Origin of the sequence: Vibrio sp. 1S139 (assembly GCF_041439475.1) — a bacterium.
Lineage (GTDB): Bacteria > Pseudomonadota > Gammaproteobacteria > Enterobacterales > Vibrionaceae > Vibrio > Vibrio crassostreae_C.
In genome coordinates this window covers 1-57,671 of the sequence record NZ_JBGOOD010000023.1, presented here as the reverse complement: position 1 = coordinate 57,671, position 57,671 = coordinate 1, and the positions used below count along the sequence as shown (strand labels likewise).

49 protein-coding genes and 1 other RNA gene (1 of these 50 running past the window's edge) are annotated in these 57,671 nt (G+C 45.6%); 13 read left to right on the top strand and 37 right to left on the bottom strand.

The genetic code is table 11. From position 1 onward, the window contains the following. From secA to rsmI, 17 genes are all read right to left on the bottom strand, one after another. Window positions 1-1,119, bottom strand: partial view of a preprotein translocase subunit SecA gene (secA, locus tag ACED46_RS10030; protein WP_017066234.1) — the start only. 1,608 nt of this gene lie to the left of the window's left edge; the window shows 1,119 of its 2,727 coding nt (coding positions 1-1,119); it begins with the start codon at window positions 1,117-1,119; its stop codon lies off the left edge, out of view. A 390-nt stretch (window positions 1,120-1,509) separates the two neighbouring features. Next, complete coding sequence (lpxC, locus tag ACED46_RS10025; protein ID WP_010434751.1) at window positions 1,510-2,427, bottom strand: UDP-3-O-acyl-N-acetylglucosamine deacetylase; 918 nt, start codon at window positions 2,425-2,427, stop codon at window positions 1,510-1,512. A gap of 96 nt (window positions 2,428-2,523) precedes the next feature. Continuing rightward, window positions 2,524-3,753: a cell division protein FtsZ gene (gene ftsZ / locus ACED46_RS10020; protein WP_017059291.1), complete on the bottom strand. Its 1,230-nt coding sequence runs from the start codon at window positions 3,751-3,753 to the stop codon at window positions 2,524-2,526. A gap of 31 nt (window positions 3,754-3,784) precedes the next feature. After that, on the bottom strand, window positions 3,785-5,053 hold the full coding sequence (ftsA, locus tag ACED46_RS10015) for a cell division protein FtsA (RefSeq protein WP_010434747.1): 1,269 nt from the start codon (window positions 5,051-5,053) through the stop codon (window positions 3,785-3,787). Next, window positions 5,046-5,738 (bottom strand): cell division protein FtsQ/DivIB, encoded by a 693-nt coding sequence (locus ACED46_RS10010; protein ID WP_017059290.1) that lies wholly within the window; start codon window positions 5,736-5,738, stop codon window positions 5,046-5,048. The genes ftsA and ACED46_RS10010 overlap by 8 nt, the downstream gene beginning before the upstream one ends. Window positions 5,739-6,016: 278 nt before the next feature. Next, window positions 6,017-7,477, bottom strand: a complete 1,461-nt coding sequence (gene murC / locus ACED46_RS10005) for a UDP-N-acetylmuramate--L-alanine ligase (RefSeq protein WP_017059288.1) — start codon at window positions 7,475-7,477, stop codon at window positions 6,017-6,019. A gap of 13 nt (window positions 7,478-7,490) precedes the next feature. Next, window positions 7,491-8,552: an undecaprenyldiphospho-muramoylpentapeptide beta-N-acetylglucosaminyltransferase gene (gene murG / locus ACED46_RS10000; protein WP_371721371.1), complete on the bottom strand. Its 1,062-nt coding sequence runs from the start codon at window positions 8,550-8,552 to the stop codon at window positions 7,491-7,493. A 12-nt stretch (window positions 8,553-8,564) separates the two neighbouring features. Next, on the bottom strand, window positions 8,565-9,761 hold the full coding sequence (ftsW, locus tag ACED46_RS09995; RefSeq protein WP_371721370.1) for a cell division protein FtsW: 1,197 nt from the start codon (window positions 9,759-9,761) through the stop codon (window positions 8,565-8,567). Window positions 9,762-9,783: 22 nt separating this feature from the next. Beyond that, window positions 9,784-11,100 carry a UDP-N-acetylmuramoyl-L-alanine--D-glutamate ligase gene (gene murD / locus ACED46_RS09990; RefSeq protein WP_065584710.1) on the bottom strand — a complete coding sequence of 439 codons (1,317 nt, stop codon included), beginning with the start codon at window positions 11,098-11,100 and terminating at the stop codon, window positions 9,784-9,786. A gap of 57 nt (window positions 11,101-11,157) precedes the next feature. Beyond that, a complete protein-coding gene (mraY, locus tag ACED46_RS09985; protein WP_371721369.1) occupies window positions 11,158-12,240 on the bottom strand; it encodes a phospho-N-acetylmuramoyl-pentapeptide-transferase in 1,083 nt (360 codons plus the stop codon). Further along, a complete protein-coding gene (murF, locus tag ACED46_RS09980) occupies window positions 12,237-13,610 on the bottom strand; it encodes a UDP-N-acetylmuramoyl-tripeptide--D-alanyl-D-alanine ligase (protein ID WP_017070828.1) in 1,374 nt (457 codons plus the stop codon). The genes mraY and murF overlap by 4 nt, the downstream gene beginning before the upstream one ends. Beyond that, entirely contained in the window at window positions 13,610-15,094 is a 1,485-nt protein-coding gene (murE, locus tag ACED46_RS09975) for a UDP-N-acetylmuramoyl-L-alanyl-D-glutamate--2,6-diaminopimelate ligase (RefSeq protein ID WP_371721368.1), read from the bottom strand. The genes murF and murE overlap by 1 nt, the downstream gene beginning before the upstream one ends. 18 nt (window positions 15,095-15,112) lie before the next feature. After that, complete coding sequence (locus tag ACED46_RS09970; protein ID WP_371721367.1) at window positions 15,113-16,870, bottom strand: penicillin-binding transpeptidase domain-containing protein; 1,758 nt, start codon at window positions 16,868-16,870, stop codon at window positions 15,113-15,115. Further along, window positions 16,867-17,184, bottom strand: a complete 318-nt coding sequence (gene ftsL / locus ACED46_RS09965; RefSeq protein WP_019824585.1) for a cell division protein FtsL — start codon at window positions 17,182-17,184, stop codon at window positions 16,867-16,869. Before ftsL ends, ACED46_RS09970 begins: the two co-directional genes overlap by 4 nt. A 3-nt stretch (window positions 17,185-17,187) precedes the next feature. Next, complete coding sequence (gene rsmH / locus ACED46_RS09960; protein ID WP_017066240.1) at window positions 17,188-18,138, bottom strand: 16S rRNA (cytosine(1402)-N(4))-methyltransferase RsmH; 951 nt, start codon at window positions 18,136-18,138, stop codon at window positions 17,188-17,190. Window positions 18,139-18,366: 228 nt separating this feature from the next. Continuing rightward, window positions 18,367-18,806: RNase P RNA component class A (gene rnpB, locus ACED46_RS09955), an RNA gene on the bottom strand. 195 nt (window positions 18,807-19,001) lie between these two features. Further along, window positions 19,002-19,868, bottom strand: a complete 867-nt coding sequence (rsmI, locus tag ACED46_RS09950) for a 16S rRNA (cytidine(1402)-2'-O)-methyltransferase (protein WP_371721366.1) — start codon at window positions 19,866-19,868, stop codon at window positions 19,002-19,004. 61 nt (window positions 19,869-19,929) lie between these two features. Here rsmI and ACED46_RS09945 point away from each other — a divergent pair, with 61 nt between their 5' ends. The 4 genes from ACED46_RS09945 to ACED46_RS09930 are packed head-to-tail and all read left to right on the top strand — an operon-like array spanning window position 19,930 to window position 23,347. Beyond that, window positions 19,930-21,747: a penicillin-binding protein activator gene (locus tag ACED46_RS09945; RefSeq protein WP_371721365.1), complete on the top strand. Its 1,818-nt coding sequence runs from the start codon at window positions 19,930-19,932 to the stop codon at window positions 21,745-21,747. Next, entirely contained in the window at window positions 21,734-22,132 is a 399-nt protein-coding gene (locus ACED46_RS09940) for a YraN family protein (protein ID WP_017059277.1), read from the top strand. The genes ACED46_RS09945 and ACED46_RS09940 overlap by 14 nt, the downstream gene beginning before the upstream one ends. A gap of 2 nt (window positions 22,133-22,134) precedes the next feature. After that, window positions 22,135-22,725: a phosphoheptose isomerase gene (locus ACED46_RS09935; RefSeq protein WP_371721364.1), complete on the top strand. Its 591-nt coding sequence runs from the start codon at window positions 22,135-22,137 to the stop codon at window positions 22,723-22,725. A gap of 16 nt (window positions 22,726-22,741) precedes the next feature. Next, entirely contained in the window at window positions 22,742-23,347 is a 606-nt protein-coding gene (locus ACED46_RS09930; RefSeq protein WP_017062905.1) for a BON domain-containing protein, read from the top strand. A 254-nt stretch (window positions 23,348-23,601) separates the two neighbouring features. Here the strand turns inward: ACED46_RS09930 and sspB are convergent, their stop codons facing one another. The 8 genes from sspB to zapE form a co-directional block, all read right to left on the bottom strand. Next, window positions 23,602-24,096, bottom strand: coding sequence for a ClpXP protease specificity-enhancing factor (gene sspB, locus ACED46_RS09925; RefSeq protein WP_017072808.1), 495 nt, complete (start codon window positions 24,094-24,096; stop codon window positions 23,602-23,604). A gap of 6 nt (window positions 24,097-24,102) precedes the next feature. Then, on the bottom strand, window positions 24,103-24,738 hold the full coding sequence (gene sspA / locus ACED46_RS09920; protein ID WP_009848943.1) for a stringent starvation protein SspA: 636 nt from the start codon (window positions 24,736-24,738) through the stop codon (window positions 24,103-24,105). A gap of 97 nt (window positions 24,739-24,835) precedes the next feature. Beyond that, window positions 24,836-25,573 (bottom strand): cytochrome c1, encoded by a 738-nt coding sequence (locus ACED46_RS09915; RefSeq protein ID WP_017061436.1) that lies wholly within the window; start codon window positions 25,571-25,573, stop codon window positions 24,836-24,838. Beyond that, window positions 25,570-26,835 carry a cytochrome bc complex cytochrome b subunit gene (locus ACED46_RS09910; RefSeq protein WP_017061435.1) on the bottom strand — a complete coding sequence of 422 codons (1,266 nt, stop codon included), beginning with the start codon at window positions 26,833-26,835 and terminating at the stop codon, window positions 25,570-25,572. Before ACED46_RS09910 ends, ACED46_RS09915 begins: the two co-directional genes overlap by 4 nt. Continuing rightward, window positions 26,835-27,425, bottom strand: a complete 591-nt coding sequence (petA, locus tag ACED46_RS09905; protein ID WP_017061434.1) for a ubiquinol-cytochrome c reductase iron-sulfur subunit — start codon at window positions 27,423-27,425, stop codon at window positions 26,835-26,837. The genes ACED46_RS09910 and petA overlap by 1 nt, the downstream gene beginning before the upstream one ends. A gap of 330 nt (window positions 27,426-27,755) precedes the next feature. Beyond that, on the bottom strand, window positions 27,756-28,148 hold the full coding sequence (gene rpsI, locus ACED46_RS09900; protein WP_004740758.1) for a 30S ribosomal protein S9: 393 nt from the start codon (window positions 28,146-28,148) through the stop codon (window positions 27,756-27,758). 13 nt (window positions 28,149-28,161) lie between these two features. Then, window positions 28,162-28,590 carry a 50S ribosomal protein L13 gene (gene rplM / locus ACED46_RS09895; protein WP_010434689.1) on the bottom strand — a complete coding sequence of 143 codons (429 nt, stop codon included), beginning with the start codon at window positions 28,588-28,590 and terminating at the stop codon, window positions 28,162-28,164. 247 nt (window positions 28,591-28,837) lie between these two features. Further along, entirely contained in the window at window positions 28,838-29,941 is a 1,104-nt protein-coding gene (gene zapE, locus ACED46_RS09890; RefSeq protein WP_017061433.1) for a cell division protein ZapE, read from the bottom strand. Between the two features lie 219 nt (window positions 29,942-30,160). On the opposite strand from zapE, the gene zapG reads away from it, so the two are divergent. From zapG to degS, 3 genes are all read left to right on the top strand, one after another. Beyond that, window positions 30,161-30,616 carry a Z-ring associated protein ZapG gene (zapG, locus tag ACED46_RS09885; RefSeq protein ID WP_017061432.1) on the top strand — a complete coding sequence of 152 codons (456 nt, stop codon included), beginning with the start codon at window positions 30,161-30,163 and terminating at the stop codon, window positions 30,614-30,616. A 126-nt stretch (window positions 30,617-30,742) separates the two neighbouring features. After that, on the top strand, window positions 30,743-32,098 hold the full coding sequence (locus ACED46_RS09880) for a Do family serine endopeptidase (protein ID WP_371721373.1): 1,356 nt from the start codon (window positions 30,743-30,745) through the stop codon (window positions 32,096-32,098). A 158-nt stretch (window positions 32,099-32,256) separates the two neighbouring features. Beyond that, a complete protein-coding gene (degS, locus tag ACED46_RS09875; RefSeq protein WP_017061430.1) occupies window positions 32,257-33,321 on the top strand; it encodes an outer membrane-stress sensor serine endopeptidase DegS in 1,065 nt (354 codons plus the stop codon). 102 nt (window positions 33,322-33,423) lie between these two features. Here the strand turns inward: degS and parC are convergent, their stop codons facing one another. The 6 genes from parC to nudF form a co-directional block, all read right to left on the bottom strand. Beyond that, window positions 33,424-35,682, bottom strand: coding sequence for a DNA topoisomerase IV subunit A (parC, locus tag ACED46_RS09870; RefSeq protein WP_017067236.1), 2,259 nt, complete (start codon window positions 35,680-35,682; stop codon window positions 33,424-33,426). 3 nt (window positions 35,683-35,685) lie between these two features. After that, window positions 35,686-37,566 (bottom strand): DNA topoisomerase IV subunit B, encoded by a 1,881-nt coding sequence (gene parE / locus ACED46_RS09865; RefSeq protein ID WP_017061428.1) that lies wholly within the window; start codon window positions 37,564-37,566, stop codon window positions 35,686-35,688. Between the two features lie 239 nt (window positions 37,567-37,805). Further along, a complete protein-coding gene (gene yqiA, locus ACED46_RS09860; RefSeq protein WP_017061427.1) occupies window positions 37,806-38,411 on the bottom strand; it encodes an esterase YqiA in 606 nt (201 codons plus the stop codon). A gap of 15 nt (window positions 38,412-38,426) precedes the next feature. Continuing rightward, the gene (gene cpdA / locus ACED46_RS09855) at window positions 38,427-39,251 is read right to left on the bottom strand and encodes a 3',5'-cyclic-AMP phosphodiesterase (RefSeq protein WP_017061426.1); all 825 of its coding nucleotides are present in this window, start codon (window positions 39,249-39,251) and stop codon (window positions 38,427-38,429) included. A 59-nt stretch (window positions 39,252-39,310) separates the two neighbouring features. Then, window positions 39,311-39,751: a DUF1249 family protein gene (locus ACED46_RS09850; RefSeq protein ID WP_008222561.1), complete on the bottom strand. Its 441-nt coding sequence runs from the start codon at window positions 39,749-39,751 to the stop codon at window positions 39,311-39,313. A gap of 4 nt (window positions 39,752-39,755) precedes the next feature. Next, window positions 39,756-40,385, bottom strand: coding sequence for an ADP-ribose diphosphatase (nudF, locus tag ACED46_RS09845; protein WP_017061425.1), 630 nt, complete (start codon window positions 40,383-40,385; stop codon window positions 39,756-39,758). A 228-nt stretch (window positions 40,386-40,613) separates the two neighbouring features. Between nudF and tolC the strand changes: the two genes are divergently transcribed. Next, the gene (gene tolC / locus ACED46_RS09840; RefSeq protein WP_371721363.1) at window positions 40,614-41,933 is read left to right on the top strand and encodes an outer membrane channel protein TolC; all 1,320 of its coding nucleotides are present in this window, start codon (window positions 40,614-40,616) and stop codon (window positions 41,931-41,933) included. Window positions 41,934-42,054: 121 nt separating this feature from the next. Here the strand turns inward: tolC and hldE are convergent, their stop codons facing one another. The 3 genes from hldE to ACED46_RS09825 form a co-directional block, all read right to left on the bottom strand. After that, complete coding sequence (hldE, locus tag ACED46_RS09835; protein WP_017061423.1) at window positions 42,055-43,485, bottom strand: bifunctional D-glycero-beta-D-manno-heptose-7-phosphate kinase/D-glycero-beta-D-manno-heptose 1-phosphate adenylyltransferase HldE; 1,431 nt, start codon at window positions 43,483-43,485, stop codon at window positions 42,055-42,057. A gap of 121 nt (window positions 43,486-43,606) precedes the next feature. Then, window positions 43,607-46,456, bottom strand: a complete 2,850-nt coding sequence (gene glnE, locus ACED46_RS09830) for a bifunctional [glutamate--ammonia ligase]-adenylyl-L-tyrosine phosphorylase/[glutamate--ammonia-ligase] adenylyltransferase (protein WP_371721362.1) — start codon at window positions 46,454-46,456, stop codon at window positions 43,607-43,609. Between the two features lie 225 nt (window positions 46,457-46,681). Continuing rightward, on the bottom strand, window positions 46,682-47,938 hold the full coding sequence (locus ACED46_RS09825; RefSeq protein ID WP_371721361.1) for a methyl-accepting chemotaxis protein: 1,257 nt from the start codon (window positions 47,936-47,938) through the stop codon (window positions 46,682-46,684). A gap of 97 nt (window positions 47,939-48,035) precedes the next feature. Here ACED46_RS09825 and ACED46_RS09820 point away from each other — a divergent pair, with 97 nt between their 5' ends. Then, on the top strand, window positions 48,036-48,785 hold the full coding sequence (locus ACED46_RS09820) for a potassium channel family protein (RefSeq protein ID WP_102321461.1): 750 nt from the start codon (window positions 48,036-48,038) through the stop codon (window positions 48,783-48,785). 51 nt (window positions 48,786-48,836) lie between these two features. Here ACED46_RS09820 and ACED46_RS09815 read toward each other — a convergent pair whose 3' ends face one another. After that, window positions 48,837-50,354, bottom strand: a complete 1,518-nt coding sequence (locus ACED46_RS09815; protein WP_102321462.1) for an inorganic triphosphatase — start codon at window positions 50,352-50,354, stop codon at window positions 48,837-48,839. Window positions 50,355-50,561: 207 nt separating this feature from the next. Between ACED46_RS09815 and ACED46_RS09810 the strand changes: the two genes are divergently transcribed. From ACED46_RS09810 to ACED46_RS09800, 3 genes are all read left to right on the top strand, one after another. Beyond that, window positions 50,562-51,242: a TIGR00153 family protein gene (locus ACED46_RS09810; RefSeq protein ID WP_010434644.1), complete on the top strand. Its 681-nt coding sequence runs from the start codon at window positions 50,562-50,564 to the stop codon at window positions 51,240-51,242. Between the two features lie 128 nt (window positions 51,243-51,370). Then, window positions 51,371-52,633: an inorganic phosphate transporter gene (locus tag ACED46_RS09805; RefSeq protein ID WP_017061418.1), complete on the top strand. Its 1,263-nt coding sequence runs from the start codon at window positions 51,371-51,373 to the stop codon at window positions 52,631-52,633. A gap of 205 nt (window positions 52,634-52,838) precedes the next feature. Beyond that, on the top strand, window positions 52,839-53,450 hold the full coding sequence (locus tag ACED46_RS09800; RefSeq protein ID WP_017062917.1) for a TIGR04211 family SH3 domain-containing protein: 612 nt from the start codon (window positions 52,839-52,841) through the stop codon (window positions 53,448-53,450). 105 nt (window positions 53,451-53,555) lie between these two features. Here the strand turns inward: ACED46_RS09800 and ACED46_RS09795 are convergent, their stop codons facing one another. Further along, complete coding sequence (locus ACED46_RS09795; RefSeq protein WP_017062918.1) at window positions 53,556-54,548, bottom strand: general secretion pathway protein GspB; 993 nt, start codon at window positions 54,546-54,548, stop codon at window positions 53,556-53,558. Continuing rightward, window positions 54,548-56,218 (bottom strand): AAA family ATPase, encoded by a 1,671-nt coding sequence (locus ACED46_RS09790; RefSeq protein ID WP_371721360.1) that lies wholly within the window; start codon window positions 56,216-56,218, stop codon window positions 54,548-54,550. The genes ACED46_RS09795 and ACED46_RS09790 overlap by 1 nt, the downstream gene beginning before the upstream one ends. 36 nt (window positions 56,219-56,254) lie before the next feature. Here ACED46_RS09790 and ACED46_RS09785 point away from each other — a divergent pair, with 36 nt between their 5' ends. Next, entirely contained in the window at window positions 56,255-57,571 is a 1,317-nt protein-coding gene (locus ACED46_RS09785; protein WP_371721359.1) for a multifunctional CCA addition/repair protein, read from the top strand. Window positions 57,572-57,671: the final 100 nt, after the last annotated feature.

The window sequence follows — 57,671 nt, the reverse complement described above, 5'->3', positions numbered from 1 at the left end:
TAGCGTCTGGTTTTCATTCTGAATCTTCACACCTTCTTTAGCTTCAACAGCTTGGTGTAAACCTTCAGACCAACGACGACCTGGCATAGTACGACCAGTATGTTCATCAACGATAACCACTTCGCCTTCTTCAGTAACGATGTAGTCGACGTCTTTCTCAAACAGTACGTGTGCACGCAGCGCTGCATTAACATGGTGCAATAGGCTGATATTAGTTGGAGAGTAAAGCGTGTCACCCTCTTCCATCAGGCCGTTTTTGACCATTAGCTCTTCTACAAATTCTTGACCGTTTTCAGTCAGGTGAACCTGTTTCGATTTCTCGTCCATGGTGTAGTGACCTTCACCACGGTACTCTTCAGAATCTTCTTTATCTTGGCGCTCAAGGTTAGGGATCAACGTGTTAATACGCGTGTAAAGATCTGAACTATCTTCAGCTGGGCCAGAGATAATAAGTGGAGTACGAGCTTCATCGATTAAGATTGAGTCAACCTCATCGACAACAGCAAAGAAGCGCTCACGTTGAACACGATCTTCAGCACGGAAAGCCATGTTGTCACGTAGGTAATCGAAGCCAAACTCGTTGTTTGTTCCGTATAGGATATCCGCTTGGTACGCTTCTTTCTTCTCTGGTGGAGCCATGTTTGGCACGTTTACGCCAACAGTCATACCAAGGAATTCAAATAATGGGCGGTTTGTTTCCGCATCACGCTTCGCTAGGTAGTCGTTCACCGTTACTACGTGAACACCTTTGCTAGGTAGGGCGTTAAGATAAGCTGGTAGGGTTGCTGTAAGAGTCTTACCTTCACCAGTACGCATTTCTGCAATTTGGCCAGCATTTAGAACCATGCCACCAATCATTTGCACGTCAAAGTGACGCATGCCGTAAACACGCTTAGACGCTTCACGTACCGTAGCAAATGCTTCAGGTAGAAGTTGGTCTAGCGATTCACCTTTATCTAAGCGCTCACGAAACTCAACCGTTTTTGCTTTTAGCTCTTCGTCTGAAAGAGCTTCAAACGTTGGTTCGTAGTTATTAATTTCTTTTACAATTTTTCTAAGGCGGCGCAGTGTTCTGTCATTGCGACTGCCAATTACCTTTGTCAGCAGCTTAGTAATCATGTGCTTGGAATCTCTTCGTTCTCAGATCGTCCGCGATCTATTTTAAATGCCGTCAGTGTCTCTACTAGCTATGAACTAGTCTTCAGTTACTAACCAAGGATACTGAGATAAATCTAGTATCTTTGATATTGTACTTGAGAGTAGAGTTTTCAAGGCTTGAGTTAAAATTAATGCCCTTTAGTGTAAGTAATTTTCACACCAACAACCATTTATAACCCCATTTGTTTGATGTGCTTGGAACTTTTCTTTCTAATTGCTGATGGATTAGCCAGACTGCAGCTCATTGGGAGACAACTTTCGGATATTGACGACACTGTATCTGGAAAATAGATACAAAAAAACCAGGTCAATGACCTGGTTTTCGAAATCTTATATTGCTGTAAACAACAATTACGCTAGAACCATTCCTGGCTCAGCAAATGCAACAGGAGAGCCTACTTCTTCTTCGAATGTTGCCCATTCCCAAGCTTCTGCGTCAGCAAGTACTGCACGTAGTAGTTGGTTGTTTAGGCCGTGACCTGATTTGTATGCACGGAACTCACCAATAATAGCGTGTCCACACATGTACAAGTCACCAATCGCGTCTAGTACTTTATGAGTTACGAACTCATTGTCAAAACGTAGACCTTCTTCATTAAGAATTCGGTATTCGTCCAGTACGATAGCATTATCAAAGCTACCGCCAAGTACTAGGTTTTGAGATTGTAGATACTCAATGTCGCGCATGAAGCCGAAAGTACGAGCGCGAGAAATTTCTTTCACAAAACCTTGTGAAGAGAAATCAAACAACAAACGTTGCTCATCAGATTCAATAGCTGGGTGGTTAAAGTCGATCTCAAAGTCCATACGGAAGCCGTTAAATGGAACAAATTCTGCCCACTTATCGCCATCTTCAAAACGGATAGGCTTTTTTATACGAATAAAACGCTTCGCTGCATTCAGTGTTTCTACACCCGCTTGCTGTAGCAAGTATACGAATGGGCTTGCGCTACCATCCATAATTGGGATCTCAGGTGCATCTACTTCAACAATAATGTTGTCGATGCCCATACCCGCTAAAGCTGCGTTAAGGTGTTCCACTGTAGAGATACGTACGCCTTCGTCATTAACAAGAGCTGTACATAGCATAGTGTCACGAACTGACGCTGGATCAGCTGGGAAATCTACAGGTGGATTTACATCTGTACGACGATAAACAATACCTGTATTTGCAGCTGCCGGGCGAAGAGTAAGTGTGACTTTACGACCAGAGTGGAGACCCACACCAGTTGTTTTCACAATTTCTTTCAGAGTACGTTGTCTGATCATCTGCTTGCCTCGTTATCAGTGCTACAAATCACGGTCAGTATTTACCGACCGCGAATTTTACCATTAATTCGACGATAGTCAAATTTTGGGTATTTGTTAATCAGCCTGACGTCGTAAGAATGCTGGAATATCTAAGTATCCACTCTCTTTCTCAGCCTTAGGTGCTGCACTTTGGCTAGCGCCTGTACCTGAAGAAACAGGTGACGTTGTTGGCTGCGGCTTAACTTGAGGTTTAACCTCAGTTTTTTCTTGCAATGGTTGTGCCACTTTCTCTTCCACTTTTGGTGCAGTTTGAGCCGCTACCTGTGGTTGAGGAGTTGGTGCAACCTTAGCTTTACCACCAGCAACTAATGTAATGTCTGGTTTTTTCTCTGTGCCGATACCTGTTGCTACAACAGTTACACGGATTTCATCCGTCATATCAGGGTCTAGAGAAGTACCAATCACAACTGTTGCGTTATCAGATGCGAATGCCTTAACTGTATTACCTACTGTTTCGAATTCATCTAGACGCATATCTAGGCCTGCTGTGATGTTCACAAGAACGCCACGTGCGCCAGCTAGGTCGATGTCTTCTAGTAGTGGGCTAGAAATTGCCGTTTCAGCAGCTTCTTCAGCACGGTCTTCACCTTTTGCGATACCGCTACCCATCATTGCATGACCCATCTCAGACATTACGGTGCGAACATCCGCGAAATCGACGTTAATCATACCAGGGCGAGTAATTAGCTCAGCGATACCTTGTACAGCGTTTTTAAGTACATCATTGGCACTTGCGAAAGCTTCTAGCAGAGTTACGCCGCGGCCAAGTACTTTAAGTAGCTTCTCATTTGGAATCGTAATTAAAGAATCCACATGTTTAGAAAGCTCTTCAATACCTTGCTCAGCAAACGCTAAACGTTTTTTGCCTTCAAAGCTAAATGGCTTAGTTACAACAGCAACCGTTAGCACACCCAACTCTTTCGCAACTTCAGCAATAACTGGAGCAGCACCTGTACCAGTACCACCGCCCATACCAGCTGCGATAAATACCATATCGGCGCCAGTTAGAACTTCTTTAATTCTTTCTCGATCTTCGAGAGCTGCATCACGGCCTACTTGTGGGTTTGCACCAGCGCCCAAACCTTTAGTGATATCACCACCAATTTGGATCACGCTGCTCACGCTTGTTTTACGAAGTGCTTGTGCATCAGTGTTAACACTGATGAATTCTACGCCTTCGATTGATTCACGTACCATGTGCTCAACAGCGTTACCGCCACCGCCACCAACTCCAACGACTTTAATTACTGCATCGTCAGACATTTCCATCATCGGTTCAAACATGTGTTATCTCCGTTTTTTCCTGCAACTCAGGTTAAAACTCTTTTTGTATCCAATTACGCAATTTGCCAAATAAACCAGACATAGAAGGTGCTGAACGCTTAGGTTCGCTGTAATCACCTTCATCACTGATCTGACAATCTCTTGCGTAATGAAGTAAACCAACCGCCGTAGAATGATACGGCTCTTTAACATAGTCAGTTAAGCCACTAACTTCTAACGGCTTACCAACTCGAACTTGATTGCGGAAAACACGTTCCGCACACTCTACCAATCCGTCAATTTGTGCCGCTCCACCAGTGAGAACGACGCCAGCTGCAAGGTGGTGTTTAATACCTTCATCTCGTAGCTGTAATTGAACCGTATCAATAGTTTGGTTAACGAGACCCATAAGTTCAGTGTAGCGTGGTTCAATCACTTCCGACAAAGTTTGTCGTTGCAAACTTCTCGATGGGCGACCACCAACACTTGGGACGTTAACAGAATCATCCTTGCTTACGAGTTCACTCAGAGCGCAACCATGGTTTACTTTTATCTCTTCAGCATCGCTCACTGGCGTGCCGAAAGCGAAGGCAATATCACTGGTTACTGCATTTCCTGCGTAGGAAAAGACTTCTGTGTGTCGAAGTGCGCCGCCAGTCCAAATGGAAATATCCATTGTACCCGCACCGATATCGACAACACATACTCCAAGCTCTCTCTCGTCTTCAGTAATTACCGCATTGCTTGAGGCAAGTCCTGAAAACACGATTTGTTCTACTGTGAGACCACATCGTTCAACAGCTTTAATAATGTTTCTCGCCATGTCGCTATGGCAAGAAATTAGGTGAACACTGACTTCCATTCGAACACCAGATAAGCCAAGTGGGTTCTTAATCCCTTCTTGATAATCAATGGTAAATTCTTGTGGGATCACGTGCAGAATTCTCTGCTCATCACCTATTTTAATTGATTTCGCGGTATGGATCGCTCGATCCATATCGTCTTGAGACACCTCTTCATCAGAGATAGTGCCCATGCCTTTTTCAATTCGGCTTGCGATATGTTTACCCGATAGCGAGATAAATACATTGCTGATTTGGCATTCCGCCATCAACTCTGCTTGATCAATAGCTCGCTGAACCGACTTAACTACCGACTCTAGGTCGTTTACACCACCTTTATCCATACCTCTGGATGGGCTTTGCCCAGAACCAATGATATTGATTTGACCATCAGGCAATATTTCACCAACCAGAGCTGATATGGTCGCAGTGCCTATATCAAGACCAACGATTATGTTGTCATCTGCGGTCTTAGTCATCTGTGCTCTCTTCTAACTCTTGCTCTGGAAACCAGCCTACAGCGGCTCCCGTATCATACCTGAGGTCGATGTAGCTCACTTGATTCGCTTTACTACCAAGTTCGTTGTAAAGCGAAATGAAGCGTTCAACACGCTCATCTAAAGAATCTTTACCTAGTTCTAAACGGATACCGTTATCTAGGATTATTTGCCAAGCGCGACGCTCATTGAGAACGAGAGAGGTAACGGTTAACCCTAGACTGTTAATCAAAGGGGTTATCTGTCGCCACTTTTCTATCACTTCTTGGCTGGTGCCGTCTGGGCCGTAAAGCTTAACTCTATCGCCCTTCAACAGGCCGATATCACCATTAAACACCTGACCATCGTCATTCAGCAGCATGTTACCGTTCCAGATTGCTGCCGCATGGTACTCAGTCAAAAATACTTTTATTGTGTCTGGCCACTGCTTACGAATGGAGACCACTGAAACCCAAGGTAACGCTTCTAAACTGTCTTGCAACACACCGATGTCTTGCGACATGAAGGTTCCAATGTGCTCTAGCTCGCTAAAGGCATGTTGAACATCACCAGCGGTTACGTAAGTTAAGTCGCCTTGAAGTACTATTTTGGAGAGAGGCAATCGCTGATCGTCCCACATCCAAGTTAGTGTGGTATAGAAAAGAAACCCAATGAATAGCAATACCATGACAAAAAAAGACCCGCCTAAGGCGTGTTTCTTGAGCGACGGTAAACTGAATAGGTGGCGGTTTTCGCTAAAAGTACTTTCTACCAAAGCCCGCATTCCCTGTCGTTGGTTCGCAATTCTATTCCCTATCTTCGTAATAGAGGTAAAAGCACTTACTTTAACCTATGAATTATACTGAGCAAAATCAAACTATCAAACGTTGATAATAAGATTTTTGGTCAATTTTAGGTCAATCGCAAGAAGTGAGCGATTGACCACAGTCTGTAGACAGTATTCTGTTACGCGTTCTGCATTTTATTAATGTCTAACTGTAACGATTCCAACTGCTTCGCTACTCGGCCAACATCGCCTGCACCCTGCGTTAAAACAAGGTCACCGCCTTGAATTACGTTGGCTAAAGCCGATGGCAGTGCGTTGATATCGGCAACAAAGATTGGGTCTATCTTACCACGCCCACGAATAGTTCGACTTAATGAACGTCCGTCAGCCCCTGCAATCGGTTTCTCACCTGCAGAATAAACATCTAACAGAATTAGGACATCAACCTGCTCAAGAACGTTCGCGAAATCATCATACAGATCGCGAGTACGGCTATAACGGTGCGGTTGGAAGATCATAACAAGACGTTTATCAGTCCAGCCACTACGAGCAGCTTGAATCGTCACATCAACTTCGGTTGGGTGATGACCGTAATCATCGACCAGCATTGCAACGCCTTTACCTGTTTCATACTCACCTAGGTGATCGAAACGGCGACCCGTGCCTTCCGTTCCCGCCATCGCTTTGAGAATCGCTTCATCGCTGATGTCATCTTCTGTTGCAACAGCAATCGCAGCCGATGCATTCAATGCGTTGTGGCGACCTGGAATGTTTAACGTGATATCAAGGTTAGCTTTACCTTCACGTACCACTGTGAATTTGCCTTGCTGGCCTTCTTGTACGTAGTTCTCAATACGAATATCCGCATCTTCAGAGAAACCGTAAGTAATCACCTGGCGACTTACCTGAGGAATAAGCTCACGCACTACTGGATCATCAACACACATCACAGCCTGACCGTAGAATGGTAGGTTGTGTAAAAAATCAATAAACGTCTGCTTTAGCGTTTCAAAATCGCCGCCGTAGGTATCCATATGATCCGCTTCAATGTTAGTTACGATACTAACCATAGGTTGCAGATGTAAAAATGAAGCATCACTCTCATCGGCTTCAGCGATAAGAATACGGCTTGAACCTAAACGTGCGTTAGTGCCAGCACTTTTAACCAAACCACCGTTTACGAAGGTTGGATCTAGGCCGGCTTCCGAGTAAATCTGTGTCACTAGCGCAGTCGTGGTTGTTTTACCGTGCGTACCTGCCACAGCAATACCGTGACGAAAACGCATCAGCTCAGCCAGCATTTCTGCACGACGAACGATCGGTGTGCGCGCTTCACGAGCTGCAATAATTTCTGGGTTTTCTTCGTTGATAGCGGTTGAAACAACCACCACACTTGCGTCGGCAACGTTACTCGCTTGGTGACCGATATAAACGGTCGCACCCTTGCTAACTAAACGATCAGTCACTGGGTTTTGAGCAATATCAGAACCCGTGATCTGGTAGCCTTCATTTAGCAAGACTTCAGCAATCCCGCTCATTCCGGCACCACCAATACCAATGAAGTGGATAGATTTAACACGGCGCATCTCTGGCACCATTGCACGGATTTGCGCTAAGTCTTGGGTATGTTCAATCGTCATCAATTCAATCTCATTATTTTGCTAAAGCTTTAATCGCTTCAGCGACGGTCACATCAGCATCAAGCTTGGCGGCTTGACGAGCTTTTGTTGCCATCATTTTTAATTCATTTCTATCAAGCTGCGCGATAGTGTTCGCTAGCTTATCAGCCGTTAGTTGAGGCTGTTCAATCATTAACGCTGCGCCACATTCAACTAAATGGTCGGCATTCAACGCTTGTTGTCTGTCTTTGTGCATAAATGGAACGAAGATAGAACCGACACCTGCCGCAGACACTTCTGATACGGTTAATGCACCTGAGCGACACACTAATAGATCTGCCCACTCATAAGCTTGCGCCACATCATCAATAAATTCAGTCACTTGAACATTACCAACAGAATGTGATTTGTATTGCTCAATAACTTGTTGTTGATTGTTCTTACCCGCTTGGTGCATCACAGTGAAGCCTTCACCAAGCTGCGCCATCGTTACTGGCAAGGTATCGTTTAGGATTTTTGCGCCCTGACTGCCGCCCATAACCAAGATGCGGATGTCACCATCACGCTCAGCCATGCGTTGCTCGGGTTCAGCTAAGGCAACCACATCTTCGCGTACTGGGTTACCCACCACTTCTGCGGTAGGGAAAGCACCAGGGAAAGCTTGGAAAACCTTTTTAGCAATCTTAGACAGCCATTGGTTGGTTAAACCTGCCACTGCATTTTGTTCATGGAGAACCACTGGAATGCCAGACAACCATGCCGCGATACCACCCGGGCCACTCACGTAACCACCCATGCCAAGTACCACATCAGGCTGCCATGCTTTAATGTGTTGTCTTGCTTGAAGTATGGCACTAATAATCTGGAACGGCGCTTTAATTAACTTGCTAATGCCTTGACCACGCAGGCCTTTCACTTTGATGAAGTCGATTTCAATGCCATGCTTTGGCACTAAATCCGCTTCCATTCTGTCTGCTGTGCCTAACCAGCGAATTTCCCAACCTTGTTGCTGAAGCTTTTTCGCTACTGCTAACCCTGGAAAAACGTGACCGCCAGTACCACCAGCCATCACTAAAAGTTTTTTGTTTTGTTTCATCACGTTAGATTCTTATTCTACTAATTCGTTTTGACTATCAGCTTGTTCTTTTTGTTGCATTCGGCATTCGTGGTCAATGCGCAGCAGCATTGATACCGCCACAGACATAACAATTAAACTCGAACCACCATAACTGATTAGCGGTAGGGTTAGACCTTTGGTCGGAACGATGCCAGATGCAGCACCTACGTTAACAAGCGTCTGAAACGCAAACCAAATACCAATACCAAAAGCCAGATAGCCGCTGAACACTTGATCGTGTTCAAAGGCTTTTTTGCCAATAACAATGGCTTTAAAAACCAAGCTAAAGATGAGTATCAAGACCAAGGTCACGCCAACAAAACCCAATTCTTCTGCCAACACAGCAAATACAAAATCGGTGTGCGCTTCGGGTAAGTATTCGAGTTTCTGAATTGAGTTACCGAGCCCTTGCCCCATCCAATCACCACGGCCAAACGCCATCAATGACTGAGTTAACTGGTAACCACTGCCGAACGGGTCGTTCCAAGGTTCCCAGAATGAGGTAACACGTCGAACACGATAAGGTTCTATAACAATCAAACCGACGACCGCGGCAATACCTGCCACCATCAAGGCGATAAACTGTGAAAGCTTGGCACCAGCAATGAATAGCATGCCGAACAGGGTCACTAGCATTACGACCACAGTACCTAAATCGGGCTGGCCTAGCAGCAGCACGGCAAAAGCGCCGAATACCATGATCGGTTTACCAAAACCACCGAAGAAGGTTTTTCTCACTTCATCTTGCTTCCGAACCAAGTAGCCCGCCATAAAGATAAACAGCGATAACTTGGCGACTTCAGCGGGTTGTAAGTTAAATAGCCCTAATGGGATCCAACGCGATGCGCCGTTAACCGACTTACCGACGGCTAATACCACAATCAGCAAGAAGAAGGACAAGCCCAGTAGATACATACTGTATTGAAACCAGCGTTGCATCGGGATTTGCAATATGACGCTAGAGACACCTAACGCCAATACAAGGAAGATGGCATGACGGAACATAAAGTGAAACGGCTGATCGGTTAAACGAGCACTGATGGGGAACGAAGCAGACGTCACCATCACCAAACCTGTCAGCATTAGCCCAAGAGCAATCCACACCAATTGACGATCGTAAAGCGCCTCGGGAGTAGCACGGTTTAGCCACTGCCAGATGGATTGATTAATCTCTTTGACTCTTTGCACTGAATGTTAGTCCTTCAACACGTTAAGCATACTCATGAGCAAGCTCAGTGAACGCATCACCTCTTGCCATGAAATTATTAAATTGATCGAAGCTTGCGCACGCCGGAGACAGCATCACCATATCTCCAGCCACCAGCTGTGGCGAGATAGATTCGATTATCTGCTGCATGGTATCGAACTTTTGTGCCGATGGGTGCAGAGGCATGAATTGATCTGCATCTTCACCGAAACAACACAGCTGAACACGCTCAAGTTGCGCCAATACTGGTTCAAGCTCACTAAAGTCAGCACCTTTACCAACGCCGCCAACCAAAAGATATAACGTACCTTGATACTCCAACCCAGACAGGGCTGCCAATGTGCTGGCTACATTCGTTGCTTTGGAGTCATTAACCCATTTGATTTCGCGCTTGTCAGCCACGACTTGGCAACGATGCGTCAAACCGTTATAGGCCTTCAAAGCATCAAGACTTTTGCTGTAGTCGATACCAACTTGCTTCAATAGTGCAAGTGAGACTAACGCATTCGCCACATTGTGACGTCCAACCAATGTTAAATCTTGGGTAGCAAGGACAGGTTTACCGTGATCGACCAACCACTCAGTACTATCAATCGTTGATACACCAAACTCTTGGTTATCTAGGCCAAAAGTCAACAATGGCATTGTCTGGTCAGGGTAAGTCTCTTTGTCTTCACGATTAACAGTCGCACACTGCGCGTTATTAAAGATTCTTAACTTGGCCTCACGGTAATCAGCCATGCCTTGATAGCGATCCATATGATCTTCAGACAGATTTAAGAATGCCGCAGCGGCAAGTTTTAAATTCGATGTAGTTTCTAACTGAAAACTTGAAAGTTCAAGGACATATAAATCCGCATCAAGTTCTAGAAGGTCTAGGGCAGGAATGCCAATATTGCCGCCAACGCCAACATTAAGCCCAGCAGCCTTAGCAAGCACACCAGTCAGATCAGTCACGGTACTCTTACCGTTTGAACCAGTAATCGCCACAACAGGCTTATCTACAGCCCAACCAAACAGCTCGATGTCGCCAACGACAGGCGTACCCGCTTGAAGCACATCTTGAATTTCAGGTGTCGCTAAAGCAATGCCTGGGTTAGCAACCACCAGATCAGCCTCAGCTAGCCATTGGCTATTCCAGCTTCCAGAATGCAGCTCAACCGACTCAGGCAAAGATTCCTTTCCTGGTGGTAGCTCTCGCGTATCAATTACCTTTACGCAAGTATGGGGCTGATATTTTACGAGATGTTTAACGACAGAGAGCCCGGTAATACCGAGCCCCACAACCACTACATTTTGAATATTTTGCCAACGTTCCATTTAAACAAGATGCTCTTAATAGTTTTAAAGAGCCCCTATTCAGAGGCTCATACAGGATTAACGAACTTTCAGTGTCGCTAGGCCAACCAGTACTAATACCATTGAGATTATCCAAAAACGCACGATAACACGCGGCTCTGGCCAACCTTTAAGTTCATAGTGGTGGTGAATCGGTGCCATGCGGAAAATACGCTGACCACACAATTTGTAAGAGCCCACCTGCAGAATCACTGACAGAGTCTCCATTACAAACACACCACCCATGATCACTAGTACCAACTCTTGACGAACGAGTACCGCAATCACACCTAACGCACCACCCAGTGCTAGAGAGCCAACATCGCCCATGAATACTTGTGCTGGGTAAGTGTTAAACCATAGGAAGCCAAGGCCTGCACCAACGATAGCAGTACATACCACCACCAGTTCAGAGGTGTATGGGATGTATGGAATGTGTAGGTATGCTGCAAAGTTAACGTTACCTGTCGCCCAAGCGATAACAGCAAAACCCGCAGCAACCATAACCGTTGGCATAATCGCCAAGCCATCTAGGCCATCAGTTAGGTTTACCGCGTTACTGGTACCCACAATAACAAAGTAAGTTAGAACAATGTACAGTAAACCAAGTTGTGGCATCACATCTTTAAAGAAAGGCACCACTAATTGTGTCGCAGCAGTGTCTTGCCCATGAGCATACAGAGCAAACGCCACAACCAATGCAATAGCCGATTGCCAGAAGTACTTCCAACGCGCAATCAAGCCATCAGTGTTCTTACGAACGACTTTACGATAATCATCAACAAAACCAACTGCACCGTAACCGCCTAGCACGACAAGTACGGCCCAAACGTAAGGGTTTGATAAGTCAGCCCAAAGTAAGACCGTAATGATGATCGCAGCAAGGATCATCACACCACCCATGGTTGGTGTACCACGCTTACTGAAGTGAGATTCTGGGCCGTCATTACGAACAACTTGGCCAATTTGCAGCATTTGCAGACGCTCAATTAAACGAGGTCCCATCCACAGCGACAGACATAAAGCCGTCAAAATGCTCGCGATTGCACGAAACGATAAGTATTCGAACAAACGGAAAAAAGAAAAGTGTGGCTGTAGTAGATCTGCAAGCCAAATTATCATGAAAAGTTCTCCTTTAAAGCAGCGGCTATTTTACTCATTCCTGCACTATTGGCGCCTTTTACCAACAAGGTATGTGGCGCGTTTTCTGGCAAGCTCAAGTGCTGCTCTATGTGCGCGATCATCGCTTCATGCGTTGCAAAGTGAGTGCCGTTACACACTTCACTAATCACCTTGGTATCATCACCGTAAGTGAGTACATGCTCAAAAGCGAATGGGGCAGCATATTCACCGACTTGACGGTGAAGTGCAAGGCTTTCATCGCCTAACTCAGCCATATTGCCTAAAATCAACCAACGCTGACCTTTGAAGCTCGACAACAATTTAGCTGCAGCCTTCATTGCCGGTACACTGGCGTTGTAACTGTCATCTATCAGCTTGATATTCTGACTTAATTGTTGAACCTCAACTCGGCCTTTAACTGAGATAAGATTCGCTAAACCGCTTTTAATTTCTGCAAGCGTGGCACCGAATTGAATGCTCAGTGCTGCTGCGGCTAATGCGTTGGCTACATTGTGCTGACCAATAATGCCAAGTTCGACATCGATAGCGCCTTGCGGGGTCTGCATATCAAAGCAAGCTTCACCCTGCTCGTTGATGCGAATATTCGTCGAAAAGTAATCCGCCGTGTCATCACTTTCAGAAAAGGTCAGTACGTTTTTGTCTGCAAGCACATCTTTCCAGAAGTCACCACCATTGCTCTCTAGGTTAACAATAGCAGTATCACCAGCAGCAAGCCCCTGAAAAATTTCGCCTTTCGCTTGTTTAACACCATCAATTGAGCCAAAGCCCTCTAGATGCGCGGCAGCAACGTTATTCACTAAGGCCACCTGTGGTTTCACAAGCTGCGTGGTATAGGCAATTTCACCAATGTGGTTCGCGCCCAGTTCTATCACGGCATAGTCGTCATTGGGTTCACTGCGCAGCAAGGTTAGTGGTACTCCAATATCATTATTGAAGTTACCCGCTGTAAACAGCACTTTGCCACGTTGTTGTAGAATACTCGCGACCATCTCTTTGACGGTCGTTTTGCCACAGCTTCCTGTTATCGCCATGGTTGGCACGTTACATTGTTTGTGGATCCAAGCACTTAGCTGACCTAAAGCAAGTTTAGTGTCTTCAACAACAACTTGAGTAATATTTAGGTCAAGTTTTCGTTGAACTAATAACGCACTCGCATTGGCCTCAACAGCCTGACCACAAAAATCATGCGCATCAAAACGTTCACCTACAAGAGCAACAAACAGTGCACCTTCTTCAACGGTGCGAGTATCGGTAGAAACCGCATTGATCAAACTATTGCTCGATTTGCCAGCCTCTATCAGCTGACCGTACACCGCTGAGCAGATCTGCTCGAGTGATACATCAATCATTATGAAATACCTAAAAGTTGTAGTGCTGACTCTCGATCCGAATAGTGGATCGTTTTGTCTTTCAATACTTGGTAATCCTCATGGCCTTTACCTGCCAGAAGAATAATGTCGTTATTACCCGCCTGCTCTAGAGCAAACTTAACCGCCTGAAAGCGATCGTGTTCAACAAAGGCGACTTCAGGCTCACTTAAACCTGCCAGCATGTCTTTAACAATCAATGCCGGGTCTTCACTGCGAGGGTTGTCATCTGAAATAATAATGTTATCGGCGAACTGCTCTGCGGTAACCGCCATCATAGGGCGCTTGCCTGTATCTCGATCACCACCGCAGCCAAAGATTGCCCATAGCTTTCCAGAGCAATGTACACGTAGTGCTGCCAATGCTTTCTCTAATGCGTCAGGTGTATGCGCGTAGTCGACAACCACTTTCGCTTTGTTTGGTACTTGGAACAATTCCATACGGCCAATCACAGGTTGCAATTGAGGTGCTGTGTCGATCAAGGTTTGCTTGTCGATGCCTAGTACAAGTAGGGTCGCGAAAGCAACCAATACATTTGATGCGTTGAACTGGCCAATTAAAGGAACAGACAGTTGTCCCTGCCCCCAGCTACCATCAAAAGCGAGTTTGATACCCGTCTCTGCATAAGCAACATCCGATGCCCATACTGACTGCTGGTAGCCCGATAACGGAAGCAATGACACAGCTACTGCATTGGACAGATCAGCCATCCAAGCTTTACCGACTTCATCATCAACATTAATCACAGCGTGCTTACACTTATGCTGAGTAAACAAGCTCTTCTTAGCCAGAGCGTACTCTTGCATCGTGCCGTGGTAATCCAAGTGGTCACGGCTCAAGTTAGTAAATACACCAGCCTCAAAATCCAATGCCTTAACTCGGCCTTGAACCAAACCATGAGACGAGATTTCCATCGCGGTATAAACAGCGTTTTCTTCAGCCAACTCACTCAGCGTACGTTGTATTTCAATCGCACTACCGGTCGTATTCGCCGCCGTTTTAAGGTTGTCTAGAAAACCGTTACCCGTGGTGCCCATTACCGCAGAGCGTTGGCCGACTAAATCTAGCCACTGAGCAATCAATTGGGTGATAGTGGTTTTGCCATTGGTGCCGGTAACACCAATCAGCTTAGTCGCCTGAGACGAGTAAACACGACCGGCCAACTCAGATAACACCAAGTTAAGGTCTTTAATGTAAACAACCGGAACAGCATCCAACCACTCAATCAGACCATGGGCCTTTTCAGCATCAGCTTGTGCGATAACGGCATTGGCTCCCTGTGAGACCGCTTTGTCAATGAAACGACGGCCATCAACAGCATGCCCAACTACAGCAACAAAAATATCGCCGTCTTTGATGGCACGACTATCCAACTCCAACTGTTCAACGGCAATCGCATCCAGCTCAGGTGAACTAAAGTCACCCCAAGGAGAAAATAAAGATGACAGCGTGAGGCTATTACTCATATTGAATCCTGATTGGCTCTATTCTTGAAACTTGTTTTCATCAGCAGGGACATTCAGAATTTGCAGTGCGCCCTTCATGATTTCAGAAAAAACAGGGGCTGCGACCGAACCACCATAGTAGAGGTCACCTTGAGGTTCATTGATCATCACAACCAAAGAGACTCTTGGGTCACTCACTGGAGCAACACCTGCGGTATAGGCGAAGTACTCGTCTCCATAACCACCGGAAATCGCTTTTCTAGATGTACCTGTTTTTGCTGCTACTCGGTAACCCGGCACGGCGGCTCTTGTCGCTGTACCGCCCTTTTGGGTTACGCCTTCTAGCATGTTCAAAACCAACTCAGCATTTTCGCGCTTGATGATCTGTTTTGAGAAATCTTGGTCGTTGCTTTTAACGATATGGATAGGTTCGTAAACACCGTGATTCGCTAACGTCGCATAGGCATGAGCCAATTGCAGCGGAGTAATCGCTAGACCATAACCAAAGGATAAGGTAGCGATTTCAAACTTAGACCAGCGTCGACGGTTCGGGAAAATACCCGCGGTCTCACCGACTAGATTCAGCCCAGACATCTCGCCAAGACCAACAGAACTGTACATGCCCAGTAGCGCTTCAAGTGGCATATCCAGTGCTAACTTCGCCACACCGATGTTACTCGACTTCTTAAGGATTAACGCCAAGTCTGCCTTACCAACTTTGGAAGTATCACGTACACGGCTACCACCGATTTGCATGATGCCGTTACCCGTATCAATTACAGTATCAGCATCCGCGGTACCATTTTCGAGAGCGGCAAGAACAACAAACGGCTTAACCGTCGAACCTGGCTCAAAAGCATCGGTGATCACGCGGTTACGCATCTTAAAGCTTTGTAAATCAGCACGATTGTTTGGGTTGTAAGACGGTGCGTTAACCATGGCCAAAACCGCACCCGTTTTTACGTCTAATAAGATGGCAGATCCAGACGTCGCCTTGTGATCGGCTACCGCCTGTTTAATCGCTCGATAAGCGATGGCTTGTAAGCGCTGATCGATGGTCAATTCGAGTGGTTTACCTTCTTCACGCTCTTCTAGTGCAATGTTTTCAACTACTCGCCCGTAACGGTCTTTACGGATTGTACGTTTACCTGCTTCACCCGTGAGCCACTTATCGTAGCTGCGCTCGACACCTTCTAGGCCGTGTCCATCAATGCCGGTAACACCGATAAGGTGCGCACTGACTTCGCCTGCAGGGTAGTAACGTCGAGATTCCGCTTTCAGGCCAACACCCACCAGCTTAAGCTCACGGATATACTTAGCCATTGCAGGGCTAACTTGTCTTTGCAGGTAAATAAATCGACGGGATTTGTTGCTAGAGATCTTGTCGATCATCGATTGTCGCTCTAAGCCAAGTACATCGGCTAACGCGTACCAACGATCAATTTGGGCCATGCCGTTTTTATCGAAAATCGTTTTAGGATCGGCCCATACCGCTTCAACTGGAACACTCACAGCAAGCGGCTCGCCATTGCGGTCTGAAATAATACCGCGAGCAGAAGGAATAGCCTTAACACGTACTGAGCGAAGGTCGCCCTGACGAATTAAGTTATCTGGTTCAATAATTTGGATGTAAGCCACACGACCAACCAGCGCAGCAAAGGCAAGAAACACGAAAGCAATAACGACGTTGAAACGCCATTTAATAAGAATTGGATCCGAATCCTTTTCGCTCTTCACTCGCTCTTTCGTTGGTTTCTTAACGGCTTTTGCGGGTGCTTTTTCCTTTTTACCGGTCATTTCAGTGTGATCACAACTTCTTTTTCAGAGTCTGGACGTTTCATGTCTAGCTCTCTTTTTGCCGATGCTTGAACGCGACTATGTTCAGCCAGAGCCGTCTCTTCAAGCATTAAATTTCGCCACTCATCATCAAGCTGTTCTCGCTCCACCAACGCCGTGTCTTTTTGCGTGATCGCCTGACGTGACATATGTGTCGTAAGAACGACCCCCATCGCACTCGCGAAGATACAGATAAGCAGCATCAATGGGACCTTGCCCACGGAGATCAAATCAAAAAATATTATCTTGGCTAAGTTCGGTTTGGAGGTCTTCATTGACTATAGCTTTTCTGCGATTCGTAATACTGAGCTACGCGAACGAGTATTCTCATCCACTTCATCTTTAGAAGGCTTGATCGCTTTACCAACAGGCTTAAGATCAGCACTGCCTAGCGCTTTGATCTGCTCTTCTGTTAGTGGCAGGCCATGTGGTACTTGCGGACCTTGGCTCTCTTTACGGATAAAGCGCTTCACCATGCGGTCTTCAAGAGAGTGAAAGCTAATAACAGACAAACGGCCTTCAGGAGCAAGAATGCTTGCTGCGCCTTTCAGGGCTGTATCGATCTCTTCAAGTTCACTGTTGATGTAGATACGGAAGGCTTGGAAAGCACGTGTTGCTGGGTGCTTTTTCTCTTTGAAGCTTTTTGGAGCTACATCCGAGATAAGCTTAGCCAACTGACCAGTGCGCGTTAGAGGTTCGTTCTCTTCATTCTCTTGATAAGCGATGATGCCTTTCGCGATACGACGAGCGTGTTTGTCTTCACCGAACTCACGGATAACCCATGTGATGTCATCAAGATCGGCTTCAACTAACCACTGAGAGACAGGAATACCGGTTGTTGGGTCCATACGCATATCAAGCGGACCGTCTTTCATGAAGCTAAAGCCACGCTCAGCGTCATCTAGCTGTGGTGAAGAAACACCTAGATCCAGTAACACACCATCCACTTGACCGACTAAGTCATAACGCTCCGCATATTCAGCCATACCTGAGAACGGGCCGTGAATAATCGTAAAACGAGGGTCATCAATCTTTTGCGCTTCTGCAATCGCTTGTGGATCGCGGTCAATACTAAAGAGTCGTCCATTCTCGCCCAGTTTAGACAGGATTGTACGGCTGTGACCACCACGGCCAAAAGTACCATCGATGTAGGTACCGTCAGGTTTGATCGCAAGTCCGTCAATAGATTCGTTAAGCAATACTGAAATATGTTTGAATGCTTCTGTCATAGTCTTCTCAGTGAGTGGATTGAGCCATTAGTTCGGCAATAATTTGTTCTATTAACGTTTTAGTGTACTGATTTCACGCCGTATCTCCACCATATTGTGTATAGGCTTTGGGAATTTTTGACCCAAGCTCATATCAGGGTGAAGGATTCTAAGGAAATCTAAATAATTTACGTCAATATAAAGCAAAAAACCCATCACTACCGTTAAGTAATGATGGGTTCTTTATATAGGTGGAGTTGACACATACGCCGGGTTCTGTTCCGCTTGCGCGGCGGTAACCATTCGTCTAGGCCTGCAATCGCTCACAGGCTCAAGCAATCTACCCGCCCCCATACGCGAGCAACGCAATGTGAGGGCCTATTTGATCTTGCTCCGGGTGGAGTTTACCTTGCTACGAACTGTTGCCAGTCGCACGGTGCGCTCTTACCGCACCCTTTCAGCCTTACCTGTGCCCCTTCCGAAGAAATGAGGCCATCGGCGGTCTTCTCTCTGCTGCACTTGTCGTGGGCTCGCGCCCCCCAGACGTTATCTGGCACCCTGCTCTATGGAGCCCGGACGTTCCTCCCCTCTGCCAGTCTCCCGAAGGACTTCAACGTCAGTTTCCCGAAGGACCTCAACGTCAGTCTCCCGAAGGACATCAGCAAAGCAGCGATTACCCGTTCAACTCCGAGGGCGGATTGTATAGAGATTAGAGTGCAGTGTCTAGCGAGATCACAAATATGCTGCAAACCGCTAAGTAAACGCATGAATTTCACACAATCCAGACAAAAAAAGAGGAATGAAGGGACGACCTTCATTCCTCACAAGCTTTAAAATAGCACTCTAGCGACTTATACACTGAGCAGCTATTTATCTATTCAGCGTTAACCATCTAGGTGCTCAAGGCCCCACTTGTACAGCGCGTTCTTTTTCAGGTTGTAGATTTCAGCTGTCATTGCCGCCGCTTTTTTAAGAGGTAACTCTTTAGTTAGGATACCCAGAGTACGAGTCGCTTCGTCTGGCAGTTCTGTGCTCGCTTCTTCACGATGACCATGAATCAGTAACACCATCTCACCGCGCTTACGGTTCGAATCTTCTTCAATCCACTCAATCAACTCACCCAGTGGCAATCCTTGAATTGTTTCGAATGTCTTAGTCAGCTCACGTGCCAAGACAACTTCACGGTCTGGGCCTAAGATCACAAGCATATCTTGTAGAGAATCTGAGATTCGATGTGGTGATTCGTAGAAGATACACGTGCGCTCTGCTTTCGCGATCTCTAGGAACTTATCTTTACGACCTTTGCTCTTTGGCGGCAAAAAGCCTTCAAAGCTGAAACGATCAGACGGTAAACCAGACGCACTCAATGCCGTAATCACTGCACAAGCACCAGGAAGTGGCACAACTCTCACACCCGCTTGACGACATTGTGAGACAAGATGGTAACCTGGGTCACTGATTAAAGGTGTACCCGCATCAGAGACTAATGCGATAGACTGACCTTCTAATAACCTTTCGACTAGAACTTGCGCTTTAGTTTGTTCATTATGATCATGTAAAGCGAACGTTCTGGTTGATATATTGAAGTGAGCAAGCAGCTTACCCGTGTGGCGTGTGTCTTCGGCTGCAATAACATCGACACTTGATAAAATTTCAATTGCTCTTTGAGTGATATCTCCCAAATTTCCGATTGGGGTTGGCACAATGTAGAGAGTTGGGCTCTCTGTGAGCAAGGTTTTGTTATCTGTCATTTGTTTACCATCACTTCAACGATTAATATAGATACAAATTTATACGGAATTTAAAGAACTCATGGCAACGATGAACCATAAGAGACTCAGTGTACCACGCTTACTAACTCCAATTGCATTAGCAATTACATTGGCGGCTTGTTCTTCAGGTCCTCAAGCACCAACGAGCGTTGATATTACACTAGATCCAGCGCAATCAACTGAAAGTTACATGATGCAGGCGGGTAGTAGCAAAGGAAGTCTACAAAACGACTGGTTAATCATGGCGCTTAAGGCTTCTGTGCAAGTTGGAAAAACCGATCAAGCAACTCTGCTGATTAAACGCTTAGCAAAACAAGAGCTGAGCGAAACGCAACAAGCGGAATGGCAATTAGCGCGCGCTCAGCTGCTGGTGAATAACTCACAGCCAGATCAAGCTTATAGCCAACTAAACTTCCAGCCTGGGTGGAAGCTTCCGAACGAGCAGTGGAAAGATTATCACGAGCTACGCGCGAACATCTCAGAGATGAAGAGTGAGTATTTCGAGGCAAGCCGTGAGTTAGTGCTCTATTCAGAGTACCTAGAGGCTGACGACGAGCTTCAACAGCAAACTGCCGACCGTATTTGGCAAAACCTGAATAGCTACTCTCAATACGAGATTCTAGAACAGAAAACATCACCGACAGAAGATGTGCTTTCAGGTTGGTTACAACTGGCAATCTACATGAAGACGCTGAACTCAAATCTTCCAAACCTGCAGGAAACCTTATCGGATTGGTTAGCCGAGAATCCTCAGCACCCAGCTGCTACTTACACACCTCAGGCGATCACCGACATCTTGGCGCTAGAGATCAGCAAGCCAACCAGCACTGCACTGTTGCTGCCGCTAACGGGTAAATACGGTAAGCAAGCACAACTGGTACGTGATGGCTTCATCTTTGCGATGATGAACGACAAAGAACGCGAAGAAGATGCAACGCTGACAGTAATGGATACCAACGTGCAAAGTGCTGCTGAGATTAAAGCGACACTGGAAGAGAACAACGTTGATTTCATTGTGGGTCCGCTGATCAAGAGCAACATTACTAAGCTTCAGCAAGCGCAGAAAAACCACGAGAATTCGATTCCAGCTTTAGCTCTGAACATTCCAACGCAACTAGAACCTGATACCAATATTTGCTATCTCGCTCTATCGCCTGAACAAGAAGTTGCTCAGGCAGCGAAACACCTATTTGCTCAAGGCTACAAGTATCCGCTTATCCTTGCGCCAAGAGGACGTTTAGGTGAGCGTGTTGAGCAAGCGTTTAAAGAAGAGTGGAAAAAATACAGCAGCAACGATGTGGCTATCAGCTTGTTCTCTGACAAACGCCAACTGCAACGTAATGTGAATCAGGTATTTGGCTTGCAAGAGAGCCAACAACGTATCGCTCAAATGGATGGGTTACTGAACCTAGACCTAGAAACAGAGCCACGCAGCCGTCGTGATATCGATTCTGTCTACATTGTGGCTAAGAACTCAGAGCTAACGCTAATCAAACCCTTCATTGAAGTTGCAATTAACCCTGATGCTAGCCAGCCCGCTCTTTTCTCAAACTCACGCAGCAACAGCGGTGATAAGCAGTATGAAGACCTAACCGGCGTGTTCTACAGCGACATCCCACTATTGGTTGAGAACAAAAACGAGCTTAATAAAGAGCTAAACGACCTATGGCCTGCACACTCAAACGGCCAAAAGCGTCTGCAAGCACTGGGAATGGATGCATACTACCTAATGGATGCACTGCCACAGATGAAAGCCGTACAGGGTTACAGCATTCCAGGTGAAACGGGTGTGCTAACCATCGATAACAACTGTGTGGTTCAACGTGAAATCAGCTGGGCAGAGCATGGGGCTTTTTAGCCGAAAGTTCCTATCCAAACCAACCATCACCCACAAACAAGTGGGTGATAAATACGAGGCCGTGGCAAAATCTTATCTGATTAACCACGGTTTATCGTTAATAGAAGAAAACTTCATAGCAAAATGTGGCGAGATTGATCTTATAATGCGCCATAACAATACGGTTGTGTTTGCTGAGGTAAAATACCGCAAGCAAACCCGCTACGGACATGCCGCTGAAATGGTGACTGCCAAGAAGTCACAGAAACTGCTCAAAACAGCCAATGTTTGGCTTATGCAGCAAGGCTTGTCGGTGCACTCTACAGATTTCAGGTTTGATATTGTTGCCATTGAAGGGCCGAATGACACTATCGACTGGATTCAAAACGCGATTACCCAAGGATAAACATGCTAGACAGCATTAAAGAAAGTTTCACAGAAAGTATTCAAATCCAAATTGCGGCTGCAGAAGCTCTGCCTGACGCAATCACGCATGCCGCTCAAGCAATGGTTGCGACCTTGCTTAACGGAAACAAAATTCTTTGTTGTGGTAATGGTGGTTCGGCGTCGAATGCTCAGCAATTTGTATCGTGCCTACTCAACCGGTTTGAAACAGAGCGCCCTAGCCTTCCAGCAATGGCACTCACAACAGACAACACAACGCTAACGGCTGTGGCTAACGACTACCACTATGAAGAGATCTTCTCTAAGCAGGTGCGTGCATTCGGTCAAACTGGCGATATTCTGTTGGCTATCTCGACTAGCGGTAACAGCAAGAACATCATCAAGGCAATGGAAGCGGCGGTAACTCGCGACATGACCATCATCGCCTTTACCGGTAAAGATGGTGGTGAGATGGCAGGTTTGCTTGGTGAACACGATGTAGAGATTCGTATCCCGTCACACCGTACAGCGCGCATTCATGAAGTACACATGGTGACACTGCACTGCCTATGTGACCTAATCGATCAAGTACTCTTCCCTGCCCACGAAGAGTGATATACGGAGCATCACAATGAAATCATTAACCTCTATGAGGCTGTTTAAGCTGATTAATGTTTCGCTACTTACACTGTCTCTGTCTGGTTGTGCTGGCATTTTCATTGCTGGTGCTGCAACTACTGCAAACCTAGTCACAGATACGCGAACAACCAAAGAGATTTGGAACGACAACAACATCGAATTTGAAGTTGCAGCGATTACCAATAAACAACCATTCCGTGGCAATGTACGTGTCACCGCAAGCTCATACCGAGGTTCAGTGGTGTTGATGGGGCAAGCAACCACAGATTCAGAACGTCGCGCTTTTGAAAACCAAGCCAAAGAAGTGGCTGGCGTTGAGAGCATCCACAATCAAGTTCGAGTGAAAGAACCTTTGTCTGTAAGTGCTATCAGTAAAGACAGCTGGATTACCACTAAGGTGAAATCAGCTCTGCTTGCGAATGCTGAGCTTAACGGCATCAAAGTAAAAGTGATTACTGAGGATTCAGAAGTATTCCTACTTGGACTCGTGACTAGAGAGCATGCCGATATCGCGACAGAAGTTGCGCGTAACATATCTGGCGTAAAACAGGTTATTCGAGCGTTTGAATACGGTGAAGAAGAGACGGCTGTTAACTAGCCGTAAGCCAGTCAACTAAATGCGATATAGCAGAAAAGAAAAAGCAGCGACGAGTCGCTGCTTTTTTATTTGGTTCGTTATCTAATACCAATCGTAGTAAATAATCTATCATTCTAGCTTGTTAAAAATTTCGATAACTGCGTTAGAATTTTTGATTGTAGAATAACTACTTATCAAAAAATTCCGCCTTGCTCTCAAGCTTTTTTCCTGCGCTATTTCTGATCACTTACTTACTGTGATTGGTATAACTAACGTTATTTGATAACACGAAGGCTTGGGCGACCTTTCGCTGGACGAGGTGGCTCAGGATCTGAGTCTGGCTCTTCAGCATCTACGTCTGCCGTTGCTACGCTCAAAGATGGGCCTTTTTCTGGTTCTTCAAAAGGACTTTCTTCAATCCCTTCTTCAAACGCTTCCATGTAAGCCTCTTCAGGTTCAAACATGGTACCAGCACCATTTTCACGAGCATAAATCGCTTGTACTGCGTAAAGCGGAACGATCACAGAGTGTGGACGACCACTAAAGCGAGCACTAAACGTCACAGCTTCGTTACCCAGTTCAAGTTGTCCAACCGCACGAGGCGCGATGTTCAGAATGATCTGACCATCTTGAACAAACTCTTCTGGAACTCGCACACCCGGTAATGTTGCTTCAACAACAAGGTGTGGAGTTAGTTCGTTATCAACCAGCCACTCATAAAATGCACGAAGCATGTATGGTCGGCGTGGAGTCATATTAGAAATATCCATAAACGCTTAGCGAACGAGTCGCATCTCACGCTCAGCTTCAGTTAGAGAAGCTAGGAATGAATCACGTTCGAATACGCGGTTCATGTAAATCTTAAGCTCTTTAGAACCAGGACCAATTAGTTCGATACCAAGCTCAGGTAAACGCCATAATAGCGGAGCTAGGTAACAATCAATTAGGCTAAACTCTTCGCTCATGAAGTATTCATACTCAGCGAAGATAGGAGCAAGAGTCAGTAGGTCGTTGCGCAGTTTAACGCGAGCTGCTTCAGATTCTTCAGCGTTGCCTTTAACGATCTTCTCTGCAACTGAATACCAGTTACGCTCAATGCGGTACATCATTAGACGGCTGTTACCACGAGCAACCGGGTATACAGGCATCAACGGTGGGTGAGGGAAACGCTCATCTAGGTATTCCATGATGATCTTCGAGTCATATAGAGCAAGCTCACGATCAACAAGAGTAGGTACTGATTTGTACGGGTTCAGTTCAACAAGCTCTGCTGGTAGATTTTTTTCATCAACCAACTCAACTTCAACACTTACGCCTTTTTCAGCAAGAACGATGCGCACCTGATGGCTATACATATCAGAAGCACTTGAGAAAAGAGTCATTACAGAACGTTTATTGGCAGCTACAGCCATGGAGCCCTCCAGTACACTTTAAATAAAAACAATGGAGGCCTAAAGCCTCCATTGAACATTAACATAATTTGGGAATTAGCACGGTATTATAGCACAATTAGTGCACATCACGCCAATACTCTTTCTTCAGCAAAATCACGATGATAGTGAAGATTACTAAGAAGGCCATTACCCACCAACCCATAGCGTGACGCTCAAGTTGAACTGGGTCGCCCGAGTAAACCAAAAAGTTAACAAGGTCACGAACTGCTTCGTCGTATTCACCAGCACTTAATTCGCCAGAGCCGTCAGTCTCAGTGCCAACAACAACCGTCACTTCCTCGCCATCTACCATATGAGTATCGTAGATTGGTGTTGGGATACCTTGCAGTTCTTCAAGAACGTGCGGCATACCAACGCTTGGGAAAACAATGTTGTTCACGCCAAATGGACGAGACGGATCTTCATAGAAAGTACGAAGGTAAGTGTACAGCCAGTCTGCGCCACGAACACGAGCAACCAATGTTAGGTCTGGTGGCGGAGCACCAAACCAACTTGCCGCTTGATCAGAAGGCATAGCATTAACCATCAAGTCACCGATTTTCGCTTCAGGGTCGAAAATCAGATTTTCCTTCATAAGATCAACGGGGATCTCTAAATCATTCGCAACACGTTCATAGCGCTGGTACTGCGTTGAGTGACAAGCGAAACAGTAGTTCATGAACATCTTAGCGCCATTTTGCAATGAAGCTTTGTCTGTTAAATCATTGTTCGCTTTGTCTAATGGTACGTTTGCACCCGCTGCCATCACCAGTGACGGCAACATAGCAAATAAAATTACAATCCACTTTTTCATTTGAATGTCACCCTTTCTGGTAATGGTTTCGTCGCTTCATTTTTACTGTAGAACCACAGTAGAACGAAGAACATGAAGTAACCTAAGCTAAAGATTTGAGCCAGTAGCGTGTATGTTGGCGTTGCTGGAAGCGCACCAAGTACACCAAGCGCAATAAAGCTTATTGTGAATTGGATGATGTTAATCAAATGCAGTTTGCTACGGTAACGGTAAGAACGCACTTTACAACGGTCGAACCATGGTAGTAGGAATAGCACAACAATAGATGCGCCCATTGCTACAACACCTAGCAACTTATCAGGAACAGCACGCAGAATTGCGTAAAACGGCGTGAAGTACCATACCGGAGCGATGTGCTCTGGTGTTTTCAGTGGGTTAGCAGCTTCAAAGTTTGGCGGCTCAAGGAAGAATCCACCCATCTCTGGGTTAAAGAACAGCACATAACAGAAGAAGAATAGGAAACCGGCCACACCAACCATATCTTTCACGGTCCCGTATGGGTGGAAAGGAATAGAGTCAATGATGTCGTATTTCTTAGTGTAATCCTTGTGGAATGGGAACTGCGTTTTGTAGTCGTCGCCCATTGTGCCTTTAGGAAGTTTCGTCTCAATACCGTCTGGGTTGTTCGAACCCACTTCGTGCAGTGCTAGTACGTGAAGTACGATAAGCAGCAGAAGTACAATTGGTAGAGCGATAACGTGCAGTGCGAAGAAACGGTTCAGCGTTGCACCAGAGATGATGTAGTCACCACGGATCCAAAGCGTTAGGTCATCACCGATAACAGGGATCGCACCAAACAGAGAAATGATTACCTGAGCACCCCAGTAAGACATTTGACCCCATGGTAGTAGGTAACCCATGAAAGCCTCAGCCATAAGCACTAAGAAGATCAACATACCGAAGATCCAAAGTAGCTCACGAGGCTTTTGGTAAGAACCATAGATTAGGCCACGGAACATGTGCAGGTAGATAACAACGAAGAATGCCGAAGCACCTGTTGAGTGCATGTAACGTAGTAGCCAACCGTATTCCACATCACGCATGATGTATTCAACAGAAGCAAATGCACCCTCACCTGACGGTACGTAGTTCATTGTTAGCCAAATACCCGTAAGGATTTGGTTAACCAATACCAACATTGCCAAAGAACCGAAAAGGTACCAAAAGTTAAAGTTCTTAGGCATTGGGTATTCAGATAAATGCTTTTTATACGCATTCATCGCGGGTAGACGTTTCTCTACCCAATCAAGCAATCCTTGCATTACGCGTCTCCCTCGTCCACACCGATCATGATCTTAGTGTCACTCAAATACATATGCTTTGGTACAACAAGATTCAATGGAGCTGGTACGCCTTGGAATACTCGACCTGCCATATCAAACTTTGAACCATGACAAGGACAGAAGAAACCAGACTTAACACCCTGAACTTGTTCTGCAAAAGAATCCGGCAGGTAAGTTGGAGAACAACCTAAGTGCGTACAGAAACCAACAGCAACGAAGAATTCCGGCTTAATTGAACGGAACTCGTTCTGTGCGTATTCTGGTTGTTGTTCAGCTTCAGATTGAGGGTCACGAAGTTGACCACCGATCGATTTTAGGTTTTCTAGTACCGACTCAGCACGGCGTACAACCCATACAGGTTTACCTTGCCACTCGACACGAACCATTTGTCCCGGTTCTAACTTACTGACTTCCACTTCCACCGGCGCGCCCGCAGCTTTCGCCTTGGCACTCGGATTCCATGATTTAATAAAAGGCACGGCTACAGCAGCTGCTCCTAAACCACCAACAACGGCTGTTGTTGCGGTTAAGAAACGCCTGCGACCGTTATTTAAAGGCGCGTTGCTCATCCAAACATTCTCCCATTTGCTCCTTGTGGATTGAAATAATTCCGATTAAAGAGCATGGCTAACAAAATATGTATTTAGTTCTATTTATTGACGGCAAATGATAAATAAAACCCTACTTTTTGACAAGATAAAGCTACCTTTTTGTAACAATCATGAGGCAAAGCGCACATTGGGTTACAAAAGCTTTCAAAATATAAGAATTTGGAAATAAAACGAGGAAGGGAAAGCGTTTAGAGGGGGTATAAAAACAAAAAGCCCGGCATATAGCCGAGCTTTGAACCACAATTCCAGTCGTAAAACTGGGGGCGTGTACTTTTTCGTAAAGAAAAATTAACGCTTAGAGAATTGAGGTTTACGACGTGCTTTACGTAGACCAACTTTCTTACGTTCAACGCAACGAGCGTCACGAGTAACGTAGCCAGCTGCACGTAGAGCAGGACGTAGAGTTTCATCGTACTCCATAAGAGCGCGAGTGATACCGTGGCGGATTGCGCCAGCTTGACCAGAAATACCACCACCAGAAACAGTGATGTAAAGGTCAAGTTTCTCAGTTAGTTCAACTAGCTCAAGAGGTTGCTTAACAACCATACGAGAAGTTGGACGACCGAAGTAAACATCAAGGCTACGCTTGTTGATTACGATCTCACCAGAGCCTGGTTTGATGAAAACACGAGCTGCTGAGCTTTTGCGACGACCAGTGCCGTAGTATTGATTCTCTGCCATTTTCATAATCCCCTTAGATGTCTAGTACTTGTGGCTGTTGAGCAACATGGTTGTGCTCAGTACCAGCGTACACTTTAAGCTTACGGTACATCGCGCGGCCTAGAGGACCACGTGGAAGCATACCTTTAACTGCTAGTTCTAGAACCATTTCTGGTTTCTTAGCAATTAGCTTTTCAAAAGTGATAGTTTTAAGACCACCTGGGAACTCTGAGTGACGGTAGTAAACCTTACCCTTAGCTTTGTTACCAGTTACAGCAACTTTCTCAGCGTTAACAACGATGATGTAATCACCAGTGTCTACGTGAGGAGTGTATTCTGCTTTGTGCTTGCCGCGTAGGCGAGAAGCGATTTCACTTGCTAGACGGCCAAGAGTTTTGCCTTCAGCGTCTACAACATACCAGTCGCGTTTTACAGTTTCTGGTTTAGCAACGAAAGTTTTCATGCTAATAATTACCTATTTAAAAAATTTACACTTAAGGAATACTCGCGTATTCCCACTGTCTAAGAGTTACCATTCATCACCCCTTCGAGTGTTGGAAAACTCTTGGCATAACGTGATTTTACTCATCGCTAGAGGCCCGCAGTAACGGTAGGTCGCAGGATTATAGAGAAGAGCGAAGAAAAAATCACCTCTTTTTGAACAAAATCACGATTTTTTTAATTCTATTTCTTATTCGAGATAATCAAAGCTAACTTAAGTGTTCTTTTGCCAAATATTCATGGCTCTGCATTTCAATTAAACGCGACTGACAACGTTTAAATTCAAACTCTAGCTGACCATGGGTGTATAGCTTTTCTAGCTCCACTTCCGCTGAAATAATCAGCTTCACATTGCGCTCGTAGAACTCATCAACTAATGCAATGAAGCGCCTAGCAGCGTCATCTGAAGTCGCGCCCATTTGCAATACATCCGCCAATAGAACTGTGTGATAAACCCGAGACAACTCAATATAGTCGTTCTGGCTACGAGCCGACTGACAAAGCTGAGCAAAGGTACCATGCAGTACGCCATCACTCGCTTCGACTACATCTAATTGACGGTGGTTAACCTCTATCTGCTTAAGCTTCTCTTTATCTTCACCAACGAGCTGAGCGTAATACTTTTCGAGATTAATATTCGCTTGGCTATCTAGCGGGTAATGGTAAATCTCAGCCTGTTCTAAGGTACGTAGACGATAGTCAATACCACTATCGACATTAAGGATATGACAGTTGTCTTGAATGAGCTTGATGGCAGGTAAGAAACGCGCTCGCTGTAACCCGTTGCGATACAGATCCGCAGGTGGAATATTAGAGGTCGCAACCAAGATAGCGTTTCGAGCGAATAACTCTTGGAACAAGGTTCCTAGGATCATCGCATCGGTGATGTCTGAAACAAAGAATTCGTCGAAACAGATAATGTCCGCTTCTTCCTTCAACTTGTCTGCGACTAAAGGCAATGGATCACTCACATTACCTAGCGCCTTTAGCTCATCATGAACTCGATACATAAAGCGGTGAAAGTGAACACGCATTTTTTTAGTGGTCGGTAAGGCATCATAGAACGTATCCATTAGGTACGTTTTTCCTCGCCCTACGCCACCCCAAAAATAGAGACCTTTCGGTGGTTGTGGCAGTTCTGGCTTTTTGCCTAGTAATTTCTGGAAGCGAGTCAGTTGAGGAATGGGCGTATTCATGTAATCTTGAAATTGATGAAAGAGTTCATCTAAAGATTTTACGGCTTGCTCTTGTGCTGGATCTCTTTGAAATCCATGTTCTTTTATATCTTGTTCGTATTTTTTAATGGGATTCATGACGACATTTCCACAATGAAAGCAATATCAGACAACAACTAAAAATGAGCCCAAACAGTACGAGGAATAACGTGATGTGGTGAATAATGCAGCATCAAACTGCTAACTAGCGCACACGCATTTCTCTTTATACTGCGGCTTTCTCATAGTACCATGGAGCCGTATCACGTGTAACTAAGCAGTAACAAACATGTTAAAAAACAATAATAAGGAGCTGTTATGCCTTGGATGTATGCCGTTGCCGGTTTACTAGTCGGAGTTATTTTAGGGGTCGCTATTTCTCGTCTCATGACACCTGAATACAAAAAACAAAAGAACGTACAGAAAGAATTGGATAGCGCAAAGTTTGCCCTTGAGCAGCAGCGACAAGAGCTGGCTGATCACTTTGCGAAATCAGCAGAAATGTTGGACACATTAGGTAAAGACTACACAAAACTGTACCAACACATGGAAAAAACAAGCTCAGAGCTGATTCCTAACCTGCCAGAGCAAGATAACCCGTTTGTGAAAACAGCCGCTGCCCATTCGGACAAGCCACAAGAGAAGCCTTCAGTAAAAGAGGCGACACTTGAGGAACAACCGAAAGATTACGCTAATGGCGCAACCGGTTTATTTACAGAGCAGAAGAAAGAAATCATGAATGCTCCCGATGTTGTTACAGCAAAAGCATCGTAAACATTTAACACTTCTGTGAACTTTACAAAGGTTTTTGAGTCATAACTTTCACTCAGGTCATTTGAAACTTATCATACTTATTAAACGTATAAGAGGGTTAAGACCTTAACTAGAGAGGAGTTTATGATGAAAAAACCTTTGCTTGCTTTATCAGTGCTAACTTTAAGCTTAAGTTCAATCATCACCCCCATTAAAGCAACAGCCGCACTGCCATTAAGTGTGGGTAATGAACAATTACCGAGCCTTGCTCCTATGCTTGAACAAGTGACCCCCGCTGTGGTTAGTATTGCCGTAGAAGGCAAACAGGTACAACGTCAGCAAATCCCTGAACAATTTCAATTCTTTTTTGGTCCAGAACAAACACGAGAGCGTCCCTTCCGCGGATTAGGCTCTGGTGTCATCATTGACGCCGAGAAAGGTCATATCGTGACCAATTACCATGTCATTAATGGTGCGGACGATATCAAAGTAAAACTGCATGATGGTCGAGAGTACGATGCTGAGCTAATCGGCGGCGACCAGATGTCTGATATCGCACTGCTAAAATTAGAAGAAGCCAAAAACCTGACCCAGATAAAAGTCGCAGACTCAGACAAACTAAGAGTTGGTGATTTTAGTGTCGCGATCGGTAACCCATTCGGACTTGGGCAAACCGTGACATCCGGTATTGTTTCTGCACTCGGCCGTAGCGGCCTGAATCTAGAAAACTTTGAAAACTTCATTCAAACCGATGCAGCAATCAACAGCGGCAACTCTGGTGGTGCGCTAGTGAACCTTAACGGTGAGCTAATTGGTATCAACACCGCCATTCTTGGCCCTAACGGAGGTAATGTCGGTATCGGCTTTGCAATCCCTTCTAATATGATGACAAACCTGACAGAACAAATTCTCGACTTCGGTGAAGTAAAACGCGGCATGCTTGGCGTTCAAGGCGGAGAAGTGACCTCTGAATTGGCAGAAGCACTCGGTTATGAATCAAGCAAGGGCGCCTTTATTAGCCAAATCGTCCCTGACAGCGCAGCCGATAAAGCAGGACTGAAAGCGGGCGATATTATTGTCTCTATTAATGGCAAACGCATTGATACCTTCAGCGAGTTAAGAGCTAAGGTCGCAACACTCGGCGCTGGTAAGCAGATTGAACTGGGTGTGGTTCGTGACGGTAAGAGCAAAACCTTTGATGTGACGCTTGGTGAATCCACCAATAATAAAACACAAGCTGAGAAGCTCCATGAAGGACTAGCTGGTGCTGAGTTAACCAACACAACAGAGAGTGACTCTGCAACGGGCGTCAAGGTATCGAATGTTGCTCAAGGTTCACCAGCCGAAGCCTATCAACTCCTGAAAGATGACATCATCATCGGAGTAAACCGCCAGCCCGTTAAGAACCTTGCTGAGTTTAGAGAGATTCTTGAAAAACAACCTGGTGTACTGGCGCTTAATATCCAGCGAGGCGACCGAACTATCTATCTTGTGATTCGATAGTCTTACGTCAGCGCAATTACAGGGAGGCTCAGTAAGTTTGCTTTAAACTTACTCAGTCTCCCTTTTCTTTAGATCAATCAAAATGCTATGCTTCACTTGTAATCAAATCAGTCATCCATTGATGGAGGCTTCACACCTTACTTGTTGAAGAGGGAAACATGCTGTCCTTTCTATTTCGTTCTATTTCCCTTGGACTCGTTTCAGCGGCGCTTATTCTTCTCGCCTTCCCGAGCTTAAGACCAGCGATTGTCGCTGACGTCACTAGCCCTAAAGTCGATAATATTGGCTCTCTTCAGATTTCATTTAACCAAGCAGTTCGCCGCGCGGCGCCTGCAGTGGTTAACATTTATAGCCGTAAATACGCTGAAAGCGATCGAAACAAACTGCTCACACAAGGTTTGGGCTCAGGGGTGATTGTTAGCGAGAAAGGCTACATCATTACCAACTTCCATGTGGTGGCTCAAGCAGACCAAATAGTTGTGGCACTTCAAGATGGCCGAGTAGCAGCTGCGCAACTTGTCGGTTCAGACAAACGCACCGATATCGCGATACTTAGAGTCAGCGGTGATAATCTACCGGTGATCCCACTCAATCCTAATTACAAAGCCAATGTCGGTGATGTTGTACTGGCTATCGGTAACCCATACAACCTAGGTCAAACAACAACCTTTGGTATCATCTCTGCAACCGGCCGTTCTTCGATCAGTGCCGATGGCCATCAAGCCTTTATCCAGACCGATGCGGCAATCAATGAAGGTAACTCAGGTGGCGCACTGGTGAACTCACAAGGTGAGCTAGTCGGTATCAATACCGCCTCTTTCCAGCAAGCTACCGACATGGAAACCTATGGGATCTCATTCGCTATCCCCTATCCGCTTGCTAATAAAATCATGGAAAAGATCATCGCCGATGGTCGTGTGATTCGTGGCTATATTGGTATCGATGGACAAGACATCAACTCAGTCACCTCACGCATGTTGGGTACTAAGAATATCGGCGGGATCGTTGTGTTGGGGATAGACCCTAATGGTCCGGCTGCCGATGCGGGTTTTGAAGCTCAAGACATTATTGTCAGTATCAACGATAACCAAGTAAATGGTCGCCAGAGTGTAATGGACATCGTTACCGACCTGCGACCTGGTACAGTTATCGATGTGGGTATATTGCGCCAAGGTGAAAGCAAAACCTTAAAGGTGACCATCGCCGAAGATACTCGCCTGTAGAGCAAACTCTGTAAGCAATGATTCAAGCTGCTAATACACAAGTACAAAAAACCCAGCTCATAGGCTGGGTTTTCTTTTATCTAAAGATTGTTTCAAGTACCTCTACGATTCACTTTGCTCTTCGATATCGATGCGAGTCACTCGCTGTAGTCCTCTAGGCAGTAGACCACCACGACGACCACGTTCACCACGGAAGTTTTCAAGATCCGCAGGTTTCAAACCAAGCTTACGTTTACCGGCGTAGATAGTCAGCGTCGCATTCTCTGGGATAGCCATAAGATGTGAGACAAACTCTTCACGCTCTTTTGCTTTCGCAGAAGGGATGTTGATGATCTTGTTGCCTTTACCTTTGCTCAGCTGAGGGAGATCTTTAATCGGGAACAACAACATACGACCTTGGTTAGTAATCGCCAGAATCTGATTACTGTCCAAGTCAGCAATAGGGCTTGGCATCATCACTTCAGAAGCTTGTGGCAAGTTAACCAAGGCTTTACCGCTCTTGTTCTTGGACAGCAGATCGCTACCCTTACAAACAAAACCATAACCTGCATCAGAACCGACTAACCATAATTGTTCATTCTCTCCCATCACCACTTGGCGAATAGAAGTACCTGGGCTGACGTTCAAGCGTCCTGTAATTGGCTCACCTTGGCTTCGCGCCGACGGTAATGAATGTGACTCAAGGGAGTAGCTTCGACCATCACTGCCGAGGAACACCGCTTGCTGGTTACTCTTACCCTTAGCACTCGCTAAGAATTTATCACCCGATTTGTAGTTCAAACCTTCAGCGTCAACTTCATGCCCCTTGGCATGACGAATCCAACCTTTCTCAGACAACACAACCGTGATTGGTTCGCTTGGTACTAAGTCGCGCTCTGTTAGCGCTTTCGCTTCAGCGCGCTCAATCAGAGGTGAACGACGATCATCGCCGTATTTATCCGCATCTGCTTGGATTTCTTTCTTGATCAGCGTATTCAAGCGACGCTCTGAACCGAGTAGCTTTTCAAGCTTCTCACGTTCAGCTTCAAGCTCTTCTTGTTCCGCTCGGATTTTAAACTCTTCTAACTTAGCTAAGTTACGAAGTTTAATATCAAGAATCGCATTGGCTTGAATTTCAGAAATGTTGAAACGGCTCATTAGGACAGGACATGGTTCGTCTTCTGTACGAATGATCTCAATCACTTCATCGATATTAAGATAAGCAGCAAGCAAACCTTCTAAGATGTGCAAGCGTGCCAGTACTTTATCTAAACGGTACTGCAAACGACGGCGAACCGTTGTGCGACGGAACTCGATCCACTCTTTCAGGATTTGAACTAAGCCTTTAACTTGAGGACGATTATCTAAACCAATCATGTTCAAGTTAACGCGGAAGTTTTTCTCTAGATCCGTCGACGCGAACAGGTGACTCATCAATTGGTCACAGTCGATACGATTCGAACGAGGAACGACAACGATACGCGTTGGGTTCTCGTGATCCGATTCATCTCGCAAGTCGTCAACCATTGGCAGCTTCTTAGCGCGCATCTGGTTAGCGATTTGCTCAAGTAACTTCGCACCTGACACTTGATGAGGTAAAGCCGTGATAACAATATCAGAGCCTTCCTTGTGCCAAACCGCGCGCATCTTGATGCTGCCACGTCCAGTACGGTAGATCTTTTCGATGTCCGATTTCGGGGAGATAATCTCAGCTTCAGTCGGGTAATCTGGACCTTGAATGAAACCCATCACGTCTGAAAGCTCAGACTTAGGCGTATCAATTAGGTGAATGGCTGCATTCGCGACTTCACGCACGTTGTGTGGTGGAATATCGGTCGCCATACCTACCGCGATACCAGTGATACCGTTAAGCAGGATATGAGGCAAACGAGCTGGCAACATTTGAGGCTCTTTCATGGTGCCATCAAAGTTTGGTTGCCAGTCAACAGTGCCTTGACCTAGTTCACCTAGAAGAACCTCAGCAAACTTAGATAATTTCGCTTCGGTATAACGCATCGCAGCGAACGATTTCGGATCATCAGGTGCACCCCAGTTACCTTGACCATCTACCAATGGGTAGCGGTAAGAGAAAGGCTGCGCCATCAATACCATCGCTTCGTAACAAGCAGAGTCACCGTGTGGGTGATACTTACCCAATACGTCACCAACGGTACGTGCTGATTTTTTGTATTTCGATGCAGCCGATAAGCCTAGCTCAGACATCGCGTAGATAATACGACGCTGTACTGGCTTCAAGCCATCACCGATATACGGCAATGCACGATCCATGATCACGTACATTGAGTAATTTAAGTAGGCATCTTCGGTGAACTTGCGCATTGGCAGCTGTTCAACGCCATCATATGTAATTTCGTTAGACATCCATTATACCTCGGCCATATCACCGTTAGTCTGTAGCCATGTACGGCGATCATCTGCACGTTTCTTACCAAGCAGCATGTCCATCATCTCGTTGGTTGCTTCGCTGTCATCAATCGTTAACTGCACAAGGCGACGAGTGTTTGGATCCATGGTGGTTTCACGCAACTGAAGTGGGTTCATTTCACCCAGACCTTTGAATCGTTGCACGTTGATCTTGGCTTTCTTCTGCGATAGTCGCTCAAGCACACCGTCTTTCTCTGCGTCATCGAGTGCGTAGAACACTTCTTTACCGCAATCGATACGATACAGAGGAGGCATTGCCACATAGATATGACCCGCTTCAACTAATGCATGGAAATGGCGAGTAAACAAAGCACACAGCAGTGTCGCGATATGAAGACCATCCGAGTCCGCATCGGCAAGGATACAGATCTTACCGTAACGCAGGCCGGATAAATCATCGTTGTCCGGGTCGATGCCTAGAGCCACCGAGATGTCGTGCACTTCTTGCGAAGCCAATACTTGGTCTGCTGACACTTCCCATGTATTTAGGATCTTACCGCGAAGTGGCATAACTGCTTGGAACTCACGATCACGTGCTTGTTTAGCAGAACCACCCGCCGAGTCCCCTTCCACGAAGAAGATTTCGGTACGGCTTAAGTCTTGAACTGAACAGTCAGTTAGCTTACCCGGCAGTGCTGGGCCTGAAGCGATTTTCTTACGCACAACCTTTTTGCTTGCGCGCATACGGCGGTGGGCATTCGCAATACAAGCTTCTGCTAGCTGTTCTGCCAGTTGTGGCTTTTCGTTCAACCACAGGCTAAACGCATCTTTTACCACACCAGACACAAACGCAGCAGTTTGACGTGAAGACAAGCGCTCTTTTGTTTGACCAGCAAACTGCGGATCTTGCATCTTCACCGACAGTACGTACGAACAGCGATCGAAGATATCGTCGCCCGTTAGCTTAACGCCACGCGGCAGCAAATTACGGAATTCACAGAACTCACGCATTGCATCAAGAAGACCTTGGCGAAGACCGTTTACGTGTGTACCACCTTGTTTAGTCGGTACTAAGTTCACGTAACTTTCGGTGATCATGTCGCCGCCTTCTGGCTGCCAGATGATCGCCCAGTTTGCCATTTCTGTTTCAGCAACGAATTCGCCAACATACGGTTCTTCAGGCAGCAAGGTGTAACCTTTCACGCCTTCGGCAAGGTAGTCTTTTAGACCATCTTCATAGAACCATTTATGCTCTTCACCACCGACTTTGTCGATAAAGGTAATTTCTAAACCTGGGCAAAGCACTGCTTTTGCACGTAGGTTGTTAATCAGACGAAGTGTCGAGAATTTAGGGCTATCGAAGTACTTAGGATCAGGCCAGAAATGTACTGATGTACCACTGTTACGATGACCACAAGTGCCCGTCACAGTAAGCTCTGTTACTGCATGACCGCCTTCAAGTGCGATCTCGTGAACCTGACCTTCTCGGCGTACGGTCACTTCAACACGTTTTGACAGCGCGTTTACAACCGAGATACCTACACCGTGCAGACCACCAGAGAACTTATAGTTGTTATTCGAGAATTTACCGCCAGAGTGGAGCTTAGTTAAAATCAGCTCAACACCTGAGATCCCTTTTTCAGGGTGGATATCGACAGGCATACCACGGCCGTCATCGGTAACTTCTAACGATTGGTCTGCATGAAGTACCACTTTGATCTTCTTAGCGTGTCCCGCTAGTGCTTCATCGACCGAGTTATCAATGACTTCTTGGGCAAGGTGGTTAGGTCTTTCTGTCTCGGTATACATTCCCGGGCGGTGTCGCACAGGGTCGAGACCTTCAAGTACCTCGAGGTCTTTTGCATTATATTGTTCAGTCATAATACGGAGTTTACTCAAAAAGTTTGCGTCTGTTCGCTGGCTCCAGTTTCACTAAAGCAGAATCATTACTATGAACCGTCATAGTAGAGCGAACGAGCGAAGTATTGGGGAATATAGTCTGGAAGCTGAGTAATGATGTCAAGCTAGTTCAAAAACTAAGACATCAAACTATGATATTTCACCATTGATAGATGAAATAACAGGCAAACAAGAGAAAATCACTTGGTTGGTGGAACAGATTAAAGATTTAGAAAGGTGATGATTTGTTGTGGGTAGCGTTCAAAATCAACAAAGCTATGATCCCCGCCCTCTTCTACTGTCTGTGTTGCACCTTGGTACTTCTCTACCGCTTGTCGGTAATCCAGAACTTCGTCTTCCGTTTGCTGAAGTAACCAGAAGTCGCTCGGCTTAGCGATAGCCGAAACCTCTAACGCCTTCAGTTCATCAATATGTTTTGTTTCCAGTACATATCGTTCATCTGTGTATGGGTTTACTTGTTCACCTAAATAGTCAGCAAGAAGCTCATACGGCTTCACTGCTGGGTTTACAACCACCGCTTTAAAACCATAGTGGCTATTCAGCCATGTTGAAAGATAGCCACCCAGCGAGCTACCGACCAACGCTATTTGATATTGCTCTTTGTATTGCTCCACCAGCTGCTGTAAATGAAGTGCCGCTTGTTGAGGGAAACTCGGCAGTTGAGGGGTTACGACTTTAATATCAGCGCGATGCTCCGCACAGTAATCTGCCATCACATTCGCTTTATGAGAACGTGATGAGCTGTTAAATCCGTGAATATAGAGAAGCAGCGATGGCTTATTAGCTTGTTGATTAGAGCCTGGCATCAATAACCGCCTTCATTAGTAACCAGCAGCCTTAAAATCAGGCAAGAACTGCCCATGAGGCAGACGACGAACTTGCGTGCTAACGGTACCGTCTTGATGTAATTCAATCTCTCTCCAGCCCGGAGACAAAGTATCAACCGCGAAGTCATCTGAGTTAGGTTTGAATTGCACACAAGTCGACGGTGTTGCCATGACTTGTACACCATGATGATCTCGGTTCATGTCTTGATGAACGTGACCACACAGTACGGCTTTAACATTGGTGTGCTGTTGAACCACATCCCAAAATTGATCGGCGTCTTTTAGGTTATGTTGATCTAACCATGCGCTGCCAACCAACAATGGATGGTGGTGCAATAGAACCAAGGTATTACGTTCAGGGAACTCCGTCAGCTTCTGTTCTAATAGGTCAAGCTGTTGATCGCTGAGGCGACCATGAGGCACACCAACCACCTGCGAGTCTAGCATCACCATCTGCCAGTTATCGCCTAGCAAGACATGCTCAACACACTGTATTTGTGGTGATGGTAAAACACTGCCCATATTAGGCTTAAAGTCATGGTTCCCTGGCAGCCAATAGCATGGCTTTTCCAAAGGCTGAATCCCTGACTCAAATTTCTGGTACGACTCAGCACTGTGATCTTGAGATATATCACCGGTTGCTAAAATCGCTTGATAGTCAAAGCCCTGACTAACAATGCCATCGACTACAGCACGAAAGCTATCTTGAGTGTTGATGCTTAATAAGCTGCCATTGCTCGGCGCAAATAAATGCGTGTCCGTTAGCTGCACAAGCTTAATAGTGCTCTCATCAAATTTTGAAGTGTGTGATAATTCCAAAATAACAAATCCAGATACGTTACTGTTTAGACTTTAAAAGTGTTGATAAATAGGCTCAATTAAAAGGCAATTGGGGTTCGGCTGATACCCGTTTTTAAACAAAACGTTAACCATTCCCCAAGAAATTTATTCAATTGAAATTTCTCGTCCTTTTGCAAAAGCTTAGTGTTGGGGTAGTCATATTTCGCTTTAACTCGCGAAAAATCCCCGCTAGCGCACACTTCTGCAACTCGAGCGTCGTGATATAGCCTGACAGACATTTTTGGCAAAGGAAACACTGGCATCGCGTCACTCTGACATATATCTATTAAAGTGGTGTATTTTGTGACCTCATTCACTGTCAATTGATACACCATATTAACGGCTTGGTAACAACGAACGTCACCAACCTCATGCCCAACCGGTAACAGAGCGTTAAGTTTGGCATAGTTAGTCTCGTAAACTCGCATCAATTCAGCAAGATCAACATGATACGGTTTTTTGACTGCTATATTTGGCATGACGTTAATCTATCCACTCTGACTGTAATTCTTGGTAGTTCAATTGTAGCCACTGTAGCGCAATGATCGTGGCACCATTTTCAAACACACCGTCTTTTACCAACTGATAAGCCGCTTCACGACTCATCACTTGCACACGAATGTCTTCACCTTCGTAGTCCAATCCGTGTACCCCTTTGGCTGTCGTTGCATCAACACAGCCAACAAAGACATCGAGCTTTTCTGAGCAACCGCCAGATGAAGGGTAATACGAAGTAATCGGCAATACAGATCCGACTTCGACTCCAGCTTCTTCCATTGCTTCACGACGAGCGACATCTTGCGGTGATTCATCGGTATCAATGATCCCAGCAACAATTTCGTATTGCCATGGGTTCTCATGCTCTAGAGCACCGACACGAATCTGCTCGACGATCACTACTTCGTCACGCACAGGATCATAAGGTAGCAAAGCGGCAGCATGTCCACGCTCAAACATCTCACGCTCTATTGGTTGGCTCCAGCCACCCTCAAACAGTCTATGTTTAAATGTGTACTTAACCATTTTGAAAAAACCACGAAACAGCGTCTCTTTTGAGACTATTTCCACATCTTGCGGAGTAAACTCATGTCGTTGATTGTCATACTGTTGCATTTGGCACCTCACTAAGTGATCTTTATAGTTTACTCATTGTCCGAGTTAACTACCAAGGATAAGGTTCAACTTTTTATATAAAATTTATAATTAAAGTTAAGTTTTAAAAAAATAAATATTGCACAAGTGGACAGTTAACTGTAAAAAAGTGCAAAGTTTCGAGTAAATTACCACCAAACTGGGTTAAACTCTTCTAAAGAAAATTCCATAAAAGGCAGGAATAGGAAAATGAAAAAACTGCTTCCACTATTTATCAGTGCAGCAATTGGCAGCCTGAGTTCGTCAGCTTTTGCTGATACGCTAGCTGAAGTTTACGACCAAGCAAAACAGAACGATCCACAACTTCTTCGTTCAGCAGCGCAACGCGATGCCGCTTTTGAAGCAGTAACGTCAAGCCGTAGCTCTTTGTTACCGCAAATCAATTTGACTGCGAACTACGACATTAATCGTGGTGACTATAAAGACGCAAGTAATGACAACAACCAATGGGGTGTTGGAATTGGTTTCAGTCAAGAGCTTTACCAGCGTTCTTCTTGGATCACTCTAGACACGGCAGAGAAAACTGCTCGTCAATCTGATTCAGCTTACGCGGCAGAACAACAAGCTTTGATCCTTCGTGTTGCAACAGCATACTTCGAAGTACTTAGAGCTCAAGATAACCTAGAGTTTGTTCGTGCAGAAAAAGCAGCGGTTGCTCGTCAACTAGAACAAACTAAGCAACGTTTTGAAGTTGGTCTTTCAGCAATCACCGATGTACACGATGCACAAGCTCAGTACGATGGCGTTTTGGCTGATGAAGTTCTTGCAGAGAACGACCTAACAAATAGCTACGAAGGTCTACGTGAGATTACAGGTCAGGAACACTCTAACCTAAGCATCCTAGATACTGATCGTTTCTCAGCAAGCAAATCTTCTGAGTCTGCTGTTGCACTTGTTGAACAAGCAGAACAAAAGAACCTTAGCTTATTGGCTGCACGTATCTCTCAAGACGTAGCAAAAGATAACATATCTCTAGCGAGCTCTGGTCACCTACCAAGCTTAACGTTAGATGGTAGCTACGGTCTTGCAGAACAGACCGACAGTTCTAACAGCACAAATGATTACGACTCTGATAACCTAAACATCGGTTTGAACTTAGTTGTACCTCTATACACGGGTGGTAGCACAACTTCTTTGACTAAACAGGCTGAATACAACTACGTTGCAGCAAGTGAAGATCTAGAAGCGACTTACCGTAGCGTTGTAAAAGACGTACGTGCATACAACAACAACATCAGTGCTTCGATCGGTGCTCTACGCGCTTACGAACAGTCTGTAGTTTCTGCTCAGTCTGCTTTAGAAGCAACAGAAGCTGGTTTTGATGTAGGTACTCGTACTATCGTTGACGTACTAGACTCGACTCGTCGTCTATACGATGCGAACAAAAATCTTTCAGATGCTCGTTACAACTACATCCTAAGTGTACTTCAGCTTCGTCAAGCAGTTGGTACGCTAAGCGAACAAGACATTGTTGATGTAAACGCAGGTCTAAAAGTAGCAAGTAAGTAACTCTTAATTACTCAAGTTACCGTTACAAAAATGCCGCTCATTGAGCGGCATTTTTATTATCGATTAAAGCGAGATTTACTGCCTAACTAAAAGCTTAACGCCAAAAACTAGAAACTAAAAACTAGCCTCGACCACCTTTAATCGCTTTAATGATTTCAGTGGTAGAGCAACCATCTTCAAAGTTAAGTACTTTCACTTCACCACCAGCAGCAATCACTTCCGCACCACCAGCAATCTCTTCAGGCTTGTAATCACCACCTTTCACAAGAATGCTTGGCAGTACCTCAGAGATTAAACGTTGAGGGGTATCTTCAGAGAATGGCACAACCCAATCAACTGCACCTAAGCCAGCCAATACCGCCATACGACGATCAGTTGGGTTCACAGGGCGACCAGGGCCTTTCAAGCGTTTCACTGATTCGTCAGTATTCACCGCAACGATCAAACGATCGCCCAACTCAGCCGCATGGTTCATGTAAGAAACATGACCAGCATGCAGAATATCAAAGCAGCCATTGGTCATCACCACTTTCTCGCCTTTCGCACGAGCACGCTTCACCGCTTCAACCAGTGCCGCTTCAGAGATAACACCGTAGTCTGTGTCTTGACTACCGTGAATCGCTTCCGCTAACTCAATCGTAGACAGTGTAGATGTACCAAGCTTACCTACTACCACACCCGCAGCAGCGTTCGCCAGTGCACACGCCTCATCCAGTGGCTTACCAGCAGCAACGGAAGCTGCCAGTACCGAGATAACCGTATCACCCGCACCTGTCACGTCATACACTTCTTTAGCTTGAGTCGGCAAGTGGAATGGTTCCAAACCTTTGCGAAGCAAAGTCATACCATGTTCGCTGCGCGTTACCAACAAAGCCTCGAAATCAAACTCTTCGATTAACGCGAGTCCTTTTTCGATCATTTCTTCTTCAGATTTTACTTTGCCAGCCACCAACTCGAACTCAGCCATGTTTGGTGTAAGCAACGTTGCTCCACGGTAGCGTTCAAAGTCTGCGCCTTTCGGGTCGATAAACACAGGAACTTTTGCTGCGCGCGCTTTTTGGATAAAGCTCTGCACGTGCTCCAACGCACCTTTTGCGTAATCAGATAGAATTACCGAGCGCACATTTGGAAGCGCTTGCTCCATACGAGATAAAACCAGCTCAGGATCTGTATTCTCAAATTTATCTTCAAAATCAAGGCGAATTAGCTGCTGACCACGGCTCATCACTCGCAGTTTAGTAATGGTTGGGTAATCTTCTAACTCAACGAAATCACATTTAACCTTTAGTGCGCCTAAGGTATTTTTTAACACCTCAGCAGGCTCATCTTTACCGGTCAAACCAACGATATGAGCATGGCCACCAAGAGAGGCAATATTCATTGCTACGTTGGCTGCACCACCAGGACGCTCTTCGTTATTTTCTACTTTTACAACGGGTACAGGCGCTTCTGGTGAAATACGGCCAGTTGGGCCATACCAGTAACGGTCAAGCATTACGTCACCGACAACAAGAACGCCTGATTGGCTGTAGTCAGGTAGAATTGGTTTCATTATGGATCTCCAAAAATCGAATCTGGCTAGAGTCTAGCACACTGATTACAGAGGCTAAACTATAGATAAATGAGTAAAAGCCTATCAAGATAGGTACATCCGTCATTACTGTATGACTGGGTTATGCTTCCATCCACTGCTTCCATGCTTGAACAACATGTTCTCTTTCCATTTCAAACTTTTCAATCGCCACATCCGCATCAAGATTAAGTAGATTACGGTGGTGGATTTCATCTCTTAATGTTGTATAAGCATGGGTTAATGCCATACCTTGCTGCTCGTCCATAATCCCTTGTGACAACAAGCTTTCGAAGATTCGTACATTGTCACACCAACGAGTAAGCTTTGGCTTCTCATTGCTGTATCTAAGCACTAAGTATTGCGCCAAGAACTCAATATCAGTAATACCGCCCGCATCTTGTTTAAGCATGAATCGATCGGCTTTTTTACCGCCTAAATGGCCACGCATTTTTTCACGCATATCCACAACTGACTTTTTGAGTGTTGCCTCATCTCGTGGCAAGCACAAAACCTCATGCCTAGTTTTGTTAAACGCAGATACCAATAAGTCATCACCGTAAATCATACGAGCACGAGTGAGAGCCTGGTGCTCCCATGTCCACGCGTCATTGTGCTGATACTCGTCAAAGGCATCGGTTGGACTCACTAACAGGCCAGATGCACCTGAGGGGCGTAGACGAGTGTCGACTTCGTACAAAATGCCAGAAGCAGTTCTGGTCGAGAAAATATGAATAATACGCTGCGCTAATCTTAAGTAGAATTGGCGTCCATCGATCTCTTTCTTTCCATCAGTATAGATGTGTACCGGGCAGTCGTGCATGAACACGATATCGAGATCGGAGTTATAACCAAGCTCCCAACCACCGACTTTGCCATAACCAACGACAGCAAAACCGCGACCTTCGCGATCTTTAACATGGGTCGGTTCACCAAACTTGGCGGATACTTGTAACCAAGCTTGATTGACCCCCGCCTCCACAATGGCTTCTGCTAAGTAGGTCAGGTGATCACTGACCTTCATGACAGGTAGAGCACCCGCTATATCCGCGGCTGCAATTCTCAATATACAGGTCTGCTTAAACTGACGCAGACCTTCCATCTGTTGCTCCATATCATCTTCAGGGATACGGGCTAGATAATCACGCAACTCGGTCTTGTAAGACTCTAAATGCACGGGATTGTAGAGTTGCTGAGGGTCGATAAGTTCATCTAACAGAATTGGATAACGACCCAACTGCTCCGAAATCATCGGGCTTGCCGTACACAGGCGAACTAGCTGAGTCAACGCGGCAGGGTGTACATCTAGTAGTTCAAGGTAAGTGGTACGCGTAACGATTTTATGCAGCAGATGCAGTACTCGCGACAAACCAAACTCGGCATCCTTAGCGGTGTACAGCGCTTGAAACACTTTCGGCATCAGTCGATTGAGGACTTCCCGCCCACGAGGGCCAAGAGTCTTTTTAGCCAAATCGGCTTTAAACTGAATGATCGTTTTCGCCGCATCAGGCGGGCTCGCGACCGCAATGTCGTGTTCCAACACGTGCTCAATTACATCGGGTTTATGGGCCATATCCCACAACTCGCTAAAGTGGCTCGCGATCGGATTAGCGTCATCTTCATCAACGCCAATTAGGTCTTCGAACACGGTATGTACATTCGCCATATGGGCGCGAGTTGCCACAATCAAGCTATCCCAATCGGAAAATTGCATGGCAACCGCAAGCTGCAGTTGTTCGAATTCACCGTCAGGTAAGGTTTGAGTTTGCTTATCAGCCATGGCTTGTAACAGGTTCTCAAGGCGACGCAAAAACAGATAAGCTTCACGTAGGTGCCCCACCTCTTCAGACTCTAGCAGATGAAGGGATTCAATCGCACTTAAGGTTTCGAGTAACCCTCGACCGCGTAAGCTAGGCTCGCGTCCACCACGAATCAATTGGAAGACTTGTGCGATAAACTCAACTTCACGAATACCACCAGAGCCAAGCTTGATGTTGTTCGAGAGACCACGACGACGCACTTCGCTGCTGATCATAGACTTCATTCGGCGCAGAGATTGAATCGCACTAAAATCAATATAACGGCGGAACACAAACGGGCGTAGCATTTGGCGAAGCTCTTGATACTCAGGGTACATCTCACTGCCCATCACACGCGCTTTGACCATAGCGTAGCGTTCCCAATCGCGACCTTGTTCTTGATAGTAATCTTCTAGCGCAGCGTAACTCATGACCAGTGGACCACTCTCACCGAATGGACGCAGGCGCATGTCTACTCGATAACAGAATCCATCGAAGGTTTGCTGATCAAGCGCCTTAATAATACGTTGCCCGAGACGTGTAAAGAACTGCGCATTGGCAATGCTGCGTCTTGCACCTTGGGTTTCACCATTCTCTGGGTAGGTGAAGATCAGATCGATATCGGAAGAGAAGTTAAGCTCACCGCCCCCTAGCTTGCCCATACCAATGATCAACATCGGCTGTGCTTCGCCTTGTTCATTACAAGGTGTGCCCCACTCTTTACAACAAATATCGTACTGCCATTGGTAGGTTTCGAAGATCATCGCCTCAGCCAACATCGATAGATGATTTAGGCTCTGCTCTAGCTCCCACGAACCCATAAAATCACGCCAAGCAATGTAGGTCATTTCTCGATTTCGGAATTGACGCAGCACGCGCTGACCGCTCATTTCATCGGTGCAACTAGAAAGTAATTCAGCCAAGCGTTCTCGGTATCCTTCAGCGCGTTCTTCGCATGCCAACATATTAGGTAAGTCACCACATAAAACCGTATCACGCTGCAGGCAATCACCAATAAAACAGCTTAAACCGAGTACACGTTTAAGATCTTCAGTCAGTGGCTCAGACCAAGTATTGATGGCTTCACTTTGATGCTCTAATAATTGCTCAAAAGCAGACTGGGAGTGAGTGATGAGTTGAGAAGGCAATGGCATGTTTCTTCCTTGTATAAGCTGCGCGCCGAACAATCGGTTTATCGATTCAGTTCTTCAATAACGAGTTTTCATAACTAAAGATAAGTTATACCAAAGTTACGCCAATAAAAAACGCCCACATTAGCAATGTGGGCGTTTTATCGATTAACTTATCTGGTTGAGCTTACAACCGAGAAACAGTCTCTGGGAATTAGCCTTTGACGGATGAAGATTGGGTGCTGAGGACTAAACCTTAAATTGCTTAATCTTACCGTCGAGTTCTTGCGCGTTACTTTCCATAAGCTGAGAGGTCTCGAGCAGTTCACCAACCACCACAACTGAAGCTTCAACAAGCTCGCGTACATTGGTCAGGTTGACGCTCATCTCTTCAGCAACACTGCTCTGTTGGCCTGCAGCGGTCGCGATCTGGAAGTTCATATCATTGATTTGATTGACTTGGCTTACAATGCCGTCAAGCTCACTTCCCGCGTTAGTCACCAGATCAACACCTTCAGCCGCTTCAACAACACTCTTCTCCATCAGTTCTACCGCAGAGTTAGCGCTGCTTTGTAGATGACTGATCATGTCTTGAATCTCTACCGTCGCTTGCTGAGTGCGCCGTGCAAGGTTACGAACCTCATCAGCAACAACCGCAAAACCACGACCCGCTTCACCGGCACGTGCCGCTTCAATTGCAGCGTTCAATGCTAGTAGGTTTGTCTGTTCTGAAATGCCTTGGATAGTACCAACCACACTGCCAATTGAGTCAACGCGTTCTTCTACTTGGTTTACCGCTGCTGCAGATGCTGCGATATCTGAAGATAGCTCACTCATCTTAGACACTGACCCTTGAACGAACTTCTGACCAGTAAGAGCTTGGCCTGATGCCTGTTCAGTCAATGACGAAGCGCTTTGTGCATGCTCAGCGACAGTTTGCACCGTCGACGTCATCTCACTCATTGCTGTTGCCAGTTGATCGATCTCGTTGAACTCTTCTTGAGCTGACTCTTTGGTTTCAGACATGCTGATGGTCATCACTTCCGTCAGAGCAAACAGCTCATCAGAAGAGGCCACCTGAGTTTTGATCATGTCGTTCAGTTGGACGCGAGTTTTTTCAAGTTCGCGTGCCACATCGCCGTATTCATCTTTACAATCCATTTGAATCGGCACTGATAAGTTCTTATCTGCCATGGTTTTAATGGCGTCATTAAGGTATTGAGTCTGGCGCAGCATAACGCGCGCCGCTGCTAACAGAAGAACCACAAACACAATGATCATCAAGGCTGTTTGCCAAGCCACTTGAACTAGGTAAGTCTCGTAATGCTGTTGTGCGACTTGCGCATTGTTCGTTACAGCAAGCAATGAATCGTAAAACGTACTTGCGTCCCATAGCTGCTTCGAAATGATCAAGATAGTGCTGAATATCATCAACATGACCATTTTTGGAACGAGACGAACGTCAGAGATTATCCTTTCCCACGGCTTGAATGACAGTTTAGTCATTGTCAGTTCTCCATTAATTCTTATATATTGATGGCTTCTATATCCGCGAGGTGGCTATGTCAGTCAAAGTTCGCGATTTATTTTGAGCCTCGTATGAATGTTGAATAATACCAAAGACGCCACCAAGCCGATGAGCTTATTGTCACTGATTCTCTCTTTCTTAGCGTTATTTGTGATCTCAGGCTTATTGTTCGTACCGATCGATAAAGAATCGAAACAAGTCCTTATCGGCCTCGATTTTATAATCTGTAGTGTTTTTCTTTTTCAGCTCACAATTGATCTATTTAGATCACAAAACAAAAAAGAATTTCTAAAAGTACACTGGATCGATTTCTTAGCAAGTATCCCAATGATCGAGCCTCTTCGTTTCGCCCGTATTTTTCAAATTCTGCGAGTCATCTTAGTTCTGCGTTCAAGTAAACGTATTTTCAGAGAGTTATTTCGTAATAGGAAAGAGACCACTTTCGCTTCCATCATTCTGCTTTTGGTGATCTTACTGACTATCGGTGCTGGCACGATCCTGCTATTGGAACACAAAGATCCGAACGCCAACATCACTACAGGTCATGATGCTTTATGGTGGGCGTTTGTGACCATCAGTACTGTGGGTTATGGCGACCATTACCCAGTGACAACTTCCGGTCAGTTAGTGGCTTCAATGGTGATCATCTGTGGTGTCGGTGTGTTTGGTATGATTTCAGGCTTGATTACTTCTTTGATCACCTCCCCAACTCATCATGAGAATCAACGAGCGGAAAACAAAGAGAAACACCTTGAGAAGATCATCGAGCAGCAACAGAAAATCTTAGAGCGACTCGAAAAACTTGAGCAACAAACAAAAAAATAGGGCCCGAGCCCTATTTTCAAATTCATACTTCTATTGATACAGGTATCGAGTTTAGTCTTGCCAGTATGGCTCAACCTCAACACTGATTTGGCGTGTCTGTTCCATCGCATGCAGAATGGACACTTCTTGACGAGCTAACCAACGCTCTAGCTGAAGCTTCTCATCGCCTTCCAGCTTCTCAGTCAAAGGCTCTAATGTTTTAAGTGCCAGCAAGTCATCAATGCCTTGCACCATATCGGCCCATGGCAAGCGGAAGCTGTTTCGTTCATCGTCATCATACAAACTCGCGAAACCAACGCCAGAATACAGATTACGCATCAAACGGTATTGCTGATCAATATACGCTTGGCTAGTCATCACTCGCTCTGGCGGGAAAGCTTCCATCAAATCGGCCCATGTGCGATCGAGTTGCTGCACGGAAAACCATTCGATACCACGAGCCATTTGCTCACGTGCTTTTTCATCTAAGAAAGGTTGCCAGCCACGAGACAAGATCCAACGGCTCAGATCTAATAATAACCCAGTGTATCGAGCAGAACTCAGCAAGGTAAGCAGATCTTCACGATCTGGCAGTTGCTCTTGCATCTCTTTAAGCTCAGCGACTAAGAACTTACGCGCATCGAGTTTACGTAGTACATGGCCTTTATCTTCCAGCAAGTCTTCGAAGTGATCATAGCTTTTCAGCCAGTCGAGCTCTTGCTCAAGCCACTTCAACTCTTGACGTAAAATCGCACTTGCTCGTCTAGGGACAATGCCGCCATAGATAGTGAAAGTTTGGCGAATAAAACTCAGCGAGTGACTGATCTCATGCAAAGCTTCAATCGATTGACGCTCTGTGAAAATCTGCTCGTGATAATGCCAATGAGCGAGAGCATGCTCTAAAGATTGAATAAAACACGATTCAACGGTATCACTTTTGTCAGTATCAACTAAGGTCAAAGGAGTAACTTCATCTCCTTGATAACCTTGAGCAAGACGGTAACCCTTAGCTGCTTTACTTAGGTTACCCAAACGCATGCCACCTTGTTCGCAGAATTGGCGAGACAATGTAAATAGCGCATCCGTTTGACCGGATTTAAGTTCCAATTCGACTTCGCAAATCGGTTCTTGCAGGTCGCCTGATTCAACAAAGCCTTGATCGAATGCGACCTCGACTTGGCTACCATCAGGCATACCAATCAACCACTGCTCACGCGTGAAGTTGGTAGAGAACAGAGGAGTCAGCTCAGCTTGCAACGTTTCGATGTCTTTACCTGTTGGCCAGATATCCTCTGGGTGCAGGGCTAGCTTAGGTTCGTTGCTGTCGTGTTCTGCATTGTATTCAGGCCTTTGATGCAGGCCAGCAACCACACGACCAGCAGTCTTTACGGTTTGTACAAATACGTCATCAAAGCGTCGAATGCGTAAGCCTGTATCGTGCTTACGTAGCCAGTTGTCAGCGGTGTCAAAGTAGATGTTACCTAGCTCACGACAACTGTGCTGAAGTACTTTAGTTTCAGCAATTTTATTGCGTAAAGTCTCTGAAAATTCAGGAGAAACAAAAAACTTCAGTTCTATCTCGGTTTCCATAGTTATACCTTTCTGTGAAGATAGGGACAGGATATTGCCAATTTGAAAAGTCGGCAAGTCAGAAATATCGCCCTTATGATGATCTAAAACAGTTTTAATGAGAGATTGATTAGGTTAACATGCGCGACTTTGTAGCCATCGCTTAACATTTCACCATGAATATGGTGTATGTTGTTTTAAGGTTATTATTTATTAGGTTGGATGACCATGCCAGTAAATACAATTATGGGGTTATTTGCAAAGTCCCCAATTAAACCTTTGCAGCGTCACGTAGTATGCGTGAACGAATGTTGTTCTCACCTAGTTAATTTCTTTGAAGTTTCTTCAAAAGGTGACTGGGAAAAAGCATCAGAAATTCGAGCTCAAATTTCTCACCTTGAGAAAGAAGCTGACGTACTAAAACGTGAAATTCGCCTTAAACTTCCTCGTGGTTTGTTTATGCCAGTTGATCGCACCGATATGTTGGAGCTATTAACTCAACAAGACAAACTCGCAAACCTAGCGAAAGACATTGCTGGCCGTGTATATGGTCGTCAACTTGTCATTCCTGCTCCTATGCAAGAAAACTTCATCGCTTACGTTAAACGTTGTCTAGATGCAGCGAACCAAGCACAAAACGTAATCAATGAATTAGACGAATTACTTGAGACTGGCTTTAAAGGCCGTGAAGTAACACTCGTTGCCGAAATGATTCATCAATTAGATGTAATTGAAGATGACACGGATGCGATGCAGATCGAACTACGCCAACAACTAATGGCAATTGAAGGCGATCTGAATCCAGTTGATATCATGTTCTTATACAAAATTCTTGAATGGGTTGGTGGTATTGCAGATCAAGCACAGCGTGTAGGCGCTCGTCTTGAAGTAATGCTTTCTCGATCTTAAATCATACGTTAACCATATAACGAAGAGCATTTTTTGAACAAACCACTTATGCGCTGAGTATTCCTCTCGCTGAGCGGTTTTTTGCGTCTAAATTTGTTCCGCTTGTTATCAAACAACTAGGTATTACGATGGATATCCTTGCTAACTACGGCACTGTCCTGATTATTGTTGCAGCAGCTTTCGGTTTCTTGATGGCTATTGGTATTGGTGCAAATGACGTTGCGAACGCAATGGGCACCTCAGTAGGCTCTAAAGCTTTAACCGTTAAACAAGCGATCATTATCGCAATGATCTTTGAATTCGCAGGTGCTTACCTTGCGGGCGGCGAAGTAACAGACACGATCCGTAAAGGTGTTATCGAAACGTCTCTATTCGCTCATCAACCAGATGTACTTGTGTACGGCATGATGTCAGCACTTCTTGCTGCTGGTACATGGCTACTTCTCGCTTCTTACATGGGCTGGCCGGTTTCTACGACTCACTCAATCATCGGTGCAATCATCGGTTTTGCGTGTATTTCTGTAGGTACTGAAGCTGTAGACTGGAACAGTGTTCAAGGTATTGTGGGTAGTTGGATTATCACACCCGTTATTTCCGGTTTCTTCGCTTACGTCATATTTGTAAGTGCTCAACGACTGATTTTTGATACAGAGAACCCGCTATTTAACGCGAAACGCTTTGTACCGGTATACATGTTCATTACAACAATGGTAATTGCACTTGTAACCATCAAGAAAGGCCTTAAGCACGTTGGTCTTCACCTAAGCAACACTGAAGCATGGGTTTGGGCTGCTGGCGTTTCTGCGCTTGTAATGATCGGCGGTTACCTATACATCCAGAAGAAATTCGCTAACCGCGAAGAAGACCACGGCTTTGCAGGTGTTGAAGGCATCTTCTCTGTACTCATGGTTATCACAGCTTGTGCGATGGCATTTGCACACGGTTCAAACGACGTTGCGAACGCGATTGGTCCACTGTCTGCTGTTGTATCAACCGTTGAGCACATGGGTGAAATCACAGGTAAGAGTACTATCGCATGGTGGATTCTTCCTCTAGGTGGATTCGGTATCGTTGTTGGTCTTGCAACAATGGGTCATAAAGTAATGGCAACCGTTGGTACTGGTATTACAGAACTAACACCAAGCCGTGGCTTTGCTGCACAACTTGCAACTGCATGTACGGTTGTACTAGCTTCAGGTACTGGCCTTCCAATCTCTACTACACAAACACTCGTTGGTGCTGTTTTAGGTGTTGGTTTTGCTCGTGGTATCGCAGCACTAAACTTAGGCGTTGTACGTAATATCGTGGCTTCTTGGATTGTGACACTACCTGCAGGTGCTCTACTTGCTGTTGTGTTCTTCTACGGAATTCAAGCTGCGTTTACTATGTAATCGCGACTGCGTTAGTGAATACTAGCGTCAGAACAGTGTGAGCTTCAGTAACGATATGTAAATGCCATGTCATTATTGACTCAAACGCACAGAAAGGGAGGCTTTGCCTCCCTTCTTTGTTGCACCGCATAAAGAAACTAAATATTATTTGCTGATTGAGGCTGACTCATACGCCTACCCAATTTGAATCGTTAAGGGATTTACTGTGAAAAAACTGATTAGCTTAGTTTTGTTCGCAATGCTTGCGGCTCCAGCTGCCTTTGCACAAGACCGTTATATTGCTGACAAACTATTTACTTATATGCATTCTGGCCCAAACAACACATTCCGTATCATCGGTAGTGTTGATGCTGGTGAAAAGATTACATTCCTACAAACTAACAAGAGTACGGGTTACACCCAAATTCAAGACAACCGTGGCCGTAAAGGTTGGGTTGAAAGCAAGTTTGTAAGCACTCAAGAAAGCATGGCACTGCGTATGCCTAAGCTAGAGAAAGAGCTGACGGAAGTTAAAGGCAAGCTAGCGAATGCTCGTCAGAGTGCTGACAGCGAAAAAGCTGGCCTAGCAAGCTCTCTAGATTCTCGTAACAAGCAGATTGCTGAACTAGAACAGAACTACAGTGAAATTAGCCAACAGCTAACGAGTTCTCAAACAGAGAACCGTGAACTGCGCGCTAAGCTAGACACTCAAAAAGACGACCTACTATTGAAGTACTTCATGTACGGTGGTGGTGTTGCGGGTATTGGTCTACTTCTAGGCCTTGTTCTGCCACACATCATGCCTCGTCGCAGAAAATCACCAAACGGTTGGGCGTAGACTTAACGCTTGTATCAGGTACAGTAAATTCAGTATCGAATATCAAAAAGGAGCACCGAGGTGCTCCTTTTTATTTGTCTGTTATCTAAATACGTATAGAAATCGCTAACCTTTCCACTCGTACAGAGCCGGGATTTCTATCTTCTGTTGATTGAACTCTATGATCACTGATTGTGGCTTAATCTCTAGTAATTGAATGTCTTGTCCAATCCAATCTCCTTGCGCCACTTCTTGGCCGTTCACTTTTACCCAACGTTTGGTCTCGCTGCTCGAGTACATATGAGTTTGTAGGTCTAACTTAGGAAGGACTCCTGATAAGCTATTGGTGTGCGTTTCCAACTCAATAACCTGAGAGCCTCTTTGCCCTGCGGGTCTAGAGTCCATCGGCTCAGGAGTGCTTTGTTGCTCCCCCATAATGGATTCAAGCTTCAATGCCAAATCAGGTGGCAACTCACTGAGGTCTAGCCCTTGCAGCAGATCACTGTCCGATTGTAAGTCACTATTTGATTGCTGATCAGTGCTTGATTGCAGAGCAGTCGTTTCATCACTCGCGCCTGGCTGAACGGATGACGATTCAGAACTGGCTGTCATTTGAGTGTTGTTATCAGCATTAGCGAAGATCACTGCTGAGCCACCAGCGGTGTTTGCACGATTAGCGCCAGAATCAATCTGTGCATACATCTCTTGGCGTGGCAATGCTTTCAACGGTTGGCTCGCCGGTGCAGGGCGAACGGTGAACAAGGCATCTTCTTCCTCAGACACGGCATCCATGCTTGCTATATCAGCATCCGCAATTTCAGGCTCAATGTCTGATTCAGTTTTAAATTCTGGCAGAGCGACATTGGCAGCTTGGTTCACGGCTTCTTGTTGTTGGATATACGATTGATAAGCCAAGACGCCACCCACCAACAAAGAAGGAACCAAGATTAAGAGTAGCCCCATCGCTAACGATGAACCTCGCTTGTTGCTCATCCCTTTTGCAGAATTAGGAACATGATGATTCTGGTAGCCTTTGAAGCTTGGTTTGCTAAGAGAGTGCTGATTAATAGAAGATGGCTTGTGAGACGGCTGTTTAAGTTCGTGCATAATACGTGACATTAGCTTTCGCCCCCTTCTAGTGACATCAGCTTAGGCGAATCGAGTTGAGCTAATCTCTGCAATCTTGCTAAGGTGCGCTTACCTGCAATGCCATCGACAGACATCCCTTGCCACATTTGAAACGCTTCAATTTTCATTTTTAACTCATAGTCAAATACATCACTGCCCGATACGTCTTCACCCAAAACTTCAGACAATAGCAGATCAAGCAGTGCAATCGCCTCACCTTGGTAACCCTCTTTGAGCGTCTCTCTGAGTGGCTGTTTCCAAATCGCGACATAATCACCTTGCCAGATTTTCTTTAAGGTACGCTTAGGCATCACCAAGAGCTTTTCGTTAACGAGGAGCTCGACAGACTCCTCAGACGCACCATAAAGCACAGCAAACACTGGTTCTTGATCGATATCCAGATTAAGGACCACGGGTACGCCAAGCTCTAACAATGTATCCAAATTTGACTGTTGTTGCTCGCACACAAAGACACTTTGCGGCTCACTTAAGCACAAGCCATCACGCAGTGAAGACTGATACCCCCAGAGCGTATACAAGTCCTTGATAGCGAGAGAACGATTGGTTCCCTGCATCAAGTGCTGTTGAATATCTTGTGGCAAAGCAAACTTGGAAGGTTTTGGCTCAGCAACCAACTGAGGTTCATTCGCCACCAAAAAGCGCTGAGCCTGTGCAGACACTTCCGTCTTTGCTCCATTTGATGCATCCGTAGGCAACCAAGCATTGATATAGCTTGGAGCGAAGTTAAAGGTCGCTATTGCAAGACCAACGCTTAACGTCGCAATCCCTGCGTATTGGAATAACTTAGGCGCGACACGAGAAGTTAGAGCTTTCTCGACGTGATACACATCGGCCTGAAAGGACATAACCTGCTGACACGCTCGGTTAACCGTTTCATTGCTCGGTAGCTGCTCACCGTCATGAAAAGCCAACTGCAGTGCTTTATCACACACCAAGTTAATGAGCCTTGGAATACCATGCGTATATTGAGCAATCAGCTTGATAGAACGGTTCGAAAACAACATCTGCTCGCCACCCGCCGTCTCCAAACGAAACGCGATGTACTTGCCCGTTTCTTCGGTATTAAGAGGCAGTAAGTGATAACGACCAGTAATGCGCTGTGCTAGCTGACGTAGCTGCGTGGTTTGTAAGTGCTGTTGTAATTCCGGCTGGCCGACCAACAGTACTTTTAACAGCTTACGATTGTCGGTTTCCAAGTTTGTTAGAAGGCGTAACTGCTCCAACACATCGGCAGCGAGGTGTTGGGCTTCATCGATCACCAATAGGGTTTGAATGCCTTCGGCATGGCTATCAAGTATAAAATAATGAATAGCCTGACTGAGCTGTTTCAACGATGCTTGTTCTGGGTACTCGACCTCAAACTCATCGCAGATAGCTTCTAGTAAATCCGTATTTGAAAACGTAGGGTTAAGTATAAGGCCAGCCTGAGTATGACTATCCAATGAAGACAACATCGCCTTAGCGACCGTTGTTTTCCCTGTACCAACCTCACCAGTAAGCATCGCAAAGCCCCCACCCTCGCCTAAACCGGCTTGTAGGTTCTGCATCGCTTCTTGATGGCGCTGACTCAAAAACAAGTAGCGAGAATTTGGTACAATCGAAAATGGCATCTCAACGAAGCCAAAATATTCCTTATACATGTGCTGCCCTATAATTACGATTAATGGAAAGTACCATTGCTTGCAGTAAAGTCCAGCAGTGATAAAACATTTCGAGGTGATAAGTTGCAAATTTACGATAGCCTACCAAAAGACAACGGGCTACAACGCTATCTAGTCGGTGGAGCAGTGCGCGATAAGCTGCTCAATATTGATAGTTATGATAGAGATTGGGTCGTGGTAGGGAGTACCCCTCAAGAGATGGAAAACCTTGGCTTTACTGCTGTGGGAAAAGATTTCCCGGTATTCTTGCACCCAAAAACCAAAGAAGAGCACGCTCTGGCTCGCACTGAGAGAAAATCAGGCTCTGGTTACACAGGCTTCGAATGTTACTTCGCGCCAGACGTGAGTTTGGAAGAAGACCTGATGCGTCGAGATCTGACCATCAACTCTATAGCTCAAGATGATAAAGGCCAACTTCACGATCCTTATCATGGCCAGAAAGATCTCTCGGATCGTATCTTAAGACACGTTTCAGACGCTTTTGTTGAAGACCCTCTTCGTGTACTGCGTGTGGCTCGCTTCGCCGCCAAGCTTCACCATCTTAACTTCACGGTTGCACCTGAAACCATGGATATGATGAGTGAGATCGTCCAATCTGGTGAGCTGGCACACCTTACTGCAGAGCGAGTTTGGCAAGAGTGGCATAAGTCTCTTAGTACACCGCACCCTGAAGTGTTCCTCTCTGTATTGAAAGAGTGTGGTGCATTGGCAGTCGTATTACCTGAGATTGACGCTCTATTTGGCGTCCCTCAACCTGAAAAATGGCACCCTGAAATCGACACGGGTATTCACACTCTGATGGTTGCTCAGCAAGCCGCACTATTAAGCCCATCGCTACCGGTACGCTTTGCAGCTCAAGTGCATGACTTAGGTAAAGGCGTCACACCACAAGCTGAATGGCCAAGCCATAAAATGCACTGCCACACAGGTGTTAAGATAATCAAGAAACTGTGTGAGCGAGTGAGAGTGCCCAATGAGTTCAGAGACCTTGCGTTGTTAGTGTGCGAGCAACATTCTAATATCCACCGCGCAGGCGAGCTCAAACCAACCACCTTTCTCAAGGTTCTCAACAAGTTCGATGTCTGGCGTAAGCCAGATAGGCTCGACGATATACTACTTTGCTGTCAGGCCGACCACGCAGGCCGAAAAGGGTTACAAGATCAGCCTTACCCTCAAAAAGCGCGCTTTGAAGTCGCCTACCAAGCGGCGCTTCAAGTCGAAGTAAAAGCGATCATTACCGATGGTTTTAAAGGCAAAGATATTCGAGAAGAACAAGAGAAACGCAGAGCCATCGCAATTGAAAACGCCCTATCAGAACTCGCTAGCAGTTAATCGTCGCCGCTCTACCTAAAACGTATAAAAAGCCCGCAGTTAAGCGCAATGCCGTTCGGATAAGCATTACTGTTTGAATCTAAACGGATATTTAGCTGGA

Excerpts from the sequence above, each read along its gene's own strand:
- rpsI (WP_004740758.1), bottom strand. The coding sequence starts at position 28,148 with ATGGCAGAGAATCAATACTACGGCACTGGTCGTCGCAAAAGCTCAGCA.
- ACED46_RS09810 (WP_010434644.1), top strand. The coding sequence starts at position 50,562 with ATGCCAGTAAATACAATTATGGGGTTATTTGCAAAGTCCCCAATTAAA.
- petA (WP_017061434.1), bottom strand. The coding sequence starts at position 27,425 with ATGAGCAACGCGCCTTTAAATAACGGTCGCAGGCGTTTCTTAACCGCA.
- ACED46_RS09795 (WP_017062918.1), bottom strand. The coding sequence starts at position 54,548 with ATGTCACGTATTATGCACGAACTTAAACAGCCGTCTCACAAGCCATCT.
- ftsZ (WP_017059291.1), bottom strand. The coding sequence starts at position 3,753 with ATGTTTGAACCGATGATGGAAATGTCTGACGATGCAGTAATTAAAGTC.
- ACED46_RS09915 (WP_017061436.1), bottom strand. The coding sequence starts at position 25,573 with ATGAAAAAGTGGATTGTAATTTTATTTGCTATGTTGCCGTCACTGGTG.
- murC (WP_017059288.1), bottom strand. The coding sequence starts at position 7,477 with ATGACGATTGAACATACCCAAGACTTAGCGCAAATCCGTGCAATGGTG.
- murF (WP_017070828.1), bottom strand. The coding sequence starts at position 13,610 with ATGATTGATGTATCACTCGAGCAGATCTGCTCAGCGGTGTACGGTCAG.
- rplM (WP_010434689.1), bottom strand. The coding sequence starts at position 28,590 with ATGAAAACTTTCGTTGCTAAACCAGAAACTGTAAAACGCGACTGGTAT.
- parE (WP_017061428.1), bottom strand. The coding sequence starts at position 37,566 with ATGACTGAACAATATAATGCAAAAGACCTCGAGGTACTTGAAGGTCTC.
- sspA (WP_009848943.1), bottom strand. The coding sequence starts at position 24,738 with ATGGCTGTAGCTGCCAATAAACGTTCTGTAATGACTCTTTTCTCAAGT.
- rsmH (WP_017066240.1), bottom strand. The coding sequence starts at position 18,138 with ATGACAGAAGCATTCAAACATATTTCAGTATTGCTTAACGAATCTATT.
- yqiA (WP_017061427.1), bottom strand. The coding sequence starts at position 38,411 with ATGCCAGGCTCTAATCAACAAGCTAATAAGCCATCGCTGCTTCTCTAT.
- nudF (WP_017061425.1), bottom strand. The coding sequence starts at position 40,385 with ATGCAACAGTATGACAATCAACGACATGAGTTTACTCCGCAAGATGTG.
- sspB (WP_017072808.1), bottom strand. The coding sequence starts at position 24,096 with ATGGATATTTCTAATATGACTCCACGCCGACCATACATGCTTCGTGCA.
- ACED46_RS09910 (WP_017061435.1), bottom strand. The coding sequence starts at position 26,835 with ATGCAAGGATTGCTTGATTGGGTAGAGAAACGTCTACCCGCGATGAAT.
- rsmI (WP_371721366.1), bottom strand. The coding sequence starts at position 19,868 with ATGACAGATAACAAAACCTTGCTCACAGAGAGCCCAACTCTCTACATT.
- degS (WP_017061430.1), top strand. The coding sequence starts at position 32,257 with ATGCTGTCCTTTCTATTTCGTTCTATTTCCCTTGGACTCGTTTCAGCG.
- ACED46_RS09790 (WP_371721360.1), bottom strand. The coding sequence starts at position 56,218 with ATGTATAAGGAATATTTTGGCTTCGTTGAGATGCCATTTTCGATTGTA.
- murG (WP_371721371.1), bottom strand. The coding sequence starts at position 8,552 with ATGAAACAAAACAAAAAACTTTTAGTGATGGCTGGTGGTACTGGCGGT.
- ACED46_RS09825 (WP_371721361.1), bottom strand. The coding sequence starts at position 47,938 with ATGACTAAACTGTCATTCAAGCCGTGGGAAAGGATAATCTCTGACGTT.
- ACED46_RS09815 (WP_102321462.1), bottom strand. The coding sequence starts at position 50,354 with ATGGAAACCGAGATAGAACTGAAGTTTTTTGTTTCTCCTGAATTTTCA.
- murE (WP_371721368.1), bottom strand. The coding sequence starts at position 15,094 with ATGAGTAATAGCCTCACGCTGTCATCTTTATTTTCTCCTTGGGGTGAC.
- mraY (WP_371721369.1), bottom strand. The coding sequence starts at position 12,240 with ATGATAATTTGGCTTGCAGATCTACTACAGCCACACTTTTCTTTTTTC.
- ftsA (WP_010434747.1), bottom strand. The coding sequence starts at position 5,053 with ATGACTAAGACCGCAGATGACAACATAATCGTTGGTCTTGATATAGGC.
- ACED46_RS09820 (WP_102321461.1), top strand. The coding sequence starts at position 48,036 with ATGTTGAATAATACCAAAGACGCCACCAAGCCGATGAGCTTATTGTCA.
- ACED46_RS10010 (WP_017059290.1), bottom strand. The coding sequence starts at position 5,738 with ATGGTATTGCTATTCATTGGGTTTCTTTTCTATACCACACTAACTTGG.
- ACED46_RS09935 (WP_371721364.1), top strand. The coding sequence starts at position 22,135 with ATGCTAGACAGCATTAAAGAAAGTTTCACAGAAAGTATTCAAATCCAA.
- lpxC (WP_010434751.1), bottom strand. The coding sequence starts at position 2,427 with ATGATCAGACAACGTACTCTGAAAGAAATTGTGAAAACAACTGGTGTG.
- ftsL (WP_019824585.1), bottom strand. The coding sequence starts at position 17,184 with ATGAAGACCTCCAAACCGAACTTAGCCAAGATAATATTTTTTGATTTG.
- murD (WP_065584710.1), bottom strand. The coding sequence starts at position 11,100 with ATGGAACGTTGGCAAAATATTCAAAATGTAGTGGTTGTGGGGCTCGGT.
- ACED46_RS09940 (WP_017059277.1), top strand. The coding sequence starts at position 21,734 with ATGGGGCTTTTTAGCCGAAAGTTCCTATCCAAACCAACCATCACCCAC.
- ACED46_RS09970 (WP_371721367.1), bottom strand. The coding sequence starts at position 16,870 with ATGACCGGTAAAAAGGAAAAAGCACCCGCAAAAGCCGTTAAGAAACCA.
- zapE (WP_017061433.1), bottom strand. The coding sequence starts at position 29,941 with ATGAATCCCATTAAAAAATACGAACAAGATATAAAAGAACATGGATTT.
- zapG (WP_017061432.1), top strand. The coding sequence starts at position 30,161 with ATGCCTTGGATGTATGCCGTTGCCGGTTTACTAGTCGGAGTTATTTTA.
- parC (WP_017067236.1), bottom strand. The coding sequence starts at position 35,682 with ATGTCTAACGAAATTACATATGATGGCGTTGAACAGCTGCCAATGCGC.
- ACED46_RS09930 (WP_017062905.1), top strand. The coding sequence starts at position 22,742 with ATGAAATCATTAACCTCTATGAGGCTGTTTAAGCTGATTAATGTTTCG.
- tolC (WP_371721363.1), top strand. The coding sequence starts at position 40,614 with ATGAAAAAACTGCTTCCACTATTTATCAGTGCAGCAATTGGCAGCCTG.
- ACED46_RS09850 (WP_008222561.1), bottom strand. The coding sequence starts at position 39,751 with ATGCCAAATATAGCAGTCAAAAAACCGTATCATGTTGATCTTGCTGAA.
- ACED46_RS09880 (WP_371721373.1), top strand. The coding sequence starts at position 30,743 with ATGAAAAAACCTTTGCTTGCTTTATCAGTGCTAACTTTAAGCTTAAGT.
- ACED46_RS09945 (WP_371721365.1), top strand. The coding sequence starts at position 19,930 with ATGGCAACGATGAACCATAAGAGACTCAGTGTACCACGCTTACTAACT.
- hldE (WP_017061423.1), bottom strand. The coding sequence starts at position 43,485 with ATGAAACCAATTCTACCTGACTACAGCCAATCAGGCGTTCTTGTTGTC.
- glnE (WP_371721362.1), bottom strand. The coding sequence starts at position 46,456 with ATGCCATTGCCTTCTCAACTCATCACTCACTCCCAGTCTGCTTTTGAG.
- ACED46_RS09805 (WP_017061418.1), top strand. The coding sequence starts at position 51,371 with ATGGATATCCTTGCTAACTACGGCACTGTCCTGATTATTGTTGCAGCA.